At 62.2% G+C, this 54,109-nt stretch carries 57 protein-coding genes, 1 tRNA gene and 1 riboswitch; of the genes, 46 read left to right on the top strand and 12 right to left on the bottom strand.

Going from position 1 to position 54,109, the window contains the following annotated elements; genetic code table 11:
* Positions 1-119: 119 nt before the first annotated feature.
* Together aroB and C266_RS21815 are read left to right on the top strand one after the other, a co-directional pair.
* Positions 120-1,196 carry a 3-dehydroquinate synthase gene (gene aroB / locus C266_RS21810; RefSeq protein ID WP_010808145.1) on the top strand — a complete coding sequence of 359 codons (1,077 nt, stop codon included), beginning with the start codon at positions 120-122 and terminating at the stop codon, positions 1,194-1,196.
* Positions 1,197-1,212: 16 nt separating this feature from the next.
* Positions 1,213-2,349 carry a deoxyguanosinetriphosphate triphosphohydrolase gene (locus C266_RS21815; RefSeq protein ID WP_010808146.1) on the top strand — a complete coding sequence of 379 codons (1,137 nt, stop codon included), beginning with the start codon at positions 1,213-1,215 and terminating at the stop codon, positions 2,347-2,349.
* 131 nt (positions 2,350-2,480) lie between these two features.
* On the opposite strand, the gene C266_RS21820 is transcribed toward C266_RS21815, so the two are convergent.
* The 3 genes from C266_RS21820 to C266_RS21830 form a co-directional block, all read right to left on the bottom strand.
* The gene (locus C266_RS21820) at positions 2,481-2,858 is read right to left on the bottom strand and encodes a YqjD family protein (RefSeq protein WP_010808147.1); all 378 of its coding nucleotides are present in this window, start codon (positions 2,856-2,858) and stop codon (positions 2,481-2,483) included.
* A gap of 268 nt (positions 2,859-3,126) precedes the next feature.
* Complete coding sequence (locus tag C266_RS21825; protein ID WP_010808148.1) at positions 3,127-3,876, bottom strand: OmpW family protein; 750 nt, start codon at positions 3,874-3,876, stop codon at positions 3,127-3,129.
* Positions 3,877-4,143: 267 nt separating this feature from the next.
* Positions 4,144-4,992 (bottom strand): OmpW family protein, encoded by an 849-nt coding sequence (locus C266_RS21830; RefSeq protein WP_010808149.1) that lies wholly within the window; start codon positions 4,990-4,992, stop codon positions 4,144-4,146.
* A gap of 198 nt (positions 4,993-5,190) precedes the next feature.
* Here C266_RS21830 and C266_RS21835 point away from each other — a divergent pair, with 198 nt between their 5' ends.
* The 6 genes from C266_RS21835 (at position 5,191) to C266_RS21860 (ending at position 16,238) form a co-directional block, all read left to right on the top strand.
* Positions 5,191-5,892 (top strand): transposase, encoded by a 702-nt coding sequence (locus tag C266_RS21835; RefSeq protein ID WP_010808150.1) that lies wholly within the window; start codon positions 5,191-5,193, stop codon positions 5,890-5,892.
* 378 nt (positions 5,893-6,270) lie between these two features.
* Entirely contained in the window at positions 6,271-11,004 is a 4,734-nt protein-coding gene (locus C266_RS21840; protein WP_370855844.1) for a glutamate synthase-related protein, read from the top strand.
* Between the two features lie 95 nt (positions 11,005-11,099).
* Positions 11,100-12,566 carry a glutamate synthase subunit beta gene (locus tag C266_RS21845; RefSeq protein ID WP_010808152.1) on the top strand — a complete coding sequence of 489 codons (1,467 nt, stop codon included), beginning with the start codon at positions 11,100-11,102 and terminating at the stop codon, positions 12,564-12,566.
* A 457-nt stretch (positions 12,567-13,023) separates the two neighbouring features.
* Positions 13,024-14,334 (top strand): MFS transporter, encoded by a 1,311-nt coding sequence (locus C266_RS21850; protein WP_010808153.1) that lies wholly within the window; start codon positions 13,024-13,026, stop codon positions 14,332-14,334.
* A gap of 150 nt (positions 14,335-14,484) precedes the next feature.
* Positions 14,485-15,309 carry an NAD(P)-dependent oxidoreductase gene (locus C266_RS21855; RefSeq protein WP_010808154.1) on the top strand — a complete coding sequence of 275 codons (825 nt, stop codon included), beginning with the start codon at positions 14,485-14,487 and terminating at the stop codon, positions 15,307-15,309.
* On the top strand, positions 15,306-16,238 hold the full coding sequence (locus tag C266_RS21860; RefSeq protein WP_010808155.1) for an SMP-30/gluconolactonase/LRE family protein: 933 nt from the start codon (positions 15,306-15,308) through the stop codon (positions 16,236-16,238). The genes C266_RS21855 and C266_RS21860 overlap by 4 nt, the downstream gene beginning before the upstream one ends.
* A gap of 190 nt (positions 16,239-16,428) precedes the next feature.
* On the opposite strand, the gene C266_RS21865 is transcribed toward C266_RS21860, so the two are convergent.
* From C266_RS21865 to C266_RS21875, 3 genes are all read right to left on the bottom strand, one after another.
* The gene (locus C266_RS21865; protein WP_010808156.1) at positions 16,429-17,688 is read right to left on the bottom strand and encodes an MFS transporter; all 1,260 of its coding nucleotides are present in this window, start codon (positions 17,686-17,688) and stop codon (positions 16,429-16,431) included.
* Between the two features lie 83 nt (positions 17,689-17,771).
* Positions 17,772-18,572 (bottom strand): SDR family NAD(P)-dependent oxidoreductase, encoded by an 801-nt coding sequence (locus C266_RS21870; protein ID WP_036664049.1) that lies wholly within the window; start codon positions 18,570-18,572, stop codon positions 17,772-17,774.
* Between the two features lie 110 nt (positions 18,573-18,682).
* The gene (locus tag C266_RS21875; protein ID WP_081636376.1) at positions 18,683-20,482 is read right to left on the bottom strand and encodes an ABC transporter ATP-binding protein/permease; all 1,800 of its coding nucleotides are present in this window, start codon (positions 20,480-20,482) and stop codon (positions 18,683-18,685) included.
* A gap of 237 nt (positions 20,483-20,719) precedes the next feature.
* A riboswitch (TPP riboswitch) is annotated at positions 20,720-20,847 on the top strand.
* Positions 20,848-20,980: 133 nt separating this feature from the next.
* Between C266_RS21875 and C266_RS21880 the strand changes: the two genes are divergently transcribed.
* From C266_RS21880 to C266_RS27080, 4 genes are read left to right on the top strand one after another with little or no spacing between them, the layout of a single operon-like run.
* Positions 20,981-22,123: an FAD-dependent oxidoreductase gene (locus C266_RS21880; protein WP_010808159.1), complete on the top strand. Its 1,143-nt coding sequence runs from the start codon at positions 20,981-20,983 to the stop codon at positions 22,121-22,123.
* Between the two features lie 16 nt (positions 22,124-22,139).
* Complete coding sequence (thiS, locus tag C266_RS21885) at positions 22,140-22,337, top strand: sulfur carrier protein ThiS (RefSeq protein WP_010808160.1); 198 nt, start codon at positions 22,140-22,142, stop codon at positions 22,335-22,337.
* 1 nt (position 22,338) lies between these two features.
* Positions 22,339-23,184 carry a thiazole synthase gene (locus C266_RS21890; RefSeq protein ID WP_010808161.1) on the top strand — a complete coding sequence of 282 codons (846 nt, stop codon included), beginning with the start codon at positions 22,339-22,341 and terminating at the stop codon, positions 23,182-23,184.
* Positions 23,185-23,222: 38 nt separating this feature from the next.
* The gene (locus C266_RS27080; RefSeq protein ID WP_010808162.1) at positions 23,223-24,416 is read left to right on the top strand and encodes a thiamine phosphate synthase; all 1,194 of its coding nucleotides are present in this window, start codon (positions 23,223-23,225) and stop codon (positions 24,414-24,416) included.
* 13 nt (positions 24,417-24,429) lie between these two features.
* Here C266_RS27080 and C266_RS21900 read toward each other — a convergent pair whose 3' ends face one another.
* Positions 24,430-24,924, bottom strand: coding sequence for a GNAT family N-acetyltransferase (locus tag C266_RS21900; RefSeq protein WP_246189925.1), 495 nt, complete (start codon positions 24,922-24,924; stop codon positions 24,430-24,432).
* 341 nt (positions 24,925-25,265) lie between these two features.
* Here C266_RS21900 and C266_RS21905 point away from each other — a divergent pair, with 341 nt between their 5' ends.
* From C266_RS21905 to tatC, 26 genes are all read left to right on the top strand, one after another.
* Positions 25,266-26,084, top strand: a complete 819-nt coding sequence (locus C266_RS21905; protein WP_010808164.1) for an ABC transporter ATP-binding protein — start codon at positions 25,266-25,268, stop codon at positions 26,082-26,084.
* Positions 26,081-26,848 carry a lipid asymmetry maintenance ABC transporter permease subunit MlaE gene (gene mlaE, locus C266_RS21910; protein WP_010808165.1) on the top strand — a complete coding sequence of 256 codons (768 nt, stop codon included), beginning with the start codon at positions 26,081-26,083 and terminating at the stop codon, positions 26,846-26,848. The genes C266_RS21905 and mlaE overlap by 4 nt, the downstream gene beginning before the upstream one ends.
* 53 nt (positions 26,849-26,901) lie before the next feature.
* Complete coding sequence (gene mlaD, locus C266_RS21915) at positions 26,902-27,456, top strand: outer membrane lipid asymmetry maintenance protein MlaD (RefSeq protein WP_010808166.1); 555 nt, start codon at positions 26,902-26,904, stop codon at positions 27,454-27,456.
* Positions 27,457-27,460: 4 nt separating this feature from the next.
* Positions 27,461-28,375, top strand: coding sequence for a VacJ family lipoprotein (locus C266_RS21920; RefSeq protein ID WP_010808167.1), 915 nt, complete (start codon positions 27,461-27,463; stop codon positions 28,373-28,375).
* A 187-nt stretch (positions 28,376-28,562) separates the two neighbouring features.
* Positions 28,563-29,183, top strand: coding sequence for a phospholipid-binding protein MlaC (locus C266_RS21925; RefSeq protein ID WP_010808168.1), 621 nt, complete (start codon positions 28,563-28,565; stop codon positions 29,181-29,183).
* Between the two features lie 4 nt (positions 29,184-29,187).
* The gene (locus tag C266_RS21930) at positions 29,188-29,445 is read left to right on the top strand and encodes a lipid asymmetry maintenance protein MlaB (protein ID WP_010808169.1); all 258 of its coding nucleotides are present in this window, start codon (positions 29,188-29,190) and stop codon (positions 29,443-29,445) included.
* Positions 29,446-29,784: 339 nt separating this feature from the next.
* Positions 29,785-30,711: an ABC transporter ATP-binding protein gene (locus C266_RS21935; protein ID WP_010808170.1), complete on the top strand. Its 927-nt coding sequence runs from the start codon at positions 29,785-29,787 to the stop codon at positions 30,709-30,711.
* Positions 30,708-31,475, top strand: a complete 768-nt coding sequence (locus C266_RS21940; RefSeq protein ID WP_010808171.1) for an ABC transporter permease — start codon at positions 30,708-30,710, stop codon at positions 31,473-31,475. The genes C266_RS21935 and C266_RS21940 overlap by 4 nt, the downstream gene beginning before the upstream one ends.
* 18 nt (positions 31,476-31,493) lie before the next feature.
* Positions 31,494-31,733 (top strand): BolA family protein, encoded by a 240-nt coding sequence (locus C266_RS21945; protein WP_010808172.1) that lies wholly within the window; start codon positions 31,494-31,496, stop codon positions 31,731-31,733.
* Positions 31,730-33,070, top strand: a complete 1,341-nt coding sequence (murA, locus tag C266_RS21950; RefSeq protein ID WP_010808173.1) for a UDP-N-acetylglucosamine 1-carboxyvinyltransferase — start codon at positions 31,730-31,732, stop codon at positions 33,068-33,070. The genes C266_RS21945 and murA overlap by 4 nt, the downstream gene beginning before the upstream one ends.
* Positions 33,067-33,747 carry an ATP phosphoribosyltransferase gene (gene hisG / locus C266_RS21955; protein WP_010808174.1) on the top strand — a complete coding sequence of 227 codons (681 nt, stop codon included), beginning with the start codon at positions 33,067-33,069 and terminating at the stop codon, positions 33,745-33,747. Before murA ends, hisG begins: the two co-directional genes overlap by 4 nt.
* The gene (hisD, locus tag C266_RS21960; protein WP_010808175.1) at positions 33,744-35,066 is read left to right on the top strand and encodes a histidinol dehydrogenase; all 1,323 of its coding nucleotides are present in this window, start codon (positions 33,744-33,746) and stop codon (positions 35,064-35,066) included. The genes hisG and hisD overlap by 4 nt, the downstream gene beginning before the upstream one ends.
* A 79-nt stretch (positions 35,067-35,145) precedes the next feature.
* Positions 35,146-35,622: a hypothetical protein gene (locus C266_RS21965; protein WP_144265907.1), complete on the top strand. Its 477-nt coding sequence runs from the start codon at positions 35,146-35,148 to the stop codon at positions 35,620-35,622.
* Between the two features lie 42 nt (positions 35,623-35,664).
* Positions 35,665-36,729 (top strand): histidinol-phosphate transaminase, encoded by a 1,065-nt coding sequence (gene hisC, locus C266_RS21970; RefSeq protein ID WP_010808177.1) that lies wholly within the window; start codon positions 35,665-35,667, stop codon positions 36,727-36,729.
* Between the two features lie 27 nt (positions 36,730-36,756).
* The gene (gene hisB / locus C266_RS21975) at positions 36,757-37,344 is read left to right on the top strand and encodes an imidazoleglycerol-phosphate dehydratase HisB (RefSeq protein ID WP_010808178.1); all 588 of its coding nucleotides are present in this window, start codon (positions 36,757-36,759) and stop codon (positions 37,342-37,344) included.
* A 110-nt stretch (positions 37,345-37,454) separates the two neighbouring features.
* Positions 37,455-38,081: a MarC family protein gene (locus C266_RS21980; RefSeq protein WP_010808179.1), complete on the top strand. Its 627-nt coding sequence runs from the start codon at positions 37,455-37,457 to the stop codon at positions 38,079-38,081.
* Positions 38,078-38,716 (top strand): imidazole glycerol phosphate synthase subunit HisH, encoded by a 639-nt coding sequence (hisH, locus tag C266_RS21985; RefSeq protein WP_010808180.1) that lies wholly within the window; start codon positions 38,078-38,080, stop codon positions 38,714-38,716. Before C266_RS21980 ends, hisH begins: the two co-directional genes overlap by 4 nt.
* A 193-nt stretch (positions 38,717-38,909) precedes the next feature.
* Positions 38,910-39,659, top strand: a complete 750-nt coding sequence (gene hisA / locus C266_RS21990) for a 1-(5-phosphoribosyl)-5-[(5-phosphoribosylamino)methylideneamino]imidazole-4-carboxamide isomerase (protein ID WP_010808181.1) — start codon at positions 38,910-38,912, stop codon at positions 39,657-39,659.
* Positions 39,660-39,697: 38 nt separating this feature from the next.
* Entirely contained in the window at positions 39,698-40,471 is a 774-nt protein-coding gene (gene hisF, locus C266_RS21995; RefSeq protein WP_010808182.1) for an imidazole glycerol phosphate synthase subunit HisF, read from the top strand.
* 17 nt (positions 40,472-40,488) lie between these two features.
* On the top strand, positions 40,489-40,887 hold the full coding sequence (gene hisI / locus C266_RS22000) for a phosphoribosyl-AMP cyclohydrolase (protein WP_010808183.1): 399 nt from the start codon (positions 40,489-40,491) through the stop codon (positions 40,885-40,887).
* Positions 40,888-40,892: 5 nt separating this feature from the next.
* The gene (locus C266_RS22005; RefSeq protein ID WP_010808184.1) at positions 40,893-41,249 is read left to right on the top strand and encodes a phosphoribosyl-ATP diphosphatase; all 357 of its coding nucleotides are present in this window, start codon (positions 40,893-40,895) and stop codon (positions 41,247-41,249) included.
* A gap of 67 nt (positions 41,250-41,316) precedes the next feature.
* On the top strand, positions 41,317-41,736 hold the full coding sequence (locus C266_RS22010) for a hypothetical protein (protein ID WP_010808185.1): 420 nt from the start codon (positions 41,317-41,319) through the stop codon (positions 41,734-41,736).
* 54 nt (positions 41,737-41,790) lie between these two features.
* Positions 41,791-42,165, top strand: a complete 375-nt coding sequence (locus C266_RS22015) for a histidine triad nucleotide-binding protein (RefSeq protein WP_010808186.1) — start codon at positions 41,791-41,793, stop codon at positions 42,163-42,165.
* 248 nt (positions 42,166-42,413) lie between these two features.
* Entirely contained in the window at positions 42,414-42,662 is a 249-nt protein-coding gene (gene tatA, locus C266_RS22020; protein ID WP_010808187.1) for a Sec-independent protein translocase subunit TatA, read from the top strand.
* 12 nt (positions 42,663-42,674) lie between these two features.
* Positions 42,675-43,217, top strand: coding sequence for a Sec-independent protein translocase protein TatB (gene tatB, locus C266_RS22025; RefSeq protein ID WP_010808188.1), 543 nt, complete (start codon positions 42,675-42,677; stop codon positions 43,215-43,217).
* 68 nt (positions 43,218-43,285) lie between these two features.
* Positions 43,286-44,077 (top strand): twin-arginine translocase subunit TatC, encoded by a 792-nt coding sequence (tatC, locus tag C266_RS22030; protein WP_010808189.1) that lies wholly within the window; start codon positions 43,286-43,288, stop codon positions 44,075-44,077.
* A 212-nt stretch (positions 44,078-44,289) separates the two neighbouring features.
* Here the strand turns inward: tatC and C266_RS22035 are convergent, their stop codons facing one another.
* Positions 44,290-45,507: a Do family serine endopeptidase gene (locus tag C266_RS22035; RefSeq protein ID WP_010808190.1), complete on the bottom strand. Its 1,218-nt coding sequence runs from the start codon at positions 45,505-45,507 to the stop codon at positions 44,290-44,292.
* A gap of 18 nt (positions 45,508-45,525) precedes the next feature.
* Between C266_RS22035 and C266_RS22040 the strand changes: the two genes are divergently transcribed.
* On the top strand, positions 45,526-46,275 hold the full coding sequence (locus C266_RS22040) for a Nif3-like dinuclear metal center hexameric protein (protein ID WP_010808191.1): 750 nt from the start codon (positions 45,526-45,528) through the stop codon (positions 46,273-46,275).
* A gap of 46 nt (positions 46,276-46,321) precedes the next feature.
* Here C266_RS22040 and mscL read toward each other — a convergent pair whose 3' ends face one another.
* A complete protein-coding gene (gene mscL, locus C266_RS22045; RefSeq protein ID WP_010808192.1) occupies positions 46,322-46,768 on the bottom strand; it encodes a large conductance mechanosensitive channel protein MscL in 447 nt (148 codons plus the stop codon).
* 417 nt (positions 46,769-47,185) lie between these two features.
* On the opposite strand from mscL, the gene petA reads away from it, so the two are divergent.
* The 7 genes from petA (at position 47,186) to C266_RS27825 (ending at position 52,463) form a co-directional block, all read left to right on the top strand.
* Positions 47,186-47,800, top strand: coding sequence for a ubiquinol-cytochrome c reductase iron-sulfur subunit (petA, locus tag C266_RS22050; protein ID WP_010808193.1), 615 nt, complete (start codon positions 47,186-47,188; stop codon positions 47,798-47,800).
* 2 nt (positions 47,801-47,802) lie between these two features.
* Complete coding sequence (locus tag C266_RS22055; RefSeq protein ID WP_010808194.1) at positions 47,803-49,188, top strand: cytochrome bc complex cytochrome b subunit; 1,386 nt, start codon at positions 47,803-47,805, stop codon at positions 49,186-49,188.
* Positions 49,189-49,219: 31 nt separating this feature from the next.
* Positions 49,220-49,939 (top strand): cytochrome c1, encoded by a 720-nt coding sequence (locus C266_RS22060; protein ID WP_010808195.1) that lies wholly within the window; start codon positions 49,220-49,222, stop codon positions 49,937-49,939.
* 83 nt (positions 49,940-50,022) lie between these two features.
* The gene (locus tag C266_RS22065; RefSeq protein WP_010808196.1) at positions 50,023-50,634 is read left to right on the top strand and encodes a glutathione S-transferase N-terminal domain-containing protein; all 612 of its coding nucleotides are present in this window, start codon (positions 50,023-50,025) and stop codon (positions 50,632-50,634) included.
* A 76-nt stretch (positions 50,635-50,710) separates the two neighbouring features.
* Complete coding sequence (locus C266_RS22070) at positions 50,711-51,169, top strand: ClpXP protease specificity-enhancing factor (RefSeq protein ID WP_010808197.1); 459 nt, start codon at positions 50,711-50,713, stop codon at positions 51,167-51,169.
* Between the two features lie 124 nt (positions 51,170-51,293).
* A tRNA-Thr gene (locus tag C266_RS22075) sits at positions 51,294-51,369 on the top strand.
* Between the two features lie 329 nt (positions 51,370-51,698).
* Entirely contained in the window at positions 51,699-52,463 is a 765-nt protein-coding gene (locus C266_RS27825) for an AlpA family transcriptional regulator (protein ID WP_010808198.1), read from the top strand.
* 49 nt (positions 52,464-52,512) lie between these two features.
* Here C266_RS27825 and C266_RS22085 read toward each other — a convergent pair whose 3' ends face one another.
* The 3 genes from C266_RS22085 to C266_RS22095 form a co-directional block, all read right to left on the bottom strand.
* Positions 52,513-52,827 carry an H-NS family nucleoid-associated regulatory protein gene (locus C266_RS22085; RefSeq protein WP_010808199.1) on the bottom strand — a complete coding sequence of 105 codons (315 nt, stop codon included), beginning with the start codon at positions 52,825-52,827 and terminating at the stop codon, positions 52,513-52,515.
* 159 nt (positions 52,828-52,986) lie between these two features.
* Complete coding sequence (locus tag C266_RS22090; RefSeq protein WP_010808200.1) at positions 52,987-53,496, bottom strand: hypothetical protein; 510 nt, start codon at positions 53,494-53,496, stop codon at positions 52,987-52,989.
* Between the two features lie 69 nt (positions 53,497-53,565).
* On the bottom strand, positions 53,566-54,109 hold a 544-nt coding region (locus C266_RS22095; RefSeq protein WP_010808201.1), incomplete at its 5' end, for an IS3 family transposase.

Raw genomic sequence — 54,109 nt, forward strand, 5'->3', positions numbered from 1 at the left:
GGCGGGGATCCGGCGCAAGCCGGTCGCGAGGATGCGCCGCAGGCGACACCTGCGGCACCCGCACCCGATACGCTTCCTCGCTGACTCCGTCGATATCGCTCAACATGACAACAAGCGGCATGATTACCCTCAAACTTGATCTCGGCGAGCGCGCCTATCCCATTCACATCGGTACCGACCTGCTCACGCAGGAAGCCCTGTTCGCGCCGCATGTGCGTGGCACGCACGCCGTGATCGTGACAAACACGACCGTTGCCCCGCTTTACGCGGAACGTGTCGCGGCAACGCTGCAGCGACTCGGGAAACGCGTGGTCACCGCTGTGCTACCCGATGGAGAAGCACACAAGAACTGGCAGACGCTCAATCTGATTTTCGATGCACTGCTGGGCGCGCAGGCGGACCGCAAGGCCACGCTCATCGCGCTGGGCGGCGGTGTCGTCGGCGACATGACGGGGTTTGCTGCCGCCTGCTACATGCGGGGGGTTCCCTTCGTGCAAGTGCCGACAACGTTGCTCGCGCAGGTAGATTCGTCCGTCGGCGGCAAGACGGGCATCAACCATCCGCTCGGCAAAAACATGATCGGGGCGTTTTGGCAGCCGAGTGCGGTACTCGCCGACATTGGGACGTTGTCCACGCTGCCTGAGCGTGAGTTGGCAGCCGGGATGGCAGAAGTCATCAAGCACGGCGCGATTGCCGATGAGAAATACTTCGACTGGATCGAAGCGAATATCGATGCATTGAATGCCCGCGATACGGCGGCGCTCTCCTATGCGGTGCAGCGTTCCTGCGAGATCAAGGCACAAGTCGTCGCCAGCGACGAACGTGAACAAGGCCTGCGTGCCACGCTGAATTTCGGCCACACGTTCGGTCATGCGATCGAAGCCGGGCTTGGCTACGGCGAATGGTTGCATGGCGAAGCCGTGGGATGCGGTATGGTGATGGCTGCCGATCTGTCGGCGCGGTTGGGCTTCATCGACGAAGCCCTCGTGTCGCGTATCAAGGCGCTGGTCACGGCGGCCAGGCTGCCGGTGAAGGGGCCGGACCTCGGGGAAGATCGCTATATCGATCTGATGCGGGTCGACAAGAAGGCGGAAGGCGGGGACATCCGCTTCGTGCTGCTTAACCGGCTGGGGCAGGCGTTCATGACGAGCGTTCCCGACGCCGAACTTCGCGCTACCTTGCGCGCCAACACTTGAGGACGGAGGGCTGGCGATGATCGATTACGAAGCGTCGCTTGCCCCTTACGCGGCGCGCTCCAGCGCGTCACGCGGGCGGCGGTTCAAGGAACCGGTATCCACGACGCGCACGGATTTTCAGCGCGACCGCGACCGCATCATTCATTCGACCGCATTTCGCCGGCTCGAATACAAGACGCAAGTCTTTGTGAATCACGAGGGCGATCTGTTCCGTACGCGTCTGACGCACAGTCTGGAAGTCGCGCAGATTGGCCGGTCGATCGCGAGGAATCTGCGTGTCAACGAAGATCTCATCGAGGCGATTGCGTTGGCGCATGACCTGGGGCACACCCCCTTCGGCCACGCCGGACAGGACGCGCTCAACGCCTGCATGCAGGACCACGGCGGGTTCGAGCACAATTTGCAAAGCCTGATCGTTGTCGACGAACTCGAGGAGCATTACGGCGGCTTTAACGGTCTGAACCTCTGTTTCGAGACCCGCGAAGGCATTCTCAAGCATTGCTCTCGCGCCAATGCGAGAGGCTTGGGCGAGCTTGGCGAACGTTTCCTCAAGGGACGCCAGCCCGGCATCGAGGCGCAGATTGCCAATCTCGCCGACGAGATCGCGTACAACAATCACGATATCGACGACGGCGTGCGCTCAGGTTTGCTGTCGCTCGATCAGCTTGACGACGTACCGCTCTGGAAGCGTTACTGCGCCGAAGCACGGTTGGCATGGCCGGAAATTTCCGGCCGGCGGCTGGTGCATGAAACAACGCGACGGATCATCAACGCATTGATCGTCGACCTGATTACGACCACTCGCCAACGCGTCGCGGACGCTTCGCCGTCCTCGATGGATGACGTGCGCGGCGCCGGGCCGCTGGTGGCTTTCAGCAGCGAGATGCGCGAGCAGGCAGGACACCTCAAGCGGTTCCTGTTCGATAACCTGTATCGGCACTACCTTGTCATGCGCATGGCCGCGAAAGCGCAGCGCATCGTTCAGGAGCTGTTCGATGCTTTCCTTGCCGATCCCCGCTTGCTGCCACCGAATTACCGCGCCGGGAATGCCGAGGATCAGCCGCGCTGGATCGCGCACTACGTCGCTGGAATGACGGATCGTTACGCCATCAAGGAATATCGCAGGCTCTTCACGATCGAGCCGACGCTTTGAGGCTCGGGTGAGGGAATAAAACGAAGCAGCCGGCATTTGCCGGCTGCTTTCATTCTGGCCGTGCCGACGAGAACCTGGATCGTTTCGTCAGACGGAAAACCCGGACGTGTGCAACGCCTTGCCGGGAACGATTAGCTGCGTCCCGCGATGAAACCGAGTACCAGTGCCACGGCGGCCACGGTGCCCACGGTCTGCCACGGGCGTTCGTGCACGTAGCCGTCGGCTTCCTCCCAGACTTCGTTGGCGCGGCGGCGCAGGTTGGCACGCGCATCGCCGAAGTCGCTGCGCGCCTGCCGGAGTTTGTCGCCGATTTCGGCGCGCAGGGCCTCAACGTCCGATGCCGACTTGGCGTTGGAGAGGGCGTGGTCAAGATCGTCCAGCAGATCGCGCACACGCGCCGCCACATCGCCGTTTGCCAGACGCGCTGCGCGCGCCGCACGCCGGCCGGCATAGCGCGCATCTTCCAGACCGCTATTGAGTGCCGTTTCCGCTTTCGAGGCAATTCCCATTTTCAGACTCCCAAAAGGTGATATTGAAATGCGGCGTTCGATGCACCCTGGTTGGGTCGACGCCGGTGGAACCCTGAGGCGAACGGCCATTATGGCGCGGCAGTTCGCGTGCGTACACCTTCAGAGAGTGGAGGAAGAAAGAAAGTTGCGGCGCGTTTGCTGAAGATCGTGTGAGAAGACGCCTACGTTGCTGCCAGAAACGAAAAAACGCCGCGCGATGCGGCGTTTTTGGAACCACTCGACGCGTCTTTCGATGCGTCGAGGCTGGTTAGAAGCGATAACCCAGCGACAGGAACGTCACCACCGGGTTCAGTCGGACCTTGGCTTCGCTGGTCGTCGTGATCGGACCGCGAGTCGTGGTCAGCTTGGCCGTCGTGCTGACCGGGATGTACGACACGGAGAAAGCCAGCGTCCAGTGCTTGTCCATGTTGTAGTTGATACCGGCGTTGAAGACCGGGGCCCAGGAATTGGTCAGACTTGCCGTCGTGTTGCCGCCGGGGCCGAGGGTTAGCGCATTGCTGGCCAGCGACTGGAAGCCCGGCGTGAGTTCGATGTTCGAGTAGAAGAAGTAGCTGGCCCCGATACCCAGGAACGGACGCCACGTGTCGTTTGCCTGGCCGAAGTAGTACTTCAGCAACAGCGCGGGGCTCCATTGTTTGGCCGAGGCGAGCGCGCCCCCACCCGGCAATGCGAGGCTACCCTGACCGTACAGGCGGAACTTCGGCGGAACACCAACCACGGCTTCCACAGCGATGTTGTCGGTGAAGAAGTGGGCGAACGTGATGCCCACCGTGTCGGCGTCGTCCACCTGCGCGCCGGTGTTGCCCAGGCGGCTGTTCAACGCATTGGCCAGGCCGGGCACGCTCGATCCCGTTACATTCAGCGGGTTACTCGAAACCTGCGGCGAGAGATGGAACCAGCCAAGGTTGATAACGTTATCGCCAGCTTGCTGTGCGAAGGTGGCCCCCGATGCCGTCAGCATGGCTGCGGCAGCAATTGTCAAATGCTTCAACTTCATCGATTCGTCTCCTGCTCAAGATTCTTTATTGTTGAGAATTTCGTTAAATGAAATTCAGGGCCATTATGCCGACCGTGCAAAATGCCGGATAGCAAGAGTCTGGAGGCTGCGCTCTAAAGGTGTTGTTTCCGCGCATCGACTCATGGAATGCCCCTAGAAAAAAGCGCTGGACGAGAGAAAAGCGTGCCCTTATATGTCAGGCACGCTTTTGGGAATTCACTGCGGAGTCCGACATGCCGGACGCATTTTACGTCCCGCACACTGAGTTTAGAACTTGTAGCCGAGCGATACGAAGGTCACAATCGGATTCAGCTTGATTTCGGCGTCCGAGGACGAGAGAACCGTTCCGTCCTGCGCTTTGATCTTGATGTTCGCGGTGGTCTTGAGCGGCAAGTAGGAGACCGATGCGCTAGCGACCCAGTGTTTGTCGAAGGAATAGGAAAGACCTGCGTTAAAAACCGGTTGCCACGACGCTGACGATTTCGCTTCCACGCTCGTTGGCCCGTTATGCCCGGAAGTGAATGCGAGCACGCTACCGAAATTCTGATTTAGCGCCGCTTCGAAATTCGGATTGAGACTGACGTTTGTGAAGAACGTATAGCTCACACCGACACCCAGAAAAGGGCGCAACGACGAGTTGGCTTGTCCGAAGTAATACTGCAGCACGAGCGCCGGACTCCATTGGCGAACGCTTTGCACAATCGGGTTGTTTTGCGCCGCACCTAGGTCGATACTCGTGAGCGCGCCGGCGATGCCCGGCGGTGCGATCACGCCCTGACCCGTGAGCTTGAATTTGGCGGGAACACCGGCCACTGTCTGCAAGGCGATGTTGTCGGTGAAGAAGTGGGTAATGACAAGCCCGAGCGTATCGGCGTTGCTGACCTTCGCGCCGCTGCCGGGGGAAGTGAAGTTCGACGGCACCAGGGCAGGTGTGAGACCCTCCTGAGTGACGCTGGTGGTCATCGGCTTGCTGGAGTCTTGCGGGGCGATGTGAAACCATCCGAGGTTGACGACGTTGTCGCCGGCTTGTTGTGCAATGGCGCTGGTGGACGCCAGGGAAATGCCGAGTCCGAGCGCGCAAAGGCGCGCCGCGAACCGATAGGTTCGAATTGTCATTTGTCTATCCTCCCAAGATTATTTATTTATTTTTTGATGCATTATGCGCTTGGGATTTCATGGCGCAATCGCCGGATCTAGAGCTTTTGCACGAATTAACGGGGTTTGGCTGGATATCAGTATTTAAAGAGATTTTTCGAGATAAAACTCTCTCGTGAATCGTGATGTCGAGCTTTAAAGCATTACATTTAAACAAGCATGGCCCGATTACCGAGACTTTTCATTCCGCGCCAACCGCAGCATGTCATTCTGCGCGGCAATAACCGGCAAGCCATCTTCGTGGACGACGAAGACCGGCGCGTATTCCACGACCGGCTGCGCGACGCTGCACGCGCCAACGGATTGGCGATTCACGCGTGGTGCATGATGCCGAACCATCTGCATCTGGTCGCCACGCCGTCCGACGAGCGCAGTCTGCCTGCAACCTTGCAGGCGGTCGGCCGCTATTACGTGCTGTATTTCAACCGTCGCCACCACCGCACCGGCACCCTGTGGGAAGGCCGGTATCGCGCCACGGTGATCGAGGCCGAACACTATCTGTTGCTCGCGAGCCGTTATGTCGAACTCAATCCGGTGCGCGCAGGTCTGGTGGACGCCCCAGGTAATTACGTGTGGTCGAGTTACAACCATCACGTCGGCCTCACGGTCGACAGCCTGGTAACGGATCACGCGCTGTACTGGGCGCTCGGCAATACGCCGTTCGAACGTCAGCGCGCTTACGCAGAGGGGTTCTCGATTCCGCTGCCGCCGCATGAGATCGACGCACTGCGTACAGCAACGCAAAAAGGGTGGTTGCTCGGCGGCCCCGAGTATCAGGCGCGCATGTCGCTCGCCGCGAATCGCCGGGTGAGTCCGCTAACGCGTGGCCGCCCCCGGAAGCCGGTGTCCGATACCCTTTGATGCGCCTCCCGACAGACCGGCTCCGGTCTGTCATCCATATTCCAAGCACTTGAAATCACGGGTTTTTCGGCAGACCCTCATCGGACGAAATTAATCTGACCCCATTAAAAATGAGCCTTCTTTTGGTGCGGTTTTTAATTGGAATCTGACCCCATTAAAATATTTTGTCATTGTGAATTTCATGGCGTATATTCCAACTTCGGCCGATTGGTGCGATGCGCAAAAGCGTGCGCGCTGAGTCGGCCCCTGTGGCAACGCCCGAGAACGATCTTCGACGTGCGCGAATCCGCAGCCCTGGCCCGCCCGGCCAACCCCACTTAACCCGGTCGACCGCGACGAGCATGCGCGCGGCGACCTCGCCAAGAGACGGTGTAACTCGTGGAAATGAAACAACAACCGATTGCGACGGCAGCAGCGCTGCCGGGTGAGGCGTACTTGGCGCCGGACGCACAGGGCATGTACGACCCGGCCAACGAACACGATGCCTGCGGCGTGGGCTTCGTGGCGCACATCAAGGGCGTGAAAAGCCACGCTATCGTCGAGCAGGGCCTGAAGATTCTCGAGAACCTCGATCACCGGGGCGCCGTCGGTGCCGACCCGTTGATGGGGGACGGCGCCGGTATCCTGTTGCAGATTCCCGACCAGTTCTACCGTGAAGAAATGGCCCAACAGGGCGTGACCCTGCCGCCGGCCGGTGAATATGGCGTCGGCATGATCTTCCTGCCGAAGGAGCACGCGTCGCGTCTGGCTTGCGAACAGGAACTCGAGCGCACCGTGAAGGCTGAAGGGCAGGTCGTGCTGGGCTGGCGCGATGTCGCGATCGATCGCGACATGCCGATGTCGCCCAACGTGAAGGCCACCGAGCCGGTGATCCGCCAGATCTTCATCGGTCGCGGTCAGGACATCATGGTGACGGACGCCCTCGAGCGTAAGCTGTACGTCATCCGCAAAACGGCAAGCCACCGTATCCAGGCGCTCAAGCTCAAGCACGGCAAGGAATATTTCGTGCCGTCGATGTCGGCGCGCACTATCGTCTACAAGGGCCTGCTGCTGTGCGATCAGGTCGGCCGCTACTATCGCGATCTGGCCGATCCGCGCACCGTCTCGGCACTCGCTCTCGTTCACCAACGCTTCTCGACGAACACGTTCCCGGCCTGGGAACTGGCGCACCCGTACCGCATGGTCGCGCACAACGGTGAAATCAACACCGTGAAGGGCAACGTGAACTGGATCAACGCCCGCACGGGCGCGATCTCGTCGGCCGTGCTCGGCAGCGATCTGCAAAAGCTGTGGCCGCTGATCTATCCGGGCCAGTCGGACACCGCGTCGTTCGACAACTGCCTCGAAATGCTCACGATGGCCGGCTACCCGCTCGCCCACGCCGTGATGATGATGATCCCGGAAGCCTGGGAACAGCACACGCTGATGGACGAGAACCGCCGCGCGTTCTACGAATACCACGCCGCGATGATGGAGCCGTGGGACGGCCCCGCCGCCATCGCGTTCACCGATGGCCGTCAGATCGGCGCGACGCTCGACCGTAACGGCCTGCGTCCGGCGCGCTTCGTGATTACCGACGACGAGATGGTCATTCTGGCGTCGGAGTCGGGCGTGCTGCCGATACCCGAGTCGAAGATCGTCAAGAAGTGGCGTCTTCAGCCGGGCAAGATGTTCCTGATCGACATGGAACAGGGCCGCATCATCGACGACAAGGAACTGAAGGACAACCTCGCCAACGCGAAACCGTACAAGAGCTGGATCGACGCCGTGCGCATCAAGCTCGACGAGATCGAGCCGAAGGTCGAAGAGGCCGGTGTGCATCACGACACCGCCACGCCGCTGCTCGACTTGCAGCAGGCATTCGGCTACACGCAGGAAGAAGTGAAGCTGCTGATGACGCCGATGGCGATCAACGGCGAAGAAGCCGTGGGCTCGATGGGCAACGACAGCCCGCTCGCGGTCATGAGCAACAAGAACAAGACGCTCTATCACTACTTCCGTCAGCTCTTCGCGCAGGTGACGAACCCGCCGATCGACCCGATCCGCGAGAACATGGTGATGTCGCTGGTGTCGTTCATCGGCCCGAAGCCGAACCTGCTCGACACGAACAACATTAACCCGCCGATGCGTCTCGAAGTGTCGCAGCCGGTGCTGGACTTCAAGGAAATCGCGAAGATCCGCCACATCGACAAGTACACCGGCGGCAAATTCCGCTCGTACGAGTTGAACATCTGCTATCCGGTTGCGTGGGGCAAGGAAGGTATCGAGGCACGCCTCGCATCGCTGTGCGCCGAAGCCATCGACGCCGTGAAGTCGGGCTACAACATCCTGATCGTCTCGGACCGCCTGACGAACCGCGAACAAGTCGCGATCCCGGCGCTGCTCGCCACGTCCGCCGTGCACCAGCATCTGGTCACGCAGGGGCTGCGCACGAGCACGGGCCTGGTGGTCGAAACCGGGTCGGCGCGTGAAGTGCACCACTTCGCATTGCTCGCGGGCTACGGCGCGGAAGCCGTGCACCCGTACCTGGCGATGGAAACGCTTGCCCAGATCGCCCGCAAGCAAGGCGGCGATCTGACGCCGGAAAAGGCGATCAAGCACTTCGTGAAGGCCGTGGGCAAGGGCCTGCACAAGGTCATGTCGAAGATGGGCATCTCGACGTACATGTCGTACACGGGCGCGCAGATCTTCGAAGCCATCGGCCTGTCGCAGGAACTGGTCAGGAAGTATTTCCACGGCACGGCATCGAACGTTGGCGGGATCGGCATCTTCGAAGTGGCCGAGGAAGCCGTGCGTCTGCATCGCGACGCCTTCGGCGACAATCCGGTGCTGGCCAACATGCTCGACGCAGGCGGTGAATACGCGTTCCGCATTCGTGGCGAAGACCACATGTGGACGCCGGACGTCATTGCCAAGCTCCAGCACTCGACCCGTTCGAACTCGTACCAGACGTACAAGGAGTACGCGAATCTCATCAACGACCAGAGCAAGCGCCACATGACGCTGCGCGGTCTGTTCGAGTTCCGCGTCGATCCGCAGCGCGCGATCCCGCTCGATCAGGTGGAGTCGGCCAAGGACATCGTGAAGCGTTTCGCCACGGGCGCCATGTCGCTCGGTTCGATCTCGACCGAAGCGCACGCCACGCTGGCTGTCGCGATGAACCGTATCGGCGGCAAGTCGAACACGGGTGAGGGCGGTGAAGATCCGCGCCGCTATCGCAACGAGCTGAAGGGCATTCCGATCAAGAAGGGGGAATCGCTCGCGTCGATCGTGGGTCGCGATGTCATCGAGTCCGATATCGAGTTGCAGGATGGCGATTCGCTGCGCTCGCGCATCAAGCAGGTCGCGTCGGGCCGCTTCGGTGTGACGGCCGACTATCTGGTCTCGGCCGACCAGATTCAGATCAAGATGGCGCAGGGTGCGAAGCCGGGCGAAGGCGGTCAGTTGCCGGGTCACAAGGTGACGGAATATATCGGCAAGCTGCGCTACTCCGTGCCGGGCGTTGGCCTGATTTCGCCGCCGCCGCACCACGATATCTATTCGATTGAAGATCTGGCGCAGCTCATTCACGATCTGAAGAACGTGAACGCCTCGTCGTCGATCTCGGTGAAGCTCGTGTCCGAAGTGGGCGTGGGCACGGTTGCCGCCGGTGTCGCGAAGGCCAAGGCCGATCACGTGGTGATCGCCGGTCACGACGGTGGCACGGGCGCGTCGCCGCTGTCGTCGGTGAAGTATGCCGGCACGCCGTGGGAACTGGGTCTGGCGGAAACGCAACAGACGCTGGTGCTCAACCGCCTGCGCGGTCGTATCCGCGTGCAGGCCGACGGTCAGATGAAGACCGGCCGCGACGTAGTGATCGGTGCATTGCTCGGCGCAGACGAATTCGGCTTCGCGACGGCACCGCTCGTCGTCGAAGGCTGCATCATGATGCGCAAGTGCCACCTGAACACCTGCCCGGTGGGCGTGGCGACGCAAGACCCGGTGCTGCGCAAGAAATTCCAGGGCAAGCCGGAACATGTCGTCAACTACTTCTTCTTCGTGGCCGAGGAAGTGCGCGAAATCATGGCGCAACTGGGCATCTCGAAGTTCGACGACCTGATCGGCCGTGCCGACCTGCTCAACACCAAGTCGGGCGTGGAGCACTGGAAGGCGAAGGGGCTCGATTTCTCGCGCATCTTCTATCAGCCGGAAGTGGGCGCCGACGTGCCGCGTATGCACGTCGAATCGCAAGACCACGGCCTGACGGGGGCGCTCGATCATGCGCTCATCGAAAAGGCGCTGCCGGCGCTCGAGAAAGGCGAGCATGTCTCGTTCATCCAGCCGGTGCGTAACCGCAACCGTACGGTTGGCGCGATGCTCTCGGGCGAAGTGGCCAAGCGTTACGGCCACGACGGCCTGCCGGACGACACGATCCACGTGCAGCTCAAGGGCACGGCGGGTCAGAGCTTCGGTGCGTTCCTCGCGCGCGGCATTACGCTCGATCTGGTGGGTGACGGCAACGACTACGTGGGCAAGGGGCTGTCGGGCGGCCGCATCATCGTGCGTCCGACCAACGACTTCCGTGGCAACGCCGAAGACAACATCATCGTGGGCAATACCGTGATGATCGGCGCCATCGAAGGCGAAGCCTTCTTCAACGGTGTGGCCGGCGAACGCTTCTGCGTGCGCAACTCGGGCGCCACCGCAGTGGTGGAAGGCACGGGCGATCACGGTTGCGAGTACATGACCGGCGGTACGGTGGTCGTGCTGGGCGAGACCGGCCGTAACTTCTCGGCCGGTATGTCGGGCGGTGTGGCTTATGTGTACGACGCTGACGGTACGTTCACCGCGAAGTGCAACACGGCGATGGTCGCGCTGGATCCGGTGCTGCCGCACGCCGAGCAGGAGCGCACGGTGAGCCAGGGGCTGTGGCATCGCGGTCAGACCGACGAGGCGCAACTGCGCGAACTGATCGAGCGTCACTTCCAGTTCACGGGCTCCACGCGCGCGAAGGCGCTGCTCGAAGACTGGGACGGCGCGCGCCGCAAATTCGTGAAGGTGTTCCCGAACGAATACAAGCGAGCCTTGGGCGAAATGGCCAAGGCGGGCGACAAACAAGCACTGGCGGCCTGAAGCCGCTCGCGCGGCAACGCCACGGGGTGAGGGCCCCACGGCGTGCCGCGCGCGGGCGAGGCACGGTAACCACAAAACTTTCCGACTGAAGAAACATGGGCAAGGTCACAGGTTTTCTCGAATTCGAGCGCCAGAGCGAGTCGTACGAAGCACCGCTGGCACGCATGAAGCACTACAAGGAGTTCGTGCTCGCGCTCTCCGACGATCAGGCAAAAGTGCAGGGCGCACGCTGCATGGACTGCGGCATTCCCTTCTGCACCAACGGTTGCCCGGTCAACAACATCATTCCCGACTTCAACGATCTGGTGTATCGCCAGGACTGGAAGTCGGCCATCTCGGTGCTGCACTCGACGAACAACTTCCCGGAGTTCACGGGCCGTATCTGTCCGGCGCCGTGTGAAGCTGCGTGCACGCTGAACATCAACAGCGACGCCGTGGGCATCAAGTCCATCGAGCACGCAATCATCGACAAGGCGTGGACCGAAGGCTGGGTCGAGCCGCAGCCCGCAAAGCACAAGACCGGCAAGACGGTCGCTGTGGTCGGTTCGGGCCCGGCGGGTATGGCCGTGGCGCAGCAACTCGCGCGCGCCGGTCACGACGTCACCGTGTTCGAAAAGAACGATCGCGTGGGCGGGCTGCTGCGTTACGGCATCCCCGACTTCAAGCTGGAGAAGTGGCTGATCGACCGTCGCATGCGCCAGATGGAAGCCGAAGGCGTGACGTTCCGCACCGGGGTTTATGTCGGCCGCGATGCCCCCGATGCGCACATCAACAACTTTTCCAAAGAGACGATTACGCCGGATCAGTTGCAGGCGCAGTTCGACGCCGTGGTGATCGCGGGTGGCGCAGAGCAGCCGCGCGATCTGCCGGTGCCGGGCCGCGAGCTGGAAGGCATCCATTTCGCGATGGAATTCCTGCCGCAACAAAATAAGGTGAATGCGGGCGACAAGCTGGCGAACCAGTTGCTGGCCACGGGCAAGCGTGTGATCGTGATCGGCGGTGGCGACACCGGCTCCGATTGCGTGGGCACGTCGAACCGCCACGGCGCGAAAAGCGTGACGCAGTTCGAACTGCTGCCGCAGCCACCCGAGCACGAGAACAAGCCGATGGTGTGGCCGTACTGGCCGACCAAGCTGCGTACGTCGTCGAGCCACGAAGAGGGCTGCGAGCGTGACTGGTCGGTGGCGACGAAGCGCTTCGAAGGCAAGAACGGCAAGGTCGAGAAGCTGATCGCCGTGCGTCTCGAATGGAAGGACGGCAAGATGCTGGAAGTGCCGGGCTCGGAATTCGAACTCAAGGCCGATCTGGTGTTGCTCGCGATGGGCTTCGTCTCGCCGTTGCAGACCGTGCTCGACGCGTTCGGCGTCGACAAGGATGCACGCGGCAACGTGCGCGCCTCGACCGAAGGCGAGCGCGCCTACACGACGAACCTGCCGAAGGTCTTCGCCGCAGGCGACGTGCGCCGTGGTCAATCGCTGGTGGTGTGGGCGATTCGCGAAGGCCGTCAGTGCGCCCGCGCCGTTGACGAGTTCCTGATGGGACACTCGGAACTGCCGCGCTAAGCTTCAAAGCGTGCCCTTCGGGGTGCGCGCAGGTAATGCCTGCCAAAACCACAAATACGGGGTTGAGAGGAGGGGCGCAGAGGTAGGCATCTGCGTCACTGTGGAGAAACCGTCCGGACGGCAACGTCCGGGCGGTTTTTTCTTGCCCCTTCATCTCGCCTGCAAGGATCTGCGGCGCCGCTGATGGGATTGAGGAATCCGTCGGCCTCTAAATGTAAGATGTCATACGACAAAACATTTTCACCGCCAATTCATATATGGGAAAACGTTCCGCGCGTATGTAATCTTCAACTAACGCAAGGGTTATAGCGCCAAGCGACGGAGCCGCCGGAAGCCCTAGGGATTATCCGTAAACGGCGTATTCGACCATTGTCATCGTACATCTTCTGACGTAGGATGCCTCTCCATGCGAGCTCCGCGCTCGCGACAAGAATATTCACGGAGAGAGACAACCATCATGGCACTGAAGATCAAAGGCCTGCGCTGGTGGATGATCGGGCTGCTGACGCTTGGCACGGTCATGAACTACCTTGCGCGCAGTTCGCTTGCCGTTGCCGCCCCCACGGTAATGAAGGATCTCCACATTACGACTCAGCAATACGGCTGGATCACCGGCGCATTCCTCGTGTTGTATCCGATCGGCGCCCCGCTCACCGGCTACCTGATGGACCGCATCGGTCTGAGATTGGGCTTCCTGCTGTGCGGCGTGATGTGGTCGGTGGTGTGCATGCTGCACGGTCTGGCAGACGGCTGGATCGGTCTGTTCGTGCTGCGCGGATTGCTGGGGCTGGCCGAGGCGTCGTTCATTCCGGCCGGCATGCGCGCGGCGGCGTTCTGGTTCCCGTCGAAGGAGCGAGCGCTTGCCGCGGGCATCTTCAACATCGGTACGTCGGTAGGCGCGATTCTCGCGCCGCCGCTGATCGCCTGGTCGATCATGCGCTACAACTGGGAAACGGCGTTCGTGATCGCGGGCGGTCTCGGCCTCGTGTGGGGCGTGCTGTGGTACCTGTTCTACCGTCACCCGACCGATCATCCGGCACTCACGACGGCAGAGTCCGAGTACATCAATGAAGGGCATGCCGTCGACCTCGCTGCCGACGCGCGCAAACCGAACCCGCTTTCGATCCTGCGTCAGCGCAATTTCTGGGGCATCGCCCTGCCGCGCTTCTTCGCCGACCCGGTGTGGGGCACGATCGTGTTCTGGATGCCGCTATACCTCAATCAGGCGCGCGGTTTCGATCTGAAGACGATTGCCGCGACGGCATGGTTGCCGTTCGTGGCGGCGGACATCGGGTGCCTGATGGGCGGCACGATTTCCGTCTGGCTGAACAAGCATTTCAAAATCACGATTTTCAACGGCAAGCGGGTTGTGTTCACCGTCGGCGCCATCATCATGACGGCGATGTGCGGGGTGGGCTTCGTCGCAGATCCGATGATGGCGATCTTCCTGCTGTGTCTGGGCGGCTTTGCGCACCAGACGCTTTCGATCAGTGTGATTTCGATGTCGGCCGACCTGTTCCCGCGTAACGAAGTGGCGACGGTGACGGGCATGGCCGGATTGTCCGCGGGGATCGGCAACCTGCTTTTCACGCTGGTGATCGGCACCTTCGTGACGGTGGTGGGCTATGCCCCGTTCTTCGTGGCGCTGGGCCTGGGCGATCTGATCGGCGCGGTGATTTTGTGGACCGTGGTCAAGCCCGGCATCACGGGCACGGCCACGCCGTTGCCGGCCAGACGCGTCGACGTGGGCCGCACGGCCAATGCGTAGCGGACGGGGTGGCGGGGCAAGACTTCGCCGCATGACGATTTGACGTGCGTCGCGCTGCCCACCTCCCCTCGGGTATGCGGCGCGGCGTCGGCTTTGTTGTCGCAATGCATCGTGGCATGCATTGCGATCTACCGATGAACAAGGAGTGACATGAGCCAGACTTCCGGCAAACCCTTCCGTCGTCTGCTGCTGACCGGCGCGGCGGGCAATCTTGGCAAACAACTGCGTGGCAAGCTCGCAGAATGGGCAGACATCGTGCGCGTGAGCGACATCGTGCCGCTCACGGCCGAGGCGCCGCACGAAGAAGCCATGCAGGTCGACCTCGCCGATCGCGCCGCGGTGCACGCCTTGCTCGAAGGGGTGGATGCGCTGGTGCATCTGGGTGGCGTTTCCGTCGAAGCGCCTTTCGACGACATTCTGCAAGCCAACATCCTCGGCTTGTATAACGTCTACAGCGCGGCGCAGAAGCAGGGCGTGAAGCGCATCGTCTACGCCAGTTCGAATCACGCGGTCGGTTTCCATCCCGTGACGGAAGTGCTCGACGTCGACGCACCGCATCGCCCGGACGGCATGTATGGCATCTCGAAGTGTTTTGGCGAAGACCTGTCGCGCTACTACTTCGACCGCTTCGGTCTTGAGACCGTGTGTCTGCGCATCGGGTCGTCGTTCGAGCAGCCAAAGAACCCGCGCATGATGGTGACGTACCTGAGCTATCGCGATTTCGTCGAGCTCGTGCGTTGCTCGTTGTTCACGAACCGTGTGGGACATGCCATCGTCTACGGCGTGTCGAACAACCCCACACTGTGGGTCGACAACACGAAGGCTGCGTTCCTCGGCTTCCGTGCGCAAGACAGTTCCGCCGAATTCGCCGGTCTGTTCCCGCCCAAGGCCCCCGATCCGCAGATGGACGACTGGACGCAGCGCTTCCAGGGCGGCCCGTTCGTGTTGTTGGGGCCGATGGAGCCCAAGGCATGAGCGTGTCCATCGAACGACTCGAGCCGTCGCGAGATACACCGCATGCCGTGGGGGAAAGCCCGCTGTGGCGCGCGAACGAGCAAGCGCTCTACTGGGTAGACATCCCCGCGAAGCAATTGCATCGCGTGACGCCCGCCGACGGCGAGCATTGCCAATGGACCTTCCCGGAACAGATCGCGTGCTTCTCGTTCGACGCCTCGGGCACGTTGCTCGCGGGTTGCGAGACCGGGCTGTTCGCGGTGCGGCTGGGGACGCCCGGCATCATTGCGGCGTCCGAGTGGCAGCGGGTGGCCGCCCCTCCGTTTCCCGCGCCGGGCATGCGCTTCAACGACGGGCGCTGCGACCGTCAGGGCCGCTTCTGGGCGGGCACGATGGTGCAGGACATGTCGCTCGTGAGCGACGCGGGTTCGCTCTTTCGTTTCGATGCCGATGGGCACCTGTCCGCACCGCTCGTTGACGGTCTTGTCACGCAGAACGGTCTGGGCTTTTCGCCCGACAGCCGCACGATGTATCTTAGCGATTCGCATCCGACGCGCCGTCGCGTGTGGGCGTTCGACTTCGATGCGCAGAGCGGCGCGATCGGTGAGCGGCGTTTGTTCGTGGACATGAATCGATATCCGGGCCGCCCCGACGGCGCGGCCGTCGATGCCGATGGCGGCTACTGGACGTGTGCCAACGATGGCAGCCGTTTGTTGCGCTTCACGCCGGCGGGCGAGTTGGATCGAGAAATCGTGTTGCCGGTGTCGAAGCCCTCGATGTGCGCGTTCGGCGGGCGCGACTTCGATACGTTGTTCGTGACGTCGATTCGTCCGGGCGCGGGCGCCAACGAGCACGATGGCCACGTGTTTGCCGTGCGTTGCGGCGTGCAAGGATTGCCGGAAGTGCCTTATGCCGGATTGGCCGGCGCGTTTTCGGCGGCAGGTGTGTAGGCGGGGGTGTGTCGGTGGCGACGCCGCGCAAGCACATAAGCGGCGAGCACTGCGGAAGTGGTTCCGGGTTGGCTGGCTTACACGGATGGCCACCCGGTGAGGCGGCGGGACGTCGGATCGACGGTAGTCAGCGATCCGGCGTCCCGTTTTGCCATCGGCGGACCGATGGCGTTTCGTGGCATCGGCACGATCAGTGCGTGACGTCCGCCGTGACAAGCGACTTGCCGCGCGTCTCGGGCAGCAGCAGCGCGCACACGACCACGAGCAGGTAACCGCCGCCCGCCACCATGCCGATGGCCTTCACGAGCGAGCCGGTTTGCGCGAGCATGCCGACGGCGATGGGGAAGAACGAGCCGATGCCGCGTCCCAGGTTGTAGCAGAAACCTTGTCCGGAACCGCGAATGTGGTTCGGATACAGCTCCGTCAGATACGCGCCGATACCGGCGAAAATGCCTTGCACGACGATGCCGAGCGGGAAACCGAGCAGCAGCATCGCGCTGTCGGTGATCGGCAGCATCGTGTACGCCATGCCGAGCAGGAACGATGCGACGGCGAAGAAGACGAAGGCGCCGCGACGTCCGAGTTTGTCGGAGAGAATCGCACCGACGATGTAGCCCACGAACGAGCCGACGATCAGCACGATCAGATACGCGCTCGTGTTGAACACCGAGAGCCCGCGCACGGTCTTCAGATAGGTCGGCAGCCACGTGGTGATCGCGTAGTAGCCGCCAAGCATGCCGGAGCACAGCAAGCTGCCGAGGATCGTCGTCTTCAAATGCTCCGGGGCAAATATCTGCATGAAATTGCCGTGCAGTTTGCCCTCGGCGATCTTGCGGCGGGTCTGCGTGTAGATCTCCGGGTCCGACACGTTACGGCGCACGTACGTGATCCACAGCGCGGGCACGATACCGATCCAGAAGCACGCGCGCCACGCGGTGCCTTCGTCGAGCACGGCGAAGAAGAACCAGTACAGCAGCGCGGCGGCGGCCCAGCCGACCGACCAACTGCTTTGCACCGTGCCGACCGCCTTCGCGCGATGCTGTGGCGAGCGGATCATCTCGCCCATCATCATCGTGACGACAGTCCATTCCCCGCCGAAGCCGATGCCTTGCAACGTGCGCGTGATGAGCAACTGCCAGAACGAGTTCGTGAAGCCCGAGAGGAACGTGAACAGGCAAAACGTGGCGATCGTCCACTGAAGCACGCGCACGCGGCCGAAGCGATCCGCGAGAATGCCGGCGAGCCATCCGCCCACCGCCGACGAGATGAGCGAACTGGTCGCGATCATGCCCGCTTCGCCCTTCGTCATCCCCCACGCTGCGATGAGCGTGGGAATCAGAAAGGAATAGATCATGAAGTCGAACGCATCGACGGCGTAGCCGCCGAAGCCCGCATACAGGGCCTTGCGCTCCTTCGTGTTGAGTTCCTTGAACCAGGAAAAAAATGCCATGAAGACTCCTCGGTGGATCGTGTGCTTGTCGTTATGTGTGTGACGTGTGTTGTTTTTTGTACCCACGCGGGGTGACGTGCGACTCAGAGTGTCAGGCCCCCGTCGACGTGGATCACCTGTCCCGTGATCTGGCGCGCATGCGGGCCGAGCAGGAAAACGGCGAGCGCGGCGATATCGTCGGGCTCGCAGAGGCGGCCGGTGGGCGTGGCGTCGGCTGCGCGCTGCCATGCGGCGGGATCGATGGCCGAGTGCCCGCTGTCCTTGCGCGTGTAGCCGGGGGCAACGCAATTGATCGTCACGCCCGAGCTGGCGTATTCGGCGGCGGCGCTTTTGGCGAGCGCTTCGATGGCGGCTTTGGCGGCGGCCGTTGCGGGAAAGCCGGGCTGATTCGGTGCGAAGCGATGGGCGACGAACGAACTGACGGCGACCACACTGGCCTGCGGCGAGCGTTGCAGGTCGGGTAACGCGCTGCGCAGCAGCGCTGCAAACGCGCCGGGCATGGCCGCGAGCGTGAGTGCGAAGGCGTCGTCGTCTACGTCGGTCAAGCGCTGGCGCGTCGCGAAACCTGCGTTGCTCACGAGTTGATCGATCGGGCCGAAGGCGTCGTGCGCGGCGTCGATCAGACGCGCGGCGGCCGAGGTCTCAGCGAGATCGCCGAACCAGACGGCGCACTGCGCGCCAAGGCTCTCGCAGGTCTGACGCACTTCGGCGAGGCGCGCCTGACTCGCGTCTGACGCCCCGCGGGTATGCAGCAGCAGGCGTGTCTGCGTAGAAGCGAGCCGGCGGGCGATGGCCGCGCCGATGCCGGAAGCGGCGCCGGTCACGACGATAGTGCGTGCGGCGCGGTGATGAGACTGGCCGGATGAGGAAACAGGGGTGGTCACGATGAACCCGGGGCGAGCAAAGGGTGCTCGTGATTATGCCAAAGCCCTTGTGCGCCGGGACAGCCGTGTCAATATTATTTAGGAAGTGAATGAATTGGCGCGCATGCGTGCTAGGCGGCGCCGACCACCCGTGAGCGCTCGATGTCGTTGGTTGCATGCAGTGTCATGGTGTGCTGATGAAAGCGTCCGAGTGTCTCGCGATGCGCCACGCTGACCATCATGGTGCCGGGCAGATGCGCGTGCAGGGCTTCGTACACGGCCTCCTCGGTCTCCACGTCGAGTGCGCTGGTCGCTTCGTCGAGGAACAGGTAATCGGGTTTCTGAAGCAAGGCGCGTGCGGCGGCGATCCGCTGCTGTTCGCCGCCCGAGAGCCGCCGCGCCCAGTGCGCGACCGTTTGCAACGCGTCATTGTATTGGCCGAGATTGACGGCAGTCAGCGCCGCGCGGCACTCGGCGTCGCTGAACGTGTCGGGCGGCGAGGGGAACGCCAGCGCGGCCTTCAGCGTGTCGATGGGGAGATAGCTTTGCTGCGAGAGGAACAGTACGCGGGCGTTGGCGGGAACTTCGATGCGGCCGCTGCCGAAGGGCCACAGCCCGGCGAGTGCGCGCAGCATGGTGCTCTTGCCGCAGCCCGAGCGGCCGCGGATGAGCCACCGTGAGCCCGGCGTGAAGGCGAACGATCCGGCCACCGCGAGCGGTGCGCCGTTGGGAAGCGCGAGATGCAGATCGGTCGCCGCATACGCGGGGGACGTCGAACTGCTCGCCGTCACGATGGAGATCGCGCCCTCACGCGGCACCTGCGGCGGTTCGTCGATCACACGTGTGAATTCGCGCAGACGATTGACCGTCGCCTTCCAGTCGGCCAGGGTCGCGAAACTGTTCACGAACCACGAGAAGCCGTCGCTCACCTGCCCGAAGGCGTCGATGATCCGCATGAGCACGCCGAGCGTGAATGCGCCTGCGAAGTAACGCGGCGCGGCCGCCATGATCGGGAAGACGATGGCGATTTGCGCATAAATCGAGTTCGCGAAGATCAGGCGCTTCGTCACGACCATGATCTGCCACCAGTTGTCGCGCACGGCGCCGAAGGCCGCCTTCAGGCGCGACAACTCGGCGCCTTCGCCACGATAGAGGGCGACCTGCTCGGCCGACTCGCGCAGACGCACCAGCAGAAAACGAAAATCCGCTTCCACCTGCTGCTGCCGATAGCTCAGCCCGACGAGCGGGCGGCCGACCTTGAAGATGAAGTACGAACCCACGACGGCGTATAGCGCCGCGACCCAGACCATGTAGCCGGGAATCGTGATGTTCATGCCGCCCAGCGCGAACGACACCGCGCCCGAGATCGTCCACAGAATCGTGATGAACGAGAACAGCGAGACGAGTGTCGTCAGCAAATCGAGCGAGAGCGCCAGCGACGAACTCACGAGCGTGCGGATGTCTTCCGAAATACGTTGGTCGGGGTTGTCGGCGAGATGATCGCGTTCGATGCGGTAATACGCCTGATGGGCAAACCACTTCGCCAGGTTCGTATCCGTTACCCATTGCCGCCACCGGATTTCGAGCATCTGCCGGAAGTAGGTGCGGAACGTGGCGATGATGATGAAGCTGAAGGCGAGTATCGCGAACTCGGCGAGCGAAGACTTGAAGACGGGCCAGTCGCGCTTATCCAGGGCATCGTAGAAGCCGGCGTTCCACGCGTTCAGGCGCACGTTGATGAACACGACCGCAAGGTTGAGCACCACGACGAGGGCGAGCAACCGGCGTCCCTCCCAACGCTTCTCCGAGATCCAGTAAGGCCGTATCAATTGCCGGGCCGTGGGGTGCTTTGGTGGTTTGGGCGCGGGCGCGATAGGGTCGCCGGCCGGCGGCACGTCGGGAGATTGGGGAGGCTTCGGCGTGTGAACCATGATCGTCTGGCGGCGCTGCCGCAGTGGTGCAACGTGTTATGGGGGCGACGGCTCATTTGACCTCAGTTCCCGATGCTGCGTTGCACGAATTCCAGCCCGGGACTCGCGTCACGTCGACATTCAGTTTACGTGTCGTTACAAGACTCGGAAGATTCGTCAAAAAACGAGACGCAACGGGCGTGCAACCGGCCGGAAACCTAGCTTGCACGGGCGTCGGCATCTATGTTGTAATGACTGCGGGCGAAACAGGGGTGCTCCGTGGCGGACGCGGGTGTTGACCATGCGTAACGATGTCACGGGGCTGAGAGAGACCCTTTGCACCCGACCCGGGTAATACCGGCGTGGGAAGTTTCCGACTCCTCCAGTGGGGTAAGGTGTCCAACACCGTTTCGTCCTTTTGCTTTCATGAGGAAAGGACCCCATGCGCTGCCTTCCACAAATTCCTTCGTGTTCCCCTGAGTGCCTGCGCGCCGTGACGGCTTGCGCGGCAGTGCGCGTATGAGCGCATCCACTTCCCGTTCCGCTTCCCGTCCTGACGTCGCCATCCTTGGCGGCGGGCTGTCCGGCCGTCTTCTCGCCTGGCAACTGATCCGCGCCGGTGCGCGCGTGGCGCTGTTCGAGCGCGGCGACGCCGACGGGTCGTCTGCGGCCGGCTGGGTCGCGGCCGCCATGCTCGCGCCGCTGGCCGAGGCCGCCGTGGCCGAACCGAGCATCGTCGAGATGGGCGCGGCGGGCCTCGAGCGCTGGCCGTCGTTGATCGACGGCCTGCCTGAGCACGTCTTCTTCCAACGTAACGGCACGCTGGTCGTGTGGCATCAGCCCGACCGTGCCGAAGCTGTCATGTTCGACCGCCGCATGCGCGCGAATGCCCCGCCGGCATTGCTGCGCGGTGGTGTCGAGCGGGTGACGGGTGCGCAATTGAGCGAGGTCGAGCCCGCGCTTGCCGGGCGTTTTCAGGAGGGCTGGTTGCTGCCGAACGAGGGCCAGCTCGATAACCGTCAACTGCTGCGTGCGCTGGCGGCGGGGCTCGCCAAAGCCGGGGCGGAACTGCATTGGCATACGGAGATCGCCGAGGGGGCCTACCCCGACGCCGGTCTCGTCATCGATTGCCGCGGGCTGGGCGCGCGCGGTGTGCTCACGCGCCTGCGCGGCGTGCGTGGCGAAGTGGTGCGCATTCACGCGCCGGGTGTCGGATTACGCCGGCCGGTACGGTTGCTGCATCCGCGTTATCCGATCTACATCGCGCCCAAGGAAAACGATCTGTATGTGATCGGGGCGACCGAACTCGAGTCGGAAGACATGTCGCCGATGACCGTGCGCTCGGCGCTCGAACTGCTCTCGGCGGCGCATTCGCTGACCCCGGCGTTCGGCGAGGCGCGCATTATCGAATTGAATGTCAACTGCCGCCCCGCGCTGCCCGACCACCTGCCGCGCGTGCAGTGGGACGGTGCGCGGCTGCTGCGGGTGAACGGCTTGTACCGGCACGGCTATTTGCTGGCGCCGGCAGTCACGGGAGAAGCTTGCGCGCTGGCGCAGGCGTTGATGCAATCGACGGGCGGGCAAGTGGGCGTTGGCCATGCGTTCGACTGGGAGACGTGGCGAGCGAGCCGGCCGTGGCCGGACTTGTTCCGTCACGGATGAGAGGGAACTGTACGCGATGGACATCCATATCAATCAACAGACACTGAGCGTGGCCGAGACGGCGACGCTGGCCGAGGCGCTGGTCGCCTACGGCGCCAAGCCGCCGTTCGCCGCGGCGATCAACGGGCAATTCGTACCCAAGACGCAATACGCCGCGCGTTCGCTCGCGCAGGGCGACAAGATCGATGTCGTGCAACCGGTGGCCGGAGGCTGAAATGAACGCATTCACCGAATCGGCCAACGTGGCTGCAGGCAGCGCGCGCGACGCGCTCACGCTGTACGACACCCGCTTTGGCAGCCGTTTCCTGCTCGGCACGGCGCGCTATCCGTCGCTGCAAGTGCTGAGCGATTCCATCGACGCGGCCCGTCCGGGCATGGTGACGGTGGCGTTGCGCCGTCAACTGTCGGGCACGGGGGCGCAGGCCTCGGAGGGCCCTTTCTGGGAGACGCTGCGCCGTCTCGCGGTGCCGGTGCTGCCCAATACGGCGGGCTGCCATTCGGTGCAGGAAGCGATAACGACCGCGCAAATGGCGCGCGAAGTCTTCGAAACCGACTGGATCAAGCTCGAACTGATCGGCGACGACTACACGCTCCAACCCGATCCGTTCGGTCTGGTGACGGCCGCCGAGCAATTGATTCGCGATGGCTTCAAGGTGCTGCCGTATTGCACGGAAGATCTGGTGCTGTGCCGCCGTCTGCTCGACGTCGGCTGTCAGGCGCTGATGCCTTGGGGGGCGCCGATCGGCACCGGTAAGGGGGTGATCAATCCCTACGGTTTGCGGCTCCTGCGCGATCGTCTGCCGGACACGCCCTTGATCGTCGACGCTGGCCTCGGTCTGCCGTCGCACGCCTGTCAGGTGATGGAGTGGGGCTACGACGGTGCGCTGCTCAACACCGCCGTGGCGCTCGCCGCGCAACCGGTGGAGATGGCCGGTGCGTTTGCTGCTGCGATCAAGGCAGGGCGTGCCGCGTGGCTCGCCGGGCCGATGGCCGAACGCGAGAGCGCCGAAGCCAGCACGCCGGTGGTCGGTGTGCCGTTCTGGCATCAGACGGGCGTCTGAACGTCGTTCGCCGCTAGCCCGAATCACAAGGAAATTTCATGACGACGCATACCGGCGCCGCCCCGTTGTCGCACGTGCAATGCCTGCCCGCCGACGCGCCGCTTGCCATGGCGTGGCAGCAGGCCGCTGCCGACATTCGCGCGCGGCTCGCGCCGTGGCCCTCGGACAACACGGCGCCGCATTGGCGTCTGCATGCACAGACGCCGGCCGGCGCAGGTCGAGGTGACGTGGTCTGGTGGCCGCTCTCGCCGCAAGGTGAGGTGGGCACAGCCGCATCGGTGCAGATCGACGTCTGGCGTGCGGAGGGTGCCGTCGTGTTGTGTTCGCACGCGCTCGCGCACGGGCATGTGCAAGACACGCTGTACACGCATGACGCGATCTATCGTGTGGCGGGTGTGGACGATCCCGCCTTCTTCCCCGCGTTCGCCGCGTTTCTCGACTGCGGCTTCGCGCCGCACGACGCGCTCGTGCTGGCCCGAGCCTGGCGCACCGACGGCAGCCATGCGCGCCCGGAAGATGAGAACACGCTGGGGGCATGGCCGACTTTGCTCGAGACTTTCCCTGCTGTGCTTGGACAGGTGCCGTCGCCCGGCCGCTTCCCGGCATGCCCGTCACGCCTCGGCCTGTATCCGGTGTTGCCCGATGCGGCCTGGTGCGAACGCATGGCCGATCTTCAGGTTGGCACCGTTCAATTGCGCATCAAGAACCCGGCGCACCCCACGCTGCGTTCGGAGATCGAGCGGACCGTGGCCGCCGGGCGTCGCGTGACGCACGACAGCGCATGGTTCATCAACGACCACTGGCGCGAGGCGGCGCAGGCGAACGCGTACGGTGTTCATCTCGGGCAGGAAGACATGGCGGCGCTCTCGGCCGACGAGGTGGCGGCGCTGTTTGCGAGCGGCATGCGGCTGGGTATCAGCACGCATGGCTATTATGAGATTCTCGCGGCGCATCACTTCCGGCCAAGCTATCTGGCGGTCGGCGCCGTGTTCCCCACGACGACCAAGGTGATCGCAACGGCGCCGCAGGGGCTTGCGAAGCTGGCGCGGTATGTGAAATTGATCGCCCCGCATTACCCGCTGGTGGCGATTGGCGGCATCGATGCGGCCAATCTCGCACAGGTGCTCGATACGGGCGTGGGATGCACGGCGGTCGTGCGTGCGGTGACGGAAGCCGTCGATGTCGTGGCAGCGGTGCAAGGAATGCAGCGGGAATTTGCGCGGCGCGTGTGACGCAGACTGGAGGCTACAAGTTGCGTGTCATGAACACCGCCCCATCGCCGTACCCGGCCAGCTTGGCGGCAATGAGCGGTGAGACATCCGCCGCGGCGGCATAACCGAAGCGCGCCCAGAACCCTTGCGATTGCTGTACCGCGACAAGCGCCGATGCACGCAACCCCAGCGACTGCGCCGACGCCAGCGCGACGGCATAGAGTTGACTGGCGACACCCGCGCCGCGCGTGCGGGGGGCGAGCGCCATATCGTGCACATACCAGCAGTCGGGCGCATCGGGCAGGGCGTCGAGGACCGTGTCCAGCGGCGGCGGGGCAGCGATGCGCCAGGGGTGCGTGAACAGGTAGCCGGCCACCGGGGCAGGCGCCGAGTCGGCGTCGACCGCGACCCAGCAGGTGGACGCCGACAACGTGAGCCGCGAGGCCAGCGTGGCTTCCGACTCATGCATCGGATCGCGATAGGCTTGCGCCTGCACCGTCAACACCTGGGAAATATCGCCGGGTAGCATCGGACGAATCCGAAACTTCGGCATCTCCGTAGGCTGCGTCTGATGGGGGCGGGAAGGCGATGGGGTGGCGCGGGACATCCGGGTCAATGACTTATTGCGTGAAACGCCATATTGTAGCAACCGCACAACACCTATGCAGGCAACGGAATTGGTAAGTCCTTGCCGCGGTTACGTTTTCTGTCTGCTGCGCACTTCGGAACGCGTCGGCGCGAATATGCCAAGGCGCTGTAGAATGCCGCGGGGCTGCACCGATCCCCGCTTTCGCCCACCCTGGTTGGGCGGCATCGATTTGCATTCCCCCCTATAATTGGCGTTTTGCGCCGCACTATAAGACCCGAAACGTGCCTACCCCGAATCCGGAAAATTTGCTCGAATTGCGCGACGTCAGCTTTGGTTACGGCGAACGTCTGGTGCTTTCCGGGTTGAATATGCGGTTTCCCCGCGGCAAGGTCGTTGCCGTCATGGGGGGCTCGGGTTGTGGCAAGACAACGGTATTGCGCCTGATCGGCGGGCTCGTCCATGCCAGCCGGGGCACGGTTGATTTCGACGGCACCGATGTTGCCTCGCTCGACCACAACGGCTGGTACCGGCTGCGTCGCCGCATGGGCATGCTGTTCCAGTTCGGTGCGCTCTTCACTGACATGACGGTGTTCGACAATGTGGCGTTCCCGCTACGCGAACACACCCGGCTCGATGAAGCACTCATTCGCGATCTTGTGCTGATGAAGCTCAACGCGGTCGGGCTGCGTGGCGCACGCGACATGAAGCCGGCCGAGATCTCGGGCGGGATGGCGCGCCGGGTAGCGCTTGCACGCACGATGGCGCTGGACCCGGACCTGATCATGTACGACGAGCCGTTCACCGGTCTGGACCCGATCTCCATGGGCATTACGGCGAATTTGATTCGCAAGCTCAACGATGCGCTGGGCGCCACGTCCATCATTGTTTCGCACGATGTTGCGGAGACGTTCACCATCGCCGACTACATCTATTTCATTAGCGAAGGCCGCATTGCTGCGGAGGGTGAGCCCGACGCGCTGCGTGCCTCGAATGACCCGACGGTGCGCCAGTTCATCGACGCGCAGCCGGACGGCCCTGTGAAGTTTCAGTATCCCGCACCACCGCTGGCGGAAGATTTCGGTATCGGAGCGCGTGCATGATCACCGCCATTGGCAGTTTTGTTCGCGGCCACGTTGAGCGAGTCGGCTACGGCGCACGCTTGTTCCTGCGCATGCTTCGCTCGAGCGGCGCGCTGTTGCGCCGGCCTCGTCTGGTGACCGACCAGGTGCATTTTCTGGGCAACTATTCGTTCGTCATCATTGCCGTCTCGGGCCTGTTCGTCGGCTTCGTGCTGGGCTTGCAAGGCTATTACACACTCAACAAGTACGGCTCGGAACAGGCGCTGGGGCTGCTTGTGGCGCTCTCGCTGGTGCGTGAGCTGGGCCCGGTGGTGGCGGCGTTGCTATTTGCCGGACGCGCCGGCACTTCGCTCACGGCCGAAATTGGCCTGATGAAGGCGGGCGAACAACTGACCGCCATGGAAATGATGGCGATCGATCCGATCGCACGTGTGGTGGCCCCGCGTTTCTGGGCGGGCGTGATCGCCATGCCGATTCTTGCGGCGATCTTCTCGGCCGTGGGTATTTTTGGCGGTTACCTGGTCGGCGTGCAATTGATCGGCGTGGACTCCGGCGCGTTCTGGTCGCAGATGCAAGGCGGCGTGGACGTGTGGGCAGACGTCGCCAACGGCGTCATCAAGAGCATCGTGTTCGGCATTGCCGTCACATTTATCGCGCTGTATCAGGGGTTCGAGGCGCATCCGACACCGGAGGGCGTGTCGCGTGCGACTACGCGCACGGTGGTGCAAGCGTCGCTGGCCGTGCTCGGCCTCGACTTCCTGCTCACGGCCCTCATGTTCAGCTAACGGGCCAACGTGCCTGCCAAGACATAGACAGACAGTTTGCGCACACTGACACAATGAAAAAACACCCCCTCGACTTCTGGGTCGGCCTGTTCGTGGTTCTCGGATTTGCAGCACTGCTATTCCTCGCACTCAAGGCGGGCAACATGAGTTCGCTGTCGTTCTCGAGTACGTATCCGGTAACGGTGCGCTTCGACAACATCGGTGGTCTCAAGCCGCGCGCGCCGGTCAAGAGCGCGGGCGTGGTGGTCGGTCGCGTGGCGTCGATCAGATTCGACGACAAGCGTTATCTGGCCGATGTCACGCTCAATATCGACGCGCAGTATCAGTTTCCGAAGGACTCGTCGGCGAAGATCCTGACCTCGGGTCTGCTCGGCGAGCAATACATCGGCCTTGAGCCCGGCGGTGACGATCAGATGCTCAAGGGCGGTGATACGATCACGCTCACGCAATCCGCCATCGTGTTGGAAAATCTGATCGGCCAGTTCTTGTACAACAAGGCGGCGGATGCCGGTGGCGCCCAGGCGGGCGGTGCATCGGCTGCGCCGGCGCCAGCAACTCCTGCGGCAGCACCGGCGCAAGGGGCAGCAACGGTAAACCAAGGAAAATAAAAGAATGACCCGCTTCCGTACTTCGGTAGTGCTGGCCGCCGGCGCGATGACGCTGGCAGGCTGCGCCACTGTCACCAACCCGAATGCCGCCGACCCCATCGAAGGTTTCAACCGTTCGATGTATACGTTCAATGACACGCTCGACAAGGCTGTCCTGGTGCCGGTAGCCAAGGGCTACCGCTACGCGGTGCCGGATCCGGCACGCGATATGGTCACGAACTTCTTCTCGAACGTGGGCGATGTGTACAACTTCGCCAACAATCTGTTGCAGTTGGAGATCACGGCCGCCGCGCAGGATCTGATGCGCCTGACGATCAACACGTTCTTCGGCGTGGGCGGTCTGTTCGACTTCGCAACGCCGGCCGGGCTGCCGAAGCACAGCCAGGATTTCGGCGTGACGCTGGGCAAGTGGGGCTTGCCTGACGGTCCGTACCTCGTGCTGCCGTTGCTCGGGCCGAGCACCGTGCGCGACACCGTCGGCATGGCCGGCAACATGGTCATCGATCCGACGTCTTACATCAGGCCGGACTGGGTGAGCTACTCGCTCTTTGGCGTGCGTCTGGTGAACACGCGGGCGAACCTGCTCGACGCATCGAACCTGCTGGAAGCTGCCGCACTCGATCCGTACTCGTTCACGCGGGACGCCTATCTGGCGCGTCGCAAGTACCTGATCAATGGCGGCGCATCGGGTGATGCCACGCTGCCGAACTACGAGGACGAAGGGGACGCAGCGGGTGCCGCAGGGGCTGCCGCTGGCGGCAAGAGCGGACAGCCGATGCCGGCTGCGCCCGCGTCGGGCGCAAGCGCACCGGCACCGGCACCGGCACCGGCCTCGGGCGTGCAAGGCGAGCCGGAAGCGCCGCAAGGCTCGCCGGTGCCCGGAAAGTTGGTCCCGGGTGGCCTGCCGTTCCATCGTTGATCGACGCAGATCGAGCGCAGTTCGGCGCCGATCCGCATATATGAAGCGCGCCCCGCTCGCCGGGGCGCCGTCGGCAGGCCCTTCGGGCAACAGTTTGTTACACGACACTGCCGTCATTCCGAGAACTCAAGACACGACGCGGGTATCCAATCTCGCAACACTCGTTACTCGAAAGAGGAAGTCCACAATGAAGAAGTTCTGGCTCATTCCCGTCATGGCGTTCATGACTTACACCGCTGCCGGCTCTGCCATGGCGCAGGCGCAGGCCCCGGACGTGCTGGTCAAGCAGACCGTGACCGAAGTCATGACCGCCGCCAAGAACGATCCGAACATCCAGAAGGGCGATCTGAACAGCATCACCAAGCTGGTCGAGCAGAAGATCATGCCGCACGCCGACTTCAAGCGGACCACGCAATTGGCGACGGGCCGCGCTTGGGCAACGGCGACCGAAGCTCAGCGTCAGCAACTGACGGAGCAGTTCAAGATGTTGCTGCTGCGCACGTATGCAGGCGCCATTGCGCAGATTCGTGACCAGCAGGTCAACTACAAGCCGTTCCGCGCTCAGCCGAGCGACACCGACGCCGTGGTCTACACCGATGTCATCAACAACGGTCAGCCGGTCGAACTGGACTACCGCCTGTACAAGACGGCCAGCGGCGAATGGAAGCTGTACGACCTGAACGTGCTGGGCGCCTGGCTCATCCAGACGTACCGCAATCAGTTCTCGGAGAAGGTCAATCAATCGGGCGTCGATGGCCTGATCAAGTTCCTGACCGAGCGTAACCAGCAACTCGCCGGCGGCAAGTAAGCGCATGCTCGCGTTGCAGACCGACCTCACGCACGACACCGCCGGCGACGTTCTCGCAAAGGCGATCGACCGCATCGATGCGGGCGAAACCCAGATCGATTGCGCCGGACTGACGCATTTCGACTCGTCGGCGCTTGCCGTGTTGCTGGCACTGCGCCGCCATGCGGTTCGCCGCGGTGCGACGTTGGCGTTCACTAACTTGCCGACGGGATTGGCCAGCCTTGCACTGGTGTACGGTGTCGACCATCTGCTCTCGAGCTGATGCGTCTGGCCGGACTGCCGCCCCTGAAGAAAGCGCCGTCTCCCAACGGCGCTTTTTTTGTGGGCGGTGCGATAGCGCTCGCCGAAAGTCGTGCGTTACAGACGTTACCGGCGTTATGGGCGTGACGGACGTTACGGCACCGCCAGACCCGCTGTAAGCACGGCCGGTACCGGCTTCCTTTATAATCAGGGGTTTTCTGCCGACTTTTGGGCAGTTATCCCCATCCGGGCACCCTTGCCGCCGATTTGGCTGCTGCCGCGATCCCAGCGGTCTGCGCCCACGGCCAGTCGTGACCGGAGAACACAATGGCGTGCCCGCCAAGACGGGTGCGCGCAGTCCATGGCCGCCATCGAAATCCGTAACGTCAAAAAACGCTATCAGGCGTTGCAGGCGCTCAAGGGCGTCAGCTTCTCGATCGAAGAAGGTGAATTCTTCGGTTTGCTCGGCCCCAACGGCGCTGGCAAGACTACGCTGATCAGCATTCTCGCGGGCCTCGCGCGCGCGGATGCGGGCAGTATCAGCGTGCTCGGGCACGACGTGGTGCGAGACTACCGCAATGCCCGGCGCAAGCTCGGTGTGGTGCCGCAGGAACTCGTTTTCGATCCGTTCTTCTCTGTGCGTGAAACGCTGCGTATCCAGTCCGGCTACTTCGGGCTGACGCGCAACGACGACTGGATCGACGAAGTGATGGCCAACCTCGATCTGACCGACAAGGCGAATGCCAACATGCGCCAGCTCTCGGGCGGCATGAAGCGACGCGTGCTCGTGGCGCAGGCGCTCGTGCACCGTCCGCCGGTGATCGTGCTTGACGAGCCGACCGCCGGGGTTGACGTGGAACTGCGTCAGACGCTCTGGAAGTTCATCTCGCGTCTGAACCGCGAAGGCCACACGATCGTGCTCACCACGCACTATCTGGAAGAAGCCGAAACGCTGTGCGATCGCATCGCCATGCTCAAGCGCGGTGAAGTCGTAGCGCTCGAGCGCACCGCCTCGCTGCTCCAGCGCTTCGCGGGCACGCGTCTCGTGCTGCGTTTCAAGCAAGGCACGCTGCCCGACGAACTGCGTCCGCTACTGGTCGACGGACAGGACACGGGCGGGCATCAGTTCGCGCTGCGGCTGGCGGGCTGCGACGAAGTGGAATCGATTCTCGCCACCTGCCGCGCGGCGGGCGGCATCGTCGAGGACATCGACATTCAGAAGGCCGATCTCGAAGACGTGTTCGTGCAGATCATGTCCGGTTCACGCGCGCAGGAGGTGGCAGCATGATCGGTGGATGGGTTGGATTCCGCACGCTGTTCTATAAGGAAGTGCTGCGTTTCTGGAAGGTGAGCTTCCAGACCGTGGGCGCGCCGGTGCTCACCGCGCTGCTGTATCTGATGATCTTCGGCCATGTGCTCGAAGATCGTGTGAAGGTCTATGACCAGATCACCTACACCGCGTTTCTGGTGCCGGGCCTGGTGATGATGAGCGTGTTGCAGAACGCGTTCGCCAACAGTTCGTCGTCGCTGATTCAGTCCAAGATCACGGGCAACCTCGTGTTCGTGCTGCTGCCGCCGCTCTCGCATTGGGAGATGTACGGCGCGTACGTGCTCGCCGCCGTGGTGCGCGGGCTGTCGGTGGGGCTGGGCGTTTTCGTGGTGACGGCGGCGTTCACGCATCTGTCGTTTGCCGCGCCGCTGTGGATCATCGGCTTCGCGTTCCTCGGGGCGGCGATTCTCGGGACGTTGGGACTGATCGCAGGCATCTGGGCCGAGAAGTTCGACCAGCTCGCGGCGTTCCAGAACTTCCTGATCATGCCGGCGACGTTCCTCGCGGGCGTGTTTTACTCGATTCACTCGCTGCCGCCGCTGTGGCAGGCTGTCTCTCACTTCAACCCGTTTTTCTACATGATCGACGGGTTCCGTTACGGCTTCTTCGGTGTGTCCGACGTGGCCCCGGAGACGAGCCTCGCCGTCGTCGGTGCGACTTTCCTGATACTCGCAATCGTGGCGCTGAATCTGCTGCGCCGCGGCTACAAACTGCGTCACTGAACTTCTCTAGGATCGGCAATGCTGCCTACCCCCGAACAAATCAAACAGTACATCGAAGCCGGCCTGGCTTGCGAACACGTGGCCGTCGAAGGTGATGGCCAGCACTTCTTCGCGACCATCGTGAGCGCGCAGTTCGAAGGCAAGCGCCTCATTGCGCGCCATCAACTCGTGTACGCCGCGCTGGGCGATCGCATGAAGGCGGAAATTCATGCGCTGTCGATGAAGACCCTCACGCCCACGGAGTATCAGGCGCAATGAGGATTACGCAAGAGAGCGCTGGCGCAGCCGGCAACAGCGAGGCCGCCGCCGGCGAGCGCGTGGCCGCAGACCACCTTGAAATCGAAGGTGGCGAGCGGCTGGCAGGAGAGATTACCGTCTCGGGTGCCAAGAACGCCGCGCTGCCCATTCTGTGCGCGAGTCTGCTCACGGCCGAGCCGCTGGTGCTCGGTAACGTGCCCGATCTGCACGACGTGCGTACCATGCTGACGCTGCTCGCGCGCATGGGCGTCAAGGTCGAGCGCCACGGCGAATCGGTCACGCTCGACGCGTCGCAGATCACCGAGCCTGCGGCCCCTTACGACCTCGTGAAGACCATGCGGGCGTCGATTCTCGTGCTCGGCCCGCTGCTCGCCCGCTGTGGCGAAGCGCGCGTGTCGCTGCCCGGCGGATGCGCCATCGGGGCGCGACCGGTCGATCAGCACATCAAGGGCCTGCAGACGATGGGCGCCGAGATCACGCTGACGCACGGTGACATCGTGGCCAAGGCGGCACGCCTGCGTGGCGAGACGCTCGTGACCGACATGATCACCGTGACGGGCACCGAAAACCTGCTCATGGCGGCAACGCTCGCCGACGGCGTGACCGTGCTGGCCAACGCAGCCCGCGAGCCGGAAGTGACCGACCTGGCCCACCTGCTGGTGAAGATGGGGGCGAAGATCGAGGGCATCGGCACCGATCGTCTGGTGGTGACCGGTGTGGCGCGCCTGCATGGTGCAACGCACGATGTCGTACCCGACCGGATCGAAGCCGGCACGTTTCTGTGCGCGGCCGTGGCGACGCGTGGCGATATCACGCTGCGTCGCGTGGTGCCGTCCACGCTCGACGCCGTGATCGGGAAGTTGCGCGAAACCGGCGCCAACGTGAGCGCCGGTGCGGATTGGCTGCGCGCGACGATGGACCGGCGCGCGCGTGCGGTGAGTTTCCGGACGTCGGAATATCCGGCGTTCCCGACCGACATGCAAGCCCAGTTCATGGCGCTGAACTGCATTGCCGAGGGGGGCTCGCAGGTCGTCGAAACGATCTTCGAGAACCGCTTCATGCATGTGCAGGAATTGATGCGTTTGGGCGCGAATATCGGCATCGACGGCAACACGGCGCGGATTTCCGGCGTGGATCGCCTGTCGGGTGCGCATGTCATGGCGACCGATTTGCGCGCTTCCGCCAGCCTGATCGTCGCGGGTCTGACGGCCGACGGCCGCACGCTCGTTGACCGTATTCATCACCTCGATCGAGGCTATTATCGTATCGAGGCAAAGTTGTGCGCCGTGGGCGCGCGAATCCGGCGTGTCGAAGCACGCCAGGGAGAGATTGCATGAGTTCCGCCAAGCCGGCCCAGCCGCTCGCTCAGCCGCTGACGCTGGCGCTTTCCAAAGGCCGTATCTTTACGGAGACGCTGCCGTTGCTGGCCGCTGCCGGTATCGAAGTCACGGAAGACCCGGAGACCTCGCGCAAGCTGATTCTGCCGACGACGGACCCGAACCTGCGCGTGATCATCGTGCGCGCGACCGACGTGCCGACCTATGTGCAATATGGTGCCGCCGACTTCGGCGTGGCCGGCAAGGACGTGCTCATCGAACACGGCGGCGGCGGTCTGTACCAGCCAATCGATTTGAACATTGCGCGCTGCCGCATGTCTGTGGCTGTACCGAAGGGCTTCGATTACGCGAATGCTGTACGTCAGGGTGCGCGCCTGCGGGTGGCGACCAAGTACGTGCAGACCGCGCGCGAGCACTTCGCGGCCAAGGGCGTGCACGTCGACCTGATCAAGCTGTACGGCTCGATGGAATTGGGTCCGCTCGTGGGACTGGCCGACGCGATCGTCGATCTGGTGAGCACCGGCGGTACGCTGCGGGCCAACAATCTGGTGGAGGTGGAAGAGATCATGGACATCTCGTCCCGCCTCGTGATCAACCAGGCTGCGCTCAAGTTGAAACGCGAGTCGTTGCAGCCTATTCTGGATGCCTTCGAGCAGGCGTCCCGGCAAACAGCATGAAACTCGATATTCGCAAACTCGATTCCTCCGCTGAAGGCTTCGCGAAGCAGCTTCGCGACGTTCTGGCGTTCGAGGCGAGCGAAGACGCCGCCATCGACCGCGCGGCCGCCGAAATTCTTGCCGACGTGAAGACGCGCGGCGATGCGGCCGTTATCGAATACACCAACAAGTTCGACCGTCTGAGCGCAGGTGGCATGACGGCGCTCGAACTGCCCGCCGAAGCGCTGGCTGCAGCGCTCGAGAGCCTCGAGCCGAAGCGCCGTGCCGCGCTCGAAGCGGCGGCCGCCCGTGTGCGCGCCTATCACGAGAAGCAACGCATCGAATGCGGCACCCATAGCTGGCAGTACACCGAGTCGGACGGCACGGTGCTGGGCCAGAAGGTCACCCCGCTCGACCGCGTGGGCATCTATGTGCCGGGCGGCAAGGCGGCGTATCCGTCGTCCGTGCTGATGAACGCGATTCCGGCGCGTGTGGCCGGCGTGAAGGACATCATCATGGTGGTGCCCACGCCGGACGGCGTGCAGAACCCGCTGGTGCTCGCTGCCGCACACATCGCCGGAGTGGACCGCGTGTTCACCATCGGTGGCGCGCAGGCCGTTGCGGCGCTGGCGTATGGCACCGAAACGGTGCCTGCTGTCGACAAGATCGTCGGCCCGGGCAACGCCTTCGTGGCCGCGGCCAAGCGTCGGGTGTTCGGCACTGTCGGCATCGACATGATCGCCGGGCCGTCCGAAATTCTTGTCATCTGCGATGGTTCGACGGACCCCGACTGGGTTGCCATGGACCTGTTCTCGCAGGCCGAGCACGACGAACTCGCACAGTCGATTCTGCTGTGCCCGGATGCCCAGTACCTCGCACGCGTGCACGCCTCGATGGAGCGGCAGATCGACGAGATGCCGCGTCGCGACGTGATCGCCGCGTCGCTGCAAGGCCGTGGCGCGCTGGTCAAGGTGCGCGATATGGCCGAAGCCTGCGACATCGCCAACGTGATCGCGCCGGAGCACCTTGAAATTTCGGCCGAGACGCCGCAACAGTGGGGCGAGAAGATCCGTCACGCCGGTGCGATCTTCCTCGGCAAGTTCACGAGCGAGAGCCTGGGCGATTACTGCGCTGGTCCCAACCACGTGCTGCCGACGTCGCGCACCGCGCGCTTTTCGTCGCCGCTGGGCGTGTACGACTTCATCAAGCGTTCGAGTCTCATCGAAGTGAGCGAGGGGGGGGCCCGCATGCTCGGCGAGATTGCCGCCGAACTGGCGTACGGCGAAGGCCTGCAAGCGCACGCGCGCAGCGCCGAATACCGTTTGCATCGCGAGTCCTGACATGCGCGACGACGCCCTGCGGCCCGCGTACTGTCAAACGACGCCGGCCGCCGCCTGGCGTCGGGCCCGCGCAATTCCTGTGTCTCCGTCGTTTTCGCTGCCAGCCCGCTTTGCGCGGGCTGCGCTGCGGGCTGCCGCCGTGCTGGCTCTCGGTGTCACGGCCAGCGCCGCTGTTCATGCCGCCGGCAATAGCTGTCAGCACGCGACGTTCGACGGCGAGCCCGCCGAGCGTTTGACGGTGTGCGTGCGTCGTCAGGCATTCGACAACGACGTCTACGTATTGCGGCTTAACGGCAAGACTGCCCTGCGCGGCACGGACGACGAAGTCGCCCATGGGGTGTTCGGGCGCGTTGGCAACCGCCTTGTGGCCATGCGCTGCGAGGCCGAAGCGTCGCCCGCACGCGTGAGCCCAGCCGTGGCGCAGGCGCTGTCCTGGCAGACCGGCATGCGCGTGCAGCGCATTACCGACGCGCTCGGCAGCGTGGAGACCGGCCGCCGGTGCACCGTCAAGATCGACGGTGCCGATGCCGGACGGCTGACCTTCGCGTTCAACTGATTCGCGTTACACGACCTTCATACACGATCCTCATTCTTCGCCATGTCCGTCGACCAAGTGATCCGCCCCGACGTGCTCGCCATGAGTACCTACCCCGTCCCCGATGCCAGCGGCTTCCTCAAGCTCGACGCGATGGAGAACCCGTATGGTCTGCCGGACGCACTGCGCAGCGAACTGGGTCATCGTCTGGCCGACGTGGCGCTCAACCGCTACCCGGCGCCGCGTCCGCAGGCGCTGCTCGACAAGCTCGCGCGCGCGATGGGCGTGCCGGCCGGGGCGCGGCTGTTGCTGGGCAACGGGTCGGACGAGATCATCAGCATGATCGCCATGGCCACGGCGCGTCCGGGCGCTGCCGTGATCGCCCCGATGCCGGGCTTCGTCATGTACGAGATGTCCTCGCGCTTTGCGGGCATCGAGTTCGTTGGCGTGCCGTTGCGTCCCGACTTCTCGCTCGATATGCCGGCGATGCGCAACGCCATCGCGGCGCATCCAGGCGCGGTGGTCTATCTGGCGTACCCGAACAACCCCACGGGCAACCTGTTCGCCGACGACGACATCGAAGCGCTCATACGCGCCGCCGGCCGGGGGCTGGTGGTGATCGACGAGGCGTACCAGCCGTTTGCCCGGAAAACGTGGATGCCGCGCCTGCCGGAGTTTGCGAATCTGCTGGTCATGCGCACCGTCTCCAAGCTCGGTCTGGCGGGTATCCGGTTGGGCTACGTGGCGGGCAGTGCGGACTGGCTGGACCAGCTCGACAAGGTGCGCCCGCCGTACAACGTGAATGTGCTCACCCAGGCGTGTGCCGAATTCATGCTCGATCACCTCGACGTGCTCGACGCGCAGGCGGCCGAATTGCGGGCCGAACGCACGCGGCTGGCTGCGGCGGTGGCGGCGCTGCCAGGTACGACGGTGTTCCCGAGCGACGCGAATTTCCTGCTCGTTCGCGTGCCGGATGTGGACAAAACGCACGCCGGCATGCTCGCACACAAGGTGTTGATCAAAAACGTGGGTAAAATGCACGCATTGCTGGCCAATTGTCTGAGATTGACGGTCGGCACCCCCACGGAGAATGCGGCAATGGTTCAAGCCCTGGCTGCATCGCTCTAACAAGCTATACGACGAGAACTCACCATCATGCGCATTGCGGAAGTCGTTCGCGATACCAGCGAAACGCAAATACGCGTCAAGATCGATCTGGACGGCACCGGCCGGAAGACGCTCGATACCGGCGTGCCGTTTCTGGACCACATGCTCGACCAGATTGCGCGCCACGGCCTTATCGACATGGAAGTCGAAGCTCGCGGCGATACCTTCATCGACGATCACCACACGGTGGAAGACGTCGGTATCACGCTGGGTATGGCCGTCGCCAAGGCCATCGGCGACCGGAAGGGCATCGTGCGCTATGGCCATAGCTATGTGCCGCTCGACGAAGCGCTTTCGCGCGTGGTGATCGACTTCTCGGGCCGTCCCGGTCTCGAATTCCACGTGCCGTTCACGCGCGCGCGTGTCGGTAATTTCGACGTCGACCTGACCATCGAGTTTTTCCGCGGTTTCGTGAATCACGCGGGCGTCACGCTCCATATCGACAACCTGCGCGGTATCAACGCCCACCACCAATGCGAAACGGTGTTCAAGGCGTTCGGCCGCGCGCTGCGCATGGCGGTCGAGATCGATCCGCGTGCGGCGGGTGTCGTGCCGTCTACGAAGGGAAGCCTGTAACGCGAGACCCCGGCGCTGCCTGCCGGATAGGATAGCCCGCCGGTCTGTCAGGCCGGTGGCCCCCGACGACGCATCATCGACCGGCCGGACGCCGGCGCCGTGTGCCCCCTATGACGCTCGACGCCTTCAAGTTCTTCATCTCGCTGCTGGCCCTGATCAACCCGCTCGGGGCGATTCCGCTGTTCATCAGCCTGACGTCCACGCAGACGCGCGAAGAGAAACGCCATACGATCGACATTGCGGCGATTGCCGTGGCGTTGGTGGTCGCAGGTTCGGGACTGTTCGGCGAAGCCATCATTCGCTTCTTCGGCATCTCGATTGCGTCGCTTGAAGTTGGCGGTGGCGTCATCATGTTGCTTATGGCCGTGAACATGATCAACGCGCAGACGGGCAACACGCGGGCGACGGCCGAAGAGCGTCACGAAGCGGAGGAACGGCCGAATATTGCCGTGGTGCCGCTCGCGATCCCGCTGCTCACCGGTCCGGGCACAATCAGTACCGTGATCGTTTACTCGGGCCGTGCGCACGGCTGGGCGCAGATTCTGGCGCTCGTGGCGATCGGGGTGGGCGTCGGCGCGGTGTGCTGGGTGGCGCTGCGCAGCGCCGGGCGCATCGAAGGCTGGCTTGGGCGCACGGGCATCAACATCGGCACGCGTCTGATGGGGTTGATCCTCTCGGCGCTGGCCGTGGAATTCATTATCGATGGTTTGAAAATACTGCTGCCGAGTTTGAGATGAACAAGATTGCGATTGTCGACTATGGAATGGGCAACCTGCGCTCGGTTTATCAGGCGCTGCGTGCGGCCGCGCCGGAGGCCGACGTGAGCATCAGCAGCGACGCCTCCGAAATTCGCGCCGCCGACCGCGTGGTGCTGCCGGGGCAGGGGGCCATGCGTGACTGCATGGGCTGTCTGAACGAGTCGGGCCTGCGCGAAGCCGTTGTCGAAGCCGCTGCCACCAAGCCGATGTTCGGCGTGTGCGTGGGCGAGCAGATGCTGTTCGACGTGTCGGACGAAGGCAACACGCCTGCACTCGGCCTGCTGCCGGGCCGCGTGGTGCGCTTCGACCTCGAAGGCCAGTTGCAGGATGACGGTTCGCGTTTCAAGGTGCCGCAGATGGGCTGGAATCGCGTGCATCAGACGCACGGCCACCCGATCTGGGCCGGTGTGCCCGACGACTGCTATTTCTACTTCGTGCACAGCTACTACGTTGTGCCCGCCAAGCCCGAACTGACGGTCGGCGAAACGGTCTATGGTGTGCCCTTTACCTGTGCAGTGGCCCAAGATAATATCTTCGCCACCCAGTTCCACCCGGAAAAGAGCGCCCAGGCCGGCCTTGCCCTTTATCGCAATTTTGCGCAGTGGAAGCCCTGAGCGTGAACCGAGTGGCACGTGGGCGCCCCGATTCCTCTCGGAGCGCGTGCGCCGTCACGGCTTATACTGTGTGTCATGTTGACGAATCCGATCCCGATGTGCCGGTGTCCGGCAAGGCAGGGATCGGTTTTGTGTTGTCCGCGTAATTTGCGAATTTCTTTTACTTCCCACTAGCGACGTTTCACGATTGCCTATGCTGCTCATTCCGGCCATCGACCTTAAAGACGGTCAATGTGTTCGCCTCAAACAGGGCGACATGGATCAAGCCACCGTATTCTCGGAGGACCCCGCTGCCATGGCTCGACATTGGGTCGAGCAAGGCGCACGCCGCCTCCATCTGGTGGACTTGAATGGTGCATTCGTCGGCAAGCCGCGCAATGAAGCGGCCATCCGCGCCATCATTCAGGAGGTCGGCGCCGATATTCCCGTGCAATTGGGCGGCGGCATTCGTGACCTGAATACCATCGAGCGTTATCTCGACGACGGCCTGTCGTACGTCATCATCGGGACGGCTGCGGTCAAAAACCCCGGCTTCCTGAAGGACGCATGCACCGCATTCGGCGGACATATCATCGTCGGCCTCGATGCCAAGGACGGCAAAGTCGCCACCGACGGCTGGAGCAAGCTCACCGGCCACGAAGTCGTGGATCTGGCGCGCAAGTTCGAGGATTACGGCGTAGAGTCGATCATCTACACCGACATCGGCCGCGACGGCATGCTCCAGGGTATCAATATCGATGCGACGGTACGTCTGGCGCAGGCGGTGACCGTACCGGTGATCGCCAGCGGCGGCCTGTCGAATCTGGGCGATATCGATGCGCTGTGCCAGGTCGAGCACGAGGGTGTCGAAGGCGTTATCTGCGGCCGCGCGATCTACTCGGGCGACCTGAATTTCTCGACGGCGCAAACGCGCGCCGATGAGCTTTCCGGAGGAGCGGCATAAGCGAGCCCGCGGCTGCGGCCGCCTCGCCTGCCATCATCATGGCTCTCGCTAAACGCATCATCCCGTGTCTGGACGTGACGGCCGGCCGTGTGGTCAAGGGCGTCAACTTCGTTGAACTTCGCGACGCGGGCGACCCCGTCGAGATCGCCCGCCGCTACGACGAGCAGGGTGCCGACGAACTGACGTTCCTCGACATCACGGCGACCTCCGACGGGCGCGATCTCATCCTGCCGATCATCGAAGCGGTGGCCGCGCAGGTCTTCATTCCGCTGACCGTGGGCGGCGGCGTGCGCGAGGTGGCCGACGTACGCCGCCTTCTCAACGCCGGTGCGGACAAGGTCAGCATGAACTCGTCAGCGGTGGCCAATCCGCAACTGGTGGCCGACGCGTCTGCCAAGTACGGCTCGCAGTGCATTGTCGTGGCGATCGACGCCAAGCGTGTCTCGGCCGACGGCGAAACGCCGCGCTGGGAGGTTTTCACGCACGGCGGCCGTAAGGGAACCGGGCTGGACGCAGTCGCCTGGGCGAAGCGGGTCGAAGCGCTCGGCGCGGGCGAGATTCTGCTCACCAGCATGGATCGCGACGGCACGAAGAGCGGCTTTGATCTGGCGCTCACGCGCGCCGTGTCGGACGCCGTGAGCATCCCCGTGATCGCCTCGGGCGGCGTGGGATCGCTGGCCGATCTGGCCAACGGTGTGACCGAAGGTCATGCCGATGCCGTGCTCGCCGCAAGCATCTTCCACTATGGCGAGCACACCGTCGGCGAAGCGAAGCACTTCATGGCCGACAAGGGTATTTCGGTGCGGCTCTGAACGGGAATCGACGGATCATGACGCAAGACTGGCTGGACAAGGTAAGTTGGGACGCGCAGGGCCTCGTGCCCGTCATCGCGCAGGAAGTCGGCAGCAACGACGTGCTGATGTTTGCCTGGATGAACCGTGAGGCGCTCGCGCGCACGGTGCAGACAGGTGAAGCCGTCTACTACTCGCGTTCGCGCAAACGCCTGTGGCACAAGGGCGAGGAGTCGGGCCATGTGCAGAAAGTGCATGAGATTCGACTGGATTGCGACGAAGACGTGGTGCTGATCAAGGTCGAGCAGATCGACGGCATTGCCTGCCATACCGGCCGTCATTCCTGCTTTTTCCAGAAGTTCGAGGGCAGTGTCGACGATGGCCGCTGGGCCACGGTCGAGCCGGTGCTCAAAGACCCCCACAAGATCTACAAGTGACCGCCATGAACGATACGCTCGAGCGTGTTGCCGAAGTGATCGCCTCGCGCAAGGGAGGCGATCCCGACAAGTCGTACGTCGCCCGTCTGTTCCACAAGGGCGACGACGCCATCTGCAAGAAGATCGGCGAAGAAGCCACGGAAGTGGTGCTCGCGGCGAAGGACATTCGCATCGGCGGGGCCGACAATCTGCGCCAGAAACTCGTCAACGAGACGGCCGATCTGTGGTTTCACTGCATGGTGCTGCTGGCGCATCACGACCTGAGCCCGAATGAAGTGCTCGCCGAACTGGCGCGCCGCGAAGGATTGTCGGGGCTCGTCGAGAAGGCGCAGCGCAGCACGCGCGGCGAACACGCGGACTGACTTCCCCTTTGGCCGTCATGTCCGACATGACTCACATGGCGGGCAGGCTCACGCGAGGAGACGCCTCATGAACGATCCGCAGACCGGTACGACCGGCTCACCCGGCAGCACGGACCACCCGTACGTCGTCAGCACACCCAGTGCACCGAGCGCCGAGCAGGAGCGGGCGTTGCGCAAGCTCACGCACGTGCTCTACGCACTCTATGCGCTGTTCTGGCTCACGGGGGGTGTGACCGCGATCGTGGCGATCATCATCAACTACATCAAGCGCGACGACGCGGTCGGCACGCTCTACGCCTCGCATTTCACCTGGCAGATCCGCACCTTCTGGTGGTCGGTGGCCTGGGGCGTGCTTGGCGTGGCGCTCGCCGTGGTGATGGTCGGCTTTGCGATTCTCTGGGTGCTTGGCATCTGGACGCTGTACCGAATCGTCAAGGGCTGGCTCTATCTGAACGACAACAAGCCCATGTACGCTGCGCGCGCCTGAACCGCTTCGGGCCGCGCTTTGCTCCATTCGAGAATCCGTGAGGAAGACACACGCATGACGCAAGATAACTGTATCTTCTGCAAGATTATTGCCGGGCAGATCCCGAGCGCGCAGGTCTATGCCGACGACGATGTCGTGGTGTTCAAGGACATCAATCCGGCGGCCGACCTGCACTTGTTGATGGTGCCGCGCAAGCACATTGCCACGCTGCAGGATTGCAAGCCCGAAGATCAGGCGCTGCTGGGCAAGATGATGATGCTTGCGCCGAAGCTTGCTGCCGAACAGGGGTACCGGTTCGACGGCGATGCATCGAACATTGAAGGCAACGGTTTCCGGGTCGTGATGAACACCGGGCCGGGGGGCGGGCAAGAGGTTTATCATCTCCACATGCACATTCTGGCCGGACCGCGGCCGTGGAAGCGCATGTAAGTGGTGGTGGCGGCATTTTGCGACGATTTGCTGCGTTGAATTGTTAATTTGTGCAATGCTCCCGCAGCGGGAAAGGTTTCACGAAACATTTATTTCTACCCGGCGCCCGGCGCGGTTACGATGCAGGACGTGACACGCGATGTGCCACAATGGGGCATTGTTGCTGCGGGCACCGGGGCAAACACAGAGCACCCCGACAAGACCTCGCCGCGAGGCGGCAGGGGTGGGAAAACGCAAGGAGAGTGGTCATGGGTTCGTTGAGTATTTGGCACTGGCTGATCGTGCTGGTGATCGTAATGATGGTTTTCGGCACCAAGAAGCTGCGTAACATGGGCAGCGATCTGGGCGGTGCGGTAAAGGGCTTCAAGGACGGCATGAAGGAGGGCGAAGGTGGGGCTCCGGCCGCCAAGGACGACCCGGCTGCTGCCAAGGAACTGCGCGATTCGACCACCATCGACGTGCAGGCCAAGGACGCGAGCAACCATAAGCAAGGCTAAGCCGGCGTCGACATGATCGATCTCGGCCTTTCCAAACTGATGTTGATCGGCGTTGTCGCGCTGGTCGTGATCGGTCCCGAGCGCCTGCCGAAAGTGGCTCGCACGGCGGGCGCGCTCTTCGGCCGCGCACAGCGCTATATCAACGATGTGAAGGCAGAAGTGAGCCGCGAGATGGAACTCGATGAGCTGCGCAATATGCGCACGCAGTTCGAGGACGCGGCCCGCAGCGCCCAGAACACTGTTCAGAAGCAACTGCACGAGCAGGAAACGTCGCTCAACGACGCTTGGGCGAGTGCCACGGGGACATCGACCGGCGAAATCGCCGGCGGCGGCACGGATGCAGCGACCGGGTATTCCGACAGCTATCTTGCCGAACCGGTGGTGACATCGGGTATCCGCACGTCGACCAAGCGCCGCAACTGGCGCGTGCGCCGGGCTGCCACGCCGATGTGGTTCAAGCAGGCCAGCACCACGCGTACGCGGGTGCAGTCAGGAGCCGCGCGTGTGGCGCGTCATACGCCGGCCAAGCTGCGTCGGCCCGTCAAGTTCTTCTGAGGCGCTTGCGCACTGAACTTCCCGCCATCTGGCACTGTGCTGCCGGCTTTATTCCTGGATAAGTCGACGTGAGCGACGACAAGCAAATCCCCGACGGGGGTACCGAAGAGACTTTCATCTCGCATCTGATCGAGTTGCGAAATCGCATCATTCGCGCGGGTACGGCGGTGATCGTGGTGTTCCTCTCGCTGGTCTACTGGGCACCGGACATCTTCCGTCTGCTTTCTCGCCCGCTGATGCAATCGCTGCCCGCCGGCGGCAAGATGATCGTCACCGACATCACCGGCTCGTTCTTCGTGCCGATGAAGGTCACGATGATGGTCGCGTTCGTCGTTGCACTACCCGTCGTGCTATATCAGGCGTGGGCGTTCGTGGCGCCGGGGCTGTATCAGCACGAGAAGAAGCTGGTCATGCCGCTGGTGGTCAGCAGCTACACACTGTTTCTGCTCGGCATGGCGTTTGCCTACTTTCTGGTGTTCCCGACCGTATTCCACTTCATGGCGCATTACAACGCGCCATTGGGCGCGGAGATGAACACGGATATCGACAATTACCTGAGTTTTGTCCTCACGATGTTCATGTGCTTCGGGGTGACCTTCGAAGTGCCTGTGGTCGTGGTGGTGCTTGCACGCATGGGCGTGGTGAGCATCGAGAAGCTCAAGCAGATCCGTCCGTACGTGGTGGTGGGTGCTTTTGTGCTGGCCGCCGTCGTCACGCCGCCGGACGTCCTTTCGCAACTGATGCTGGCCATTCCGCTCATCATCCTCTACGAACTGGGTCTGATCGCCGCGCGGCTCTTCGTCAAGCAGGGGCGGCCGGAAGGCGAAGGCAGCGAAGGGAACGGGCAGGCGGCACCCTGACGCCATTGAACTGCCGCAGGGCATCGCCCCCCGCGCACGCACGCAAGTACACGGAAGCACGGGCCTGGCCCGTGCTTTTTTTGTTGGTGATGGGGGGATGACGGCGACAGCGCGATAGCGATTGGGGGGGCAAGCCCATGTCCGTCGCACAAATGAAAACGGCCGCGCCGAAGCGCAGCCGTTTCGTCCTTCCAGAGGGGTGCCCGACGGACTCAGTCGGCGCTGTTGTCGTCGCTGCCGTCGTCTTCTTCCTGGGCCGGTCGCTTGGGCGGCGGCGGGCGCATGCCGATGGTCGCCGTGAGATCCAGCTCCTTCTTCTTGCGCGTGACGTGCAGCTTGGCCTGCGTGCCCGGCTTGATCTGGGCGATGACGTTGAGCAGTTCGGTCGTGTCGCGAATCGACTCGCCATTCACCTTGGTCAGGATGTCGCCCGGCTGAATGCCTGCCTTATCGGCCGGTCCGCCCTGCACAACGCCGGCGATGATGACGCCCGAATCCTGCTGCAGGCCAAACGACTCGGCGATATCCGAGGTGATGTCCTGCGGCTCGACCCCAACCCAGCCGCGCGTGACCGCGCCGGTGGTGATGATGCTCTCGAGCACCGAGCGGGCCGTCGACACGGGAATCGCGAAGCCGATGCCCATATTGCCGCCGCTGCGCGAGTAGATCGCCGTGTTGATGCCAAGCAGGTTGCCGTTCGCGTCGACCAGTGCGCCGCCCGAGTTGCCCGGGTTGATGGCGGCATCCGTCTGAATGAAGTTCTCGAACGTGCTGATATCGAGGTGATTGCGGCCCAGCGCGCTGATGATGCCCATCGTGACGGTCTGACCGACACCGAACGGGTTGCCGATGGCGAGCACCACATCGCCCACCCGCACCTGATCCATGCGGCCGAGCGTGATGGCGGGCAGATTGTCGAGTGTGATCTTGAGCACGGCCAGATCGGTCTCGGGGTCGCTGCCGACCAGCTTGGCGCGGGCCTTGCGGCCATCGGCGAGGGCAACCTCGATCTCGTCGGCGCCGTCCACCACATGATGATTCGTGAGAATATAGCCTTCGCTGCTCACAATCACGCCAGAACCGAGGCTCGACACGGGGTCTTGCCGCATCGTGCCGCCCCCGTCGCCGAAGAAATAACGGAACAGCGGATCGTCGAGGCGCGGATCGCGGTTCTGCTTTTGTTCCTTGCTGGAAAAAATGCTGACGACCGCGGGCATGGCCTTTTGTGCACCATCGGCATACGAGCCGGTAGCCGGCTTCTCCGACAGACTGGGCGCAACCTCTTGCAAGGCGATGATCGGATTCGCCAGTTGCTTGCCGAACGAACCCTGGCGTTGCAGCCACTGAGGCTTGAGAGTGGCAATGATGAAGAGCAACGCAAGCAGCACGGTGACCGCTTGCGCGAACAGTAGCCAGAAGCGTCTGAGCATGAAAGAGCGGAACCTTATATGAATCGTGTTGAACTCGAATTGTATCTGAACGATACCCTGCAAATCGCGCAATTTCGCGATTACTGCCCGAATGGCCTACAGGTGGAAGGGCGCAGCGACATCCGGAAAATCGCCAGTGGCGTGACCGCGAGCCTGGCCTTTCTCGAGGCCGCCCGCGACTGGGGCGCCGATGCCGTTCTCGTTCACCACGGATATTTCTGGAAGAACGAAGATGCCCGGATTACCGGGATGAAGCGCCGTCGTCTGGGTGTGTTGATCGACCATGACATCAACCTGTTCGCCTACCACCTGCCGCTCGACGCGCATCCCGAGTTGGGGAATAACGCACAACTGGGAAAATTGTTGGGTTTTACCGACGATGGCGGGCGTTTCGGTCCGGATCAACTCGGTTGGCTCGGCGCCCCGGCGCAGCCGACAACACTGACGGCGCTTGCGGCGCACGTCGAGGCCCGGCTGGGGCGCGTGCCCCTGATGCTGGGCGATCCGAGCCGGGAGGTGCGCCGCGTGGCGTGGTGCACCGGCGGGGCGCAGGGCTTCTTCGAGGCGGCGATCTCGGCCGGGGCCGATGTTTATATCAGCGGCGAAGTGTCGGAGCCGACGCAGCATCTCGCGCTCGAAAGCGGGGTGGGATACCTGGCGGCGGGGCATCATGCGACGGAACGCGGCGGCGCGAAGGCCGTTGGCGAGCACATCGCGGCGCGCTTCGGGCTCGAGCATCGATTCTTCGATATGCCGAATCCGGCCTGACCTGAATAAGCGCCGGTAGGGGCGGCACGTTGCCGCCCGCGCGATATTACCCGTTCTGCTTCTTGAGGCTGTCGCGGATTTCGCGCAGCAGAACGATGTCTTCCGGGGTGGGGGCGGGGGCTGCCGGGGCTTCCGGAGCCGGGCGCTTGAGCCGGTTGATCTGTTTGACCATCAGAAAGATGATGAAGGCCAGAATCAGGAAGTTGAGGGCGACGGTGATGAAGTTGCCGTAACCGAAGACGGCCACACCGGCTTTGGTCAGGTCGGCGTAGGACGTCGGATTGCCCTTGAAGTCCGGTGGAATGCTGCCGAGCAGGATGAACTTGCTCGAGAAGTCGAGACCGCCGAAGATCGCGCCGACAATCGGCATGATCAGGTCTTTGACGATCGAATCGACGATCTTGCCGAAGGCCCCACCGATAATCACACCGACGGCCAGATCGATTACGTTGCCTTTGACGGCAAATTCCTTGAATTCCGACATGAAGCTCATGCCATTCCTCCGCTGTTTTGATGAGTGGCCGGGCGGAACCTCGCTGCGCCAGCCCTCACGAATTGGCATTGATTGACCGGTAATTCCATGCGGGCCGCAAGGCAGCGGCATCGGCAACGTCGAATAAATGTCACGCGATCGCCACAGGCCGCGCACGATGTCACCGGGACGAGACAGGGAAAATGATGACTAAATGTCGTGCACGCGTCAACGAAAGCGGCGATCATAGCGATTCTCGTGCAGCATCCCAGAAGCGAAACCCCGGGTGAGCGTTAGCCACCCGCAGGGTACGTTAATCCTTTGAAAATACGCGAAAACCACTAGGAGACTGGGGCGTTTTGCCGTTGTTTCAGGCATTTACGCTCGCGTATGATTTCAGGTTGACGGAAATACCAATTCAACCGTGTGGGGCTTGTGATGAGTGACAATCAAGAAAAGGCCGTCGACAGTAGCCGCCGGAATCTGTTGATTGCAACGTCCGTAGCTGGAGGCGTGGGCGGCGTTGCAACACTGGTTCCTTTCGTCAGTTCTCTCGAACCCTCGGAGCGCGCCAAGGCAGGTGGGGCGCCGGTCGAGGCCGATATCAGCAATCTCAAGCCCGGTGAGAAGATGACCGTGGCGTGGCGGGGTCTGCCAGTGTGGATCGTGCGCCGCACACCGGAAGAGATGGCTTCGCTGTCCAAAGTGACGGCAGAGCTGGCTGATCCGGACTCCAAGGAAACGTTTTCCTACCCAATGCCCGACTATTGCAAGAACGCGTTCCGCGCGCGTGCCGAGCATAAGGATCTGCTCGTGGTCGTCGGCATCTGTACCCATCTCGGTTGCATCCCTTCCGGTCCCTATCAGGCGGATACCAACGCCGCACTGGGCCACGATCCGGGCTTCCTGTGCCCGTGCCATGGTTCCACCTACGATATGTCGGGCCGTGTCTTCAAGAACAGGCCGGCGCCCAAGAATCTCGACGTTCCTCGTTTCATGTTCGTGAACGACACCAAGCTCGTGATCGGTAAAGACGAAAAAGGAGAAGCGTAATCATGGCCGCCGACAAACAGGTCGACACGACGGGCTTGCTGGGCTGGATCGATCGCCGGTTTCCGCTCAGCCAGCTCTGGAAGGAGCACGCGTCCGAGTATTACGCGCCCAAGAATTTCAACTTCTGGTATTTCTTCGGATCGCTGGCCATGCTGGTGCTGGTGATTCAGATCCTCACCGGTATTTTCCTGGTGATGAATTACAAGCCCGACGCCAACCTCGCGTTCGCGTCGGTCGAGTACATCATGCGCGAAGTGCCGTGGGGCTGGCTCATTCGCTATATGCACTCGACGGGTGCCTCGATGTTCTTCGTCGTGGTGTATCTGCACATGTTCCGCGGGCTTTTGTATGGCTCGTATCGCAAGCCGCGCGAACTGGTATGGGTGTTCGGCTGCCTGATCTTCCTGTGCCTGATGGCCGAAGCGTTCATGGGCTATCTGCTTCCCTGGGGGCAGATGTCGTATTGGGGCGCGCAGGTGATCGTGAATCTGTTCTCGGCGATCCCGTTCATCGGTCCGGATCTGTCGCTGTGGATTCGCGGCGATTACGTCGTGTCGGACGCCACGCTGAACCGCTTCTTCGCGTTCCATGTGATCGCCGTCCCGCTGGTGCTTATCGGTCTGATCGTTGCGCACATCATTGCGCTGCATGAAGTCGGGTCGAACAACCCGGACGGCATCGAGATCAAGGACAAGAAGGACGCTAACGGCCGGCCGCTCGACGGCATTCCGTTCCATCCGTATTACACGGTGCACGACATCATGGGCGTGGGCGTGTTCCTGATGGTGTTCTCGGCGATCGTGTTTTTTGCGCCGACGATGGGGGGTTACTTCCTGGAAGCGAACAACTTCATCCCGTCCGATCCGCTGAAGACGCCTCCGCACATCGCACCGGTGTGGTATTTCACGCCGTTCTACTCGATGTTGCGCGCCACGACCGATGATTTCAAGCACGTGCTCATGGCGCTGGCGGTGATCGTCACAGCCATCTGGTGGGTGAAGGGGAAGGCGGCGGCGACCACGAAGGTTGCGGCATCTGGCGGCGTGGTGCTGCTGCTGTTGGCGATGTATCTGATCGAAGCCAAGTTCTGGGGTGTGGTCGTGATGGGGGGCGCGGTGGTGACGCTGTTCTTCCTGCCGTGGCTGGACCATAGCCCTGTGAAGTCGATTCGGTATCGTCCGGGATTCCACAAAGTGCTGTTGGGTATTCTCGTCGTCGTTTTTGCTGTGTTGGGGTATCTGGGAATCCAGGAACCGACGCCTGTGAAGACCGCGATCTCGCAGGTCGGTGCGTTGTACTACTTCGGGTTCTTCTGGTTGATGCCGCTCTGGAGCAAACGGGGCACGTTCAAACCGGTGCCGGAGCGCGTGACCTTCGCGGCGCACTGAGCGTACGCAAACGACGACTAGGGATATCAAGATGAGAAAACTGTTGCTTATCCTGGCGCTCCTGAGTGGTTTCACGGCGCCGGCTTTTGCTGAAGAGGGTGTGGCGCTCGACACGGCGCCTAACCGGATCGACGATCTCGCCTCGCTGCAGCGCGGCGCGAAGCTGTTCGTGAACTACTGTCTGAACTGCCACTCGGCGGCGTCGATGCGGTATTCGCGCCTGAAAGATCTGGGGTTGTCGGATACGGAGATCAAGAACAATCTGCTCTTCACGACGGACAAGATTGGCGAGACGATGACCGTGGCCATGCGCACGGCCGATGCCAAGGAGTGGTTCGGTTCGGCGCCGCCGGATCTGTCGGTTGAGGCGCGGGCGCGGGGGACGGACTGGCTCTACACCTACTTGCGTACGTTCTATCGAGACGATGCCCGGCCGACGGGTTGGAACAATTTGGCGTTTCCGAATGTGGGCATGCCGAACCCGTTCTGGCAGTTGCAGGGACAGCGCGGCTTGAAGCGTGTAGAGGGCGCGGAGCATGGTCCGGCGCAGTACGTGCAGATCACGCAAGGGACGATGAAACCGGTGGAATTCGATTCTGCCGTGGCTGATCTGGTATCTTATCTGGATTGGATGTCAGAACCGGTGCAACGCACGCGCCGGCAGTTGGGTGTCTGGGTTTTGTTGTTCTTGGGACTCTTTACGGTACTTGCCTGGCGCCTGAATGCGGCCTATTGGAAGGACGTGAAGTAAAATAACGTCTGTACGACGGGGCCAGGGTTTGGGAAGCGTCGATTTCCCGCCCCGGCCCCGTTGGTTTTTAAGGAAGACGCGCTATGATGGTTTTGTACTCGGGCACTACGTGCCCCTTCTCCCAGCGTTGCCGGCTGGTTCTGTTCGAAAAAGGCATGGATTTTGAAATCCGTGACGTCGACCTGTTCAACAAGCCGGAAGACATTGCGGTGATGAACCCGTACGGTCAGGTGCCGATTCTTGTCGAACGCGACCTGATTCTGTACGAATCGAACATCATCAATGAGTACATTGACGAGCGATTCCCGCATCCGCAGTTGATGCCGGCTGATCCGGTGCAGCGTGCGCGTGCGCGCTTGTTCCTGTTCAATTTCGAGAAAGAGCTGTTTGTGCATGTCAGCTCGCTTGAAAACGAAAAGGGCAAAGCGGCTGAGAAGACGCACGAGAAGGCGCGAGGCGCGATTCGCGACCGTTTGACGCAGCTTGCGCCGATTTTCGTGAAGAACAAGTACATGCTGGGTGAAGAGTTCTCGATGCTCGACGTGGCGATCGCGCCGCTGTTGTGGCGTCTGGATCACTACGGCATTGAATTGTCGAAGAATGCTGCGCCGTTGATGAAGTATGCCGAGCGGATTTTCAGCCGTCCGGCGTACATTGAAGCGCTGACGCCGTCTGAAAAGGTCATGCGTCGCTAATGCGTTGAATTGCCTGCTGGCGAAGCTGGCTTACCGAGGGTGGTGAGCGGGTTTCGCGGCGGGGTGAGTTGGTTATATGCCTGAAACGTCTACCAAGCCTTATCTACTGCGCGCACTGTACGAGTGGTGTACCGACAACGGATACACACCGTATTTGGCCGTGCATGTCGATGCCAAGACGCGAGTTCCGCGCGAGTTTGTGAAAGATGGCGAGATTGTGCTGAACATCAGTTTCGACGCCACGAGCGGATTGCAGATGGGCAACGACTGGATTGAATTCAGCGCTCGCTTCGGGGGTATCTCACAGAAGGTGGAAGTGCAGGTACCGAACGTGCTGGCGATTTATGCCCGAGAGAATGGTCAGGGGATGGCATTCCCGGTCGACAAGCAGGCGTCTGCGGACGAGGGTACGGAGTTGGAAGCCGTGCCATCGGTGCAGGCGCCGGGCGATGACGATCCGGAGCCACCGCGACCGGATGGCAATGCGCCGGCGGGTGGTAACGCCGGCCGCGCTCGCCTGAAGGTGGTGAAGTAATACGCGATAGCGGGGGGAGTGGGGAGGTGCCTCCGAGCATTCCCCCAATTGCCCGCGTCCGCCGACGATTTTTCACCGTCAGGTAGCCGCAGTGACCGATGAATCGGTTACAATACGCGACTTCGCCGGCTTAGCTCATCTGGTAGAGCAGTTGATTTGTAATCATCAGGTGGCGGGTTCGAGTCCTGCAGCCGGCACCAAATAAAACAAGGGGTTACGAGAGAAATCTTGTAACCCCTTGTTCGTTTTCGTTGCCCGTGTAACCGCTGTGTAACCGATTTACACCCTCATGGATCAATGAGTTTCCATGTGAGGTGCGGAATGGCGGGTCAGGCACGTGACAAACACGGCAGAGTACGTCCCAATGTTTGGTGGCGTGCTAAGTGCTCTGCAGGCGCAGTGTAGATCGCGGAGGAGTAGTTTCGACGGTGACGACTTGATTTACTTCGGATGTGGCACGATAAAATCGAGGCACGGATGCGTGAGCAAGCAGACATGATCGTCCGCCAGGACTCCAAAGGAACGAGCCATGACCAACAAGAAAACGCCGCAGGAACTGATTGATTTCAGCGTGCAACTGCACGCGCAACTTCGAAGCTATCTGGACATGCCAACGTGGACGCCAGCGATGGGAGCCATGCTCTTGGCGGGACTCCGACCGGAAACCGGCTGTACCGAGATCCTAACTGATGGCTGGGTGGGGTTGGACGGAATTGAGCTTGGCAGCGGACGGAATGGTCGTTTCATCGAGGCGAGTCGAATCTTGCGTGAATGGAATGACTGGTGCGAGGAAGAGGGCGAGTCTCGCGCGGAGCTGCCCCCGATCGAATTCATCGTTTGGTGCGTCGATTACGAAATCAAGGAGCGATTTGCTGTATTCAGTTCGTTCCCTTGGATCGATGCCTTCAAGAACGTGCTCGGCTATCCAGCTGAGAGCCTCCATGTCCCGTTCGAGGTTGCTATATATGCCGCGAAGACAGCGCAGCCGCTCAACGAAATCCTGAATAGGCTAGACGCTATCGATCTTCGTGCGCTCGAGGCCAGCCGATTGTCGTCACCCGCTTCATCCCCCGATACGAAACCCTCCGTCGTCACCTTCAATCAGCACCGCCAATTCCTAACAACAGAAGAGTTTGCTGCTGCGCTTGGCATTGCGCCCCAGACCATCCGCAAAGGCTACTCGGCCGATGGGCATTACTGCGATGTCAGGCCAACAAAACTCCCGAATCGAAGACTCGCATGGCCGACAAATGCGGTGGACAGTATTTTGCAGGCTTCACGTACCAACAAATAGTCAGCCAATTGCTCTCGTGCGATTGGCTGGCTGAAGTCGAGTTGATCCGTCACGCAACGAGAAAATCCTCTTTCGTCTTTCCTGCCTCTTTGGCTTCCTCAAGCCATTTGGGTGCTCTTCCTCGGCCGCTCCATGACTTGCCCGTATTGGGGTCTTGATACTTTGGAGTATTTGCCGTGGCGGCAGACTTATTGGCAGGCGTTAGGTGGCGAGCGGTAAATCCCAATTCCGTCGAGGTGATGCCATATTTGGCAATTGCCGCCTTCATGCCAGAAATCGCTTCTGCCTTCTCACGATCACGTATTTGTGTCGCTTGCCGTTGAAGCTGCTCAATTTTTGCCTGAATTTCTTCGTACGTTTCCATTGCTTGCTTCCGTTTCAAAGTAAAGATGGGAATGATCTTACAGGACGATCTTGATTGTTGGGGAAGGGGCACCAAAGGATAATCTCAGGTTGAGACACGCACCTCTAATCCTATTCTGCCATCTGCTAGCTGCAAGTAGCGATTTCCATTAGCTCGACTCTAGGGGGAAGCTGGGGGCGTATGCGGCATCACGCGAGCGCCTGGTAATCCATATCTGGCCGCCAGTTCAATCAGCCGCTCTAACGTCTCAGTACGGGATATGCCGAGCTTTTTGGCAAGCGTGTCGAGATCTACCATTGTTGCATCGGAAAGAACAAAGTTTCTTTGGCGAACTTTATTCTTCTCCAACTTCTCGCGATACTTTCGTTGACTCCAAAGCTTACGGATGTGCTCGACATGACTCTTTTTCTCGTAGTTGGAGACTTGGAGAGTATCGAAATAACACTTCAGCCCGATTCCGCCCTTTTGCTTCCAGATATCAGAGGTGCTCTGCAGAGAGAGGAAGGATGTTGGCATCAATCGCGATTCCAGTACTTTCCAAGAAAATACCTGCTGTTCCAAATCCATCTCATCCCCAAACCAGTCGAGATAAGAGGTTCTTTTAAGGTGTTCCATCCACAGTTGCTGCCGTTGCTGAAGATAATTTCGCTTGTCCGCGATGGGGAGCATGACTAGATCAATTAGGCAAATAAAATATTCGCGATCACTGAATCTTGCCCTCGCATCGGGGTGTAGTGGTCAACCCACGCCGGACACCGAGTTAAGTTTTTCTTCTGCGACTGCCGGGGCTAGACCCTCGTTGAATTGATGTGGTCGAGTCCAGTTGTATCGCTGCATCAGGTAATAGCTGATGTCCCGCTGTGCTTCTCGAACACTTATATATCCAGTGCTTGGCACCCATTCCGTTTTCAAGCTTCGGAACAAGCGTTCCATCGGGCTGTTATCCCAACAATTTCCACGCCGACTCATGCTCTGCCTGATTCGATAGCGCCACAGTCGCTGACGGAATTTCCGGCTAGCATATTGACCGCCCTGGTCGCTGTGGAACATCAAGCCCGTGGGCCGACCGCGTTGCTCGAACGCCATGTCTAATGCCTTCACTACGAGGTCGGCGTCGGGGCTCGTCGAGAATGACCAGCCGACAACGCGGCGCGTGAACAGGTCCAACACCACGGCCAGATAATGCCAGCGCCCCTGCGCCCATAAATACGTGATGTCGCCGCACCAGACCTGATTCGGCGTAGCCACGTCGAACTCCCGATTCAGGACGTTGGGAATGTCG

It is taken from the genome of Pandoraea sp. SD6-2 (genome assembly GCF_000389825.1).
Classification (GTDB): Bacteria; Pseudomonadota; Gammaproteobacteria; order Burkholderiales; family Burkholderiaceae; genus Pandoraea; species Pandoraea communis.

What these genes read in the sequence shown, in the direction of transcription:
- aroB (WP_010808145.1), top strand. Translation starts at nt 120, where the DNA reads ATGATTACCCTCAAACTTGATCTCGGCGAGCGCGCCTATCCCATTCAC.
- C266_RS21815 (WP_010808146.1), top strand. Translation starts at nt 1,213, where the DNA reads ATGATCGATTACGAAGCGTCGCTTGCCCCTTACGCGGCGCGCTCCAGC.
- C266_RS21820 (WP_010808147.1), bottom strand. Translation starts at nt 2,858, where the DNA reads ATGGGAATTGCCTCGAAAGCGGAAACGGCACTCAATAGCGGTCTGGAA.
- C266_RS21825 (WP_010808148.1), bottom strand. Translation starts at nt 3,876, where the DNA reads ATGAAGTTGAAGCATTTGACAATTGCTGCCGCAGCCATGCTGACGGCA.
- C266_RS21830 (WP_010808149.1), bottom strand. Translation starts at nt 4,992, where the DNA reads ATGACAATTCGAACCTATCGGTTCGCGGCGCGCCTTTGCGCGCTCGGA.
- C266_RS21835 (WP_010808150.1), top strand. Translation starts at nt 5,191, where the DNA reads ATGGCCCGATTACCGAGACTTTTCATTCCGCGCCAACCGCAGCATGTC.
- C266_RS21845 (WP_010808152.1), top strand. Translation starts at nt 11,100, where the DNA reads ATGGGCAAGGTCACAGGTTTTCTCGAATTCGAGCGCCAGAGCGAGTCG.
- C266_RS21850 (WP_010808153.1), top strand. Translation starts at nt 13,024, where the DNA reads ATGGCACTGAAGATCAAAGGCCTGCGCTGGTGGATGATCGGGCTGCTG.
- C266_RS21855 (WP_010808154.1), top strand. Translation starts at nt 14,485, where the DNA reads ATGAGCCAGACTTCCGGCAAACCCTTCCGTCGTCTGCTGCTGACCGGC.
- C266_RS21860 (WP_010808155.1), top strand. Translation starts at nt 15,306, where the DNA reads ATGAGCGTGTCCATCGAACGACTCGAGCCGTCGCGAGATACACCGCAT.
- C266_RS21865 (WP_010808156.1), bottom strand. Translation starts at nt 17,688, where the DNA reads ATGGCATTTTTTTCCTGGTTCAAGGAACTCAACACGAAGGAGCGCAAG.
- C266_RS21875 (WP_081636376.1), bottom strand. Translation starts at nt 20,482, where the DNA reads ATGGTTCACACGCCGAAGCCTCCCCAATCTCCCGACGTGCCGCCGGCC.
- C266_RS21880 (WP_010808159.1), top strand. Translation starts at nt 20,981, where the DNA reads ATGAGCGCATCCACTTCCCGTTCCGCTTCCCGTCCTGACGTCGCCATC.
- thiS (WP_010808160.1), top strand. Translation starts at nt 22,140, where the DNA reads ATGGACATCCATATCAATCAACAGACACTGAGCGTGGCCGAGACGGCG.
- C266_RS21890 (WP_010808161.1), top strand. Translation starts at nt 22,339, where the DNA reads ATGAACGCATTCACCGAATCGGCCAACGTGGCTGCAGGCAGCGCGCGC.
- C266_RS27080 (WP_010808162.1), top strand. Translation starts at nt 23,223, where the DNA reads ATGACGACGCATACCGGCGCCGCCCCGTTGTCGCACGTGCAATGCCTG.
- C266_RS21900 (WP_246189925.1), bottom strand. Translation starts at nt 24,924, where the DNA reads ATGCTACCCGGCGATATTTCCCAGGTGTTGACGGTGCAGGCGCAAGCC.
- mlaE (WP_010808165.1), top strand. Translation starts at nt 26,081, where the DNA reads ATGATCACCGCCATTGGCAGTTTTGTTCGCGGCCACGTTGAGCGAGTC.
- mlaD (WP_010808166.1), top strand. Translation starts at nt 26,902, where the DNA reads ATGAAAAAACACCCCCTCGACTTCTGGGTCGGCCTGTTCGTGGTTCTC.
- C266_RS21920 (WP_010808167.1), top strand. Translation starts at nt 27,461, where the DNA reads ATGACCCGCTTCCGTACTTCGGTAGTGCTGGCCGCCGGCGCGATGACG.
- C266_RS21925 (WP_010808168.1), top strand. Translation starts at nt 28,563, where the DNA reads ATGAAGAAGTTCTGGCTCATTCCCGTCATGGCGTTCATGACTTACACC.
- C266_RS21930 (WP_010808169.1), top strand. Translation starts at nt 29,188, where the DNA reads ATGCTCGCGTTGCAGACCGACCTCACGCACGACACCGCCGGCGACGTT.
- C266_RS21935 (WP_010808170.1), top strand. Translation starts at nt 29,785, where the DNA reads ATGGCCGCCATCGAAATCCGTAACGTCAAAAAACGCTATCAGGCGTTG.
- C266_RS21940 (WP_010808171.1), top strand. Translation starts at nt 30,708, where the DNA reads ATGATCGGTGGATGGGTTGGATTCCGCACGCTGTTCTATAAGGAAGTG.
- C266_RS21945 (WP_010808172.1), top strand. Translation starts at nt 31,494, where the DNA reads ATGCTGCCTACCCCCGAACAAATCAAACAGTACATCGAAGCCGGCCTG.
- murA (WP_010808173.1), top strand. Translation starts at nt 31,730, where the DNA reads ATGAGGATTACGCAAGAGAGCGCTGGCGCAGCCGGCAACAGCGAGGCC.
- hisG (WP_010808174.1), top strand. Translation starts at nt 33,067, where the DNA reads ATGAGTTCCGCCAAGCCGGCCCAGCCGCTCGCTCAGCCGCTGACGCTG.
- hisD (WP_010808175.1), top strand. Translation starts at nt 33,744, where the DNA reads ATGAAACTCGATATTCGCAAACTCGATTCCTCCGCTGAAGGCTTCGCG.
- hisC (WP_010808177.1), top strand. Translation starts at nt 35,665, where the DNA reads ATGTCCGTCGACCAAGTGATCCGCCCCGACGTGCTCGCCATGAGTACC.
- hisB (WP_010808178.1), top strand. Translation starts at nt 36,757, where the DNA reads ATGCGCATTGCGGAAGTCGTTCGCGATACCAGCGAAACGCAAATACGC.
- C266_RS21980 (WP_010808179.1), top strand. Translation starts at nt 37,455, where the DNA reads ATGACGCTCGACGCCTTCAAGTTCTTCATCTCGCTGCTGGCCCTGATC.
- hisH (WP_010808180.1), top strand. Translation starts at nt 38,078, where the DNA reads ATGAACAAGATTGCGATTGTCGACTATGGAATGGGCAACCTGCGCTCG.
- hisA (WP_010808181.1), top strand. Translation starts at nt 38,910, where the DNA reads ATGCTGCTCATTCCGGCCATCGACCTTAAAGACGGTCAATGTGTTCGC.
- hisF (WP_010808182.1), top strand. Translation starts at nt 39,698, where the DNA reads ATGGCTCTCGCTAAACGCATCATCCCGTGTCTGGACGTGACGGCCGGC.
- hisI (WP_010808183.1), top strand. Translation starts at nt 40,489, where the DNA reads ATGACGCAAGACTGGCTGGACAAGGTAAGTTGGGACGCGCAGGGCCTC.
- C266_RS22005 (WP_010808184.1), top strand. Translation starts at nt 40,893, where the DNA reads ATGAACGATACGCTCGAGCGTGTTGCCGAAGTGATCGCCTCGCGCAAG.
- C266_RS22010 (WP_010808185.1), top strand. Translation starts at nt 41,317, where the DNA reads ATGAACGATCCGCAGACCGGTACGACCGGCTCACCCGGCAGCACGGAC.
- C266_RS22015 (WP_010808186.1), top strand. Translation starts at nt 41,791, where the DNA reads ATGACGCAAGATAACTGTATCTTCTGCAAGATTATTGCCGGGCAGATC.
- tatA (WP_010808187.1), top strand. Translation starts at nt 42,414, where the DNA reads ATGGGTTCGTTGAGTATTTGGCACTGGCTGATCGTGCTGGTGATCGTA.
- tatB (WP_010808188.1), top strand. Translation starts at nt 42,675, where the DNA reads ATGATCGATCTCGGCCTTTCCAAACTGATGTTGATCGGCGTTGTCGCG.
- C266_RS22035 (WP_010808190.1), bottom strand. Translation starts at nt 45,507, where the DNA reads ATGCTCAGACGCTTCTGGCTACTGTTCGCGCAAGCGGTCACCGTGCTG.
- C266_RS22040 (WP_010808191.1), top strand. Translation starts at nt 45,526, where the DNA reads ATGAATCGTGTTGAACTCGAATTGTATCTGAACGATACCCTGCAAATC.
- mscL (WP_010808192.1), bottom strand. Translation starts at nt 46,768, where the DNA reads ATGAGCTTCATGTCGGAATTCAAGGAATTTGCCGTCAAAGGCAACGTA.
- petA (WP_010808193.1), top strand. Translation starts at nt 47,186, where the DNA reads ATGAGTGACAATCAAGAAAAGGCCGTCGACAGTAGCCGCCGGAATCTG.
- C266_RS22055 (WP_010808194.1), top strand. Translation starts at nt 47,803, where the DNA reads ATGGCCGCCGACAAACAGGTCGACACGACGGGCTTGCTGGGCTGGATC.
- C266_RS22060 (WP_010808195.1), top strand. Translation starts at nt 49,220, where the DNA reads ATGAGAAAACTGTTGCTTATCCTGGCGCTCCTGAGTGGTTTCACGGCG.
- C266_RS22065 (WP_010808196.1), top strand. Translation starts at nt 50,023, where the DNA reads ATGATGGTTTTGTACTCGGGCACTACGTGCCCCTTCTCCCAGCGTTGC.
- C266_RS22070 (WP_010808197.1), top strand. Translation starts at nt 50,711, where the DNA reads ATGCCTGAAACGTCTACCAAGCCTTATCTACTGCGCGCACTGTACGAG.
- C266_RS27825 (WP_010808198.1), top strand. Translation starts at nt 51,699, where the DNA reads ATGACCAACAAGAAAACGCCGCAGGAACTGATTGATTTCAGCGTGCAA.
- C266_RS22085 (WP_010808199.1), bottom strand. Translation starts at nt 52,827, where the DNA reads ATGGAAACGTACGAAGAAATTCAGGCAAAAATTGAGCAGCTTCAACGG.
- C266_RS22090 (WP_010808200.1), bottom strand. Translation starts at nt 53,496, where the DNA reads ATGCTCCCCATCGCGGACAAGCGAAATTATCTTCAGCAACGGCAGCAA.